The sequence below is a fragment of the Bradyrhizobium sp. 87 genome (assembly GCF_023073015.1).
GTDB classification, from domain to species: domain Bacteria; phylum Pseudomonadota; class Alphaproteobacteria; order Rhizobiales; family Xanthobacteraceae; genus Bradyrhizobium; species Bradyrhizobium canariense_D.
Genome location: NZ_JADPIQ010000111.1, coordinates 1 through 43,917, shown reverse-complemented (window position 1 = coordinate 43,917; position 43,917 = coordinate 1). Strand labels below are relative to the sequence as shown.

Genomic DNA, 43,917 nt, shown 5'->3' with positions numbered 1-43,917 from the left:
GATTCAACCCGCACACATCATCGCATGGTCCTTCTGGCGCAGAGCTCACCAGGCTGCCGCTCAACGCGCCCACTTCAAATCAAAAAAGCAACTGTAATGTTAGGCCTTCTCGCCGATCCGGCTTTCCTTGCCGGATTGCAGCCGCTTGATGTTCTCGCGATGGGCGTAGAACAACAGCAGCGTCAGCACCGCGGCCATCGCCGCAAGTGCGAGATGGCCGAACCACCACAGGAACAGCGGCGTGATGAAGGACGCCACCAGCGCCGAGAGCGAGGAAAAGCGGGTGGTGAAGGCGGTCGCGAGCCATAAAAGGCAAAACACCAGCGCGGCCGGCCAGAACAGCCCGAGCAGAATGCCGATATAGACCGCGACGCCCTTGCCGCCGCGGAACTTGAGCCAGACCGGGAAGAGATGACCGAGGAAAGCGCCGAGTCCGGCCAGCATCGCGGCGTTGGGACCCGCGATGTAGCCGGCGATCACCACCGCCACGGTGCCCTTGAGCGCGTCGAGCAGCAGGGTCGCCGCGGCCAGACTCTTCCGTCCGGTGCGCAGCACATTGGTGGCGCCGATACTGCCCGAGCCGATCGAGCGAATATCCTGCGTGCCGGCGAGCCTGGTCAGGATCAGTCCGAACGGAATCGAGCCGAGCAGGTAGCCGATGACGAAAGCGACCGGCAGAAACAATTCAAGCGCCATGTCTGCAAATTCCCTGGCTGCAGCTCCGCACGTCAGACATGCTCGTACACTGTCCGTCCGCCGACAATGGTGCGCACCACGCGGCCTGTAAAGCGGGCCTCGTCGAACGGGGTGTTCTTGCAGGGCGATTTGAGGTCGGCGGGATCGACCACCCAGGGCACATCGGGGTCGATCACGATGACGTCGGCGGGGCTGCCCGTGCGCAGGGTTCCGCCAGGCAATCCCAAAATCTCGGCCGGCCGGGTCGACATCGCCCGGATCAGCGTCTTGAGGTCCAATTCGTCATTGTGCACGAGGCGCAGGCCCGCCGGGAGCATGGTCTCCAGCCCGATGGCGCCGGGGGCTGCTTCTGCGAAAGGCAGGCGCTTGACCTCGACGTCCTGCGGATTGTGATCGGACATGATGACGTCGACGAGGCCGGAGGCGACGGCGGCGACCAGCGCGCGGCGGTCGTCCTCGGTGCGCAGCGGCGGCGACAGCTTCAGGAACGAACGGTAAGGGCCGATGTCGTTCTCGTTCAGCGCAAGGTGGTTGATCGAGGCCGAGGCGGTCACGGCTAGGCCGGCGTCGCGGGCGCGCTTGAGCACGTCGAGCGACTCGATGCAGGTCAGCGAGGCCGCGTGATAGCGGCCGCCAGTGAGCGCGACCAGGCGCATGTCGCGCTCCAGCATCACGGCCTCTGCCGCGTTCGGGATGCCCATCAGGCCGAGCCGCGAGGCGAACTCGCCCTCGTTCATCACGCCTTCGCCGACGAGATCGCGATCCTCGGTGTAGTGCACGATCAGCGCGTCGAAATCGCGCGCGTAGGTCAAGGCGCGGCGCATCACCTGCGCATTGCTCACGCTCTTGTCGCAGTCGCTGAAGGCGATCGCGCCAGCCGCCTTGAGGAGGCCGAACTCGGTCATCTCCTCGCCGTGCATTCCCTTGGTCAGCGCCGCCATCGGCTGGATGTTGACGATCGCGGTGTCACGGGCGCGACGCATCACGAAGTCGACGGTCGCCGAGTTGTCGATCACCGGCAGGGTATCGGGCTGGCAGATGATGGTGGTGATGCCGCCGGTCGCAGCCGCCTGGCTCGCGGACGCAAACGTCTCGCGATGGCTGAAGCCCGGCTCGCCGACGAAGGCGCGCATGTCGATCAGGCCGGGGGCGACGATCTTGCCGGCGCAGTTGATGACGTCGGTGCCCTCGGGGACGCCGGCAGCGCCAATGCCGCGGCGGGTCTCCCGGATGATGCCGTCGGCGATCAGGACATCGCCGGGGCCATCGAAATCCCTGCTGGGGTCGACGACGCGGGCATTGGCAAGCAGGATGGGTCGGCGGTCGGTCAACATGAGCATCACGCGTTCGGCAGGTTGCGGGCGAGCGCTTCCAGCACCGCCATGCGCACGGCCACCCCCATCTCCACCTGTTCGCGGATCAGGGACTGCGCGCCGTCCGCGACCGCGGTGTCGATCTCGACGCCGCGGTTCATGGGGCCGGGATGCATGACAAGGGCGTCTGGCTTGGCGTAGGCGAGCTTCTTCTGGTCCAGCCCGAAATAGTGGAAATACTCGGAAGTCGACGGCACGAAGGAGCCGTTCATGCGCTCGCGCTGGAGCCGCAACATCATGACGATGTCGGCGCCGTTGAGTCCCTCGCGCATGTCGCGCGCGACCTCGACGCCCATCCGCTCGATGCCGGGCGGCAGCAGCGTGGAGGGGCCGACGACGCGGACGCGGGCGCCCATCGCGTTGAGCAGGATGATGTTGGAGCGGGCCACGCGCGAATGCAGCACGTCGCCGCAGATCGCGACGACGAGGCCCTCGAGGCGGCCCTTGTTGCGGCGGATGGTCAGCGCGTCGAGCAGCGCCTGTGTCGGATGCTCATGCGCGCCGTCCCCGGCATTGATCACGGAACCGTCGACCTTGCGGGCCAGCAGTTCCACCGCGCCGGAGGCGTGATGGCGCACCACCAAGATATCCGGGTGCATGGCGTTGAGCGTCATGGCGGTGTCGACCAGCGTCTCGCCCTTTTTGATGGACGAGGAGGACACCGACATGTTCATGACGTCGGCGCCCAGCCGCTTGCCGGCGAGCTCGAACGAGGATTGGGTCCGGGTGGACGCCTCGAAGAAGAGGTTTACCTGCGTCCGTCCACGCAGGACGGTGCGCTTCTTGTCAACCTGGCGGTTGAGCTCGACATATTCTTCGGACAGGTCGAGGAGGCCGGTGATGTCGGCCGCGGAAAGGCCCTCGATGCCCAGCAAATGCCGGTGGCCGAGGACGAAGGTCGATTTCGATGTCATTAAAGCGAGAGCTATAGGCGGGGATGGCCGGGGGGGCAAGGGCCAATGCCGGGGCGGGGAGTTATCCCCCGATCTGTCGGTCTTATCGCTGGCGTGAGCTGTCCCCGTCTTCTCCGTCATGCCCGGGCAGAAGCGCGAAGCGCGTCTTCGCGCTAGACGTCCCGGGCATCCACGTTCTTAAGGTGCTGTCGCAGAAAAGGCGTGGATGGCCGGGACAAGCCCGGCGATGACGAAGGGGAGATTTCCGCTGAAAACAACTCTAATAGCGCTCTTGGTCGCGGCTTTTGTTTCCGCGGCCCACGCCCAATCGCTTCCCGGCGGTTTCGTCTATCTGCACGACATCGAGCCCAGCATCATCCAGGACATCCGCTACGCCACCTCGAACAATTTCGTCGGCCGTCCGCTCGCCGGCTACGGGGCCGGCGAGTGCGTGGTGAAGCGGGAGGTTGGGCTGTGGCTGAAGGTGGTCCAGCAGGAACTGGCGGCGCAAAATCTCTCGCTGAAAATGTTCGACTGCTACCGGCCGGCGCGGGCCTCGCTCGACATGGTCAGGTGGTCGCAGAACGGCCACGAGACGGCCGCCGAGCGGCGCTACAATCCCAAAATTCCCAAGACCGAGCTGTTTCGCCTGGGCTATATCGCTAGCCGCTCGCAGCATTCGACGGGCGCGGCGCTCGATCTCACGCTGGTCGATCTCAAGGCGGACAATTCAGGCAAATACGACCCGTCAAAGTCCTACGCTGATTGCACGGCGCCGGTCGAGGCGCGATTGCCGGAGGGCAGCGTCGACATGGGCACCGGCTATGACTGCACCGACGTGAAAGGGCATACCGCCGCACCGACGATCAGTCCGGATCAGCGCGCCTGGCGCAAGCGGCTCGTGGCTGCGATGGCAAGGCAAGGCTTTGTGAACTATGCGAAGGAGTGGTGGCACTTTTCACTGCCGGGGGCGGGCGGGGCGCCGTATGATTTCCCGATCCAGCCGCGGCGGAACTGATTCCGCGCCGAGGACACGAGATGACCCAGCCCAGCTTCGCGACCCACGAGGTCTTCAACCAGTCGCCGCCGTTCGAGGACGTCGATCTGTTCGCCGCGGACCAGCCGCTGGTCGCGGCGGTCAGGGCCAATGGCGCTGCGGCGGCGGAACCGGAGCTCTCGGAGTTCGGCAAGCATTGGGGCTCGGCTGCGATGGCCGATCGGGGGCGCGTCGCGAACGAGAACACGCCGAAGCTGCGCACCTTCGATGCCAAGGGCAATCGGCGCGACCAGGTCGAGTTTCATCCGGCCTATCATGAACTGATGGCCCACAGCGCCCGTGCCGGCGTGCACAATTCGACTTGGACCGCGGATGGAAGACCCGCGGGCGATGCCGCAGAGGTCATCCGCGCGGCAAAATTCTACATGGCCTCGCAGGTCGAGACCGGCCATCTCTGCCCGATCACGATGACGCGCGCCTCCGTTGCGGCGCTGGCGATGCAGCCTGATCTGCGCGCCAAGGTCATGCCGGTGCTGTCGACGAAAAGCTACGATCCCAGCTTTGCGCCGTGGTGGGAGAAGCGCGGTATGACGCTCGGCATGGGCATGACCGAGAAGCAGGGCGGTACCGACGTGCGCGCCAACATGACGCGCGCGGTGCGCGAGGGAGGCGCCTACCGCATCACCGGCCACAAATGGTTCATGTCGGCGCCGATGTGCGACGCCTTCCTGGTGCTGGCCCAGGCGGACCAGGGACTGACCTGTTTCTTCATGCCGCGCTTCGCGCCGGATGGTTCGGTGAACGCGATCCAGTTCCAGCGGCTGAAGGACAAGCTCGGCAACCGCTCCAATGCGTCGTCCGAGGTTGAGTTCGTCGGTGCCTATGCGGAAGCCATCGGCCACGAGGGCAAGGGCATCCGTACCATCATCCAGATGGTTCAACTCACGCGGCAGGATTGCGCGATCGCCTCGGTCGGCCTGATGCGCTCGGGGCTCGCCCACGCGCTGCATCACACCCGGCACCGCAGCGTGTTCCAGAAACATCTCGCCGATCAGCCGCTGATGCAGGCGGTACTCTCGGACATGGCGCTGCATGTGGAGGCGAGCACGGCTGTGGTGATGCGGCTCTGCCGCGCCTTCGATCGGACGCCGCGCGATCCGGTGGAGGCCGCCTACATGCGGCTGCTGACGCCTGCGATCAAATACTGGACCTGCAAGAGCGCGCCGCCGTTTCTCTACGAAGCCATGGAATGCCTCGGCGGCAACGGCTACGTCGAGGACGGCATTCTGGCGAGGCACTACCGGGAGGCGCCGGTCAACGCGATCTGGGAAGGCTCGGGCAACGTCATGTGCCTCGACGTGCTGCGCGCGCTCTCGCGCGAGCCGGAGGCGGCGATGGCGGTGCTGCAAGCGCTTGCTGCCGAGACCAAAGGTCTGCCGGGGGCAGAAGATGCCGTCTCGTTCATCGGCAAGGCTTTCCGGCGCGCCGATGGCGAGCGCGTCGCGCGCCTTGCGGTCGAGAAGCTGGCGCTGCTTGCGGCCGCCGCCGCGCTCAACGGCGTGTCACCGCGTCAAGCAGAACTGTTCGCCGCCACGCGCCTCGCCACGAACCACGCCAGCATGTACGGCGCGGTCGAGCTCGAGAGCGGCGACGTGTGCACGCTGCTGGAGCGGGCGCTGCCGTGAGCCTGCCAAACGAAAGCCTCCTGATGGACTCCCTCAATCCCGATCTGCCGCCGCTCACCGAGACGCCGGCGCCGCCGCGAGTCTGGAAGTTCTGGGGCACGGCGCTGTGGGGCATCGCTATCTTCGCAGCCATGTTCGTCGGGCAGATCGGGGCCATCGTCTATCTGGTCTGGGTCGCCCGCGACCCAATCGACCTCCCATCGATGCAGCACATCGGTCGCGAGCCGGCGTCGCTCGCGTTTTCGGTCACGATGGGCCTGCCGGCGACGATGGCCGCGGTGTGGCTGGCCATCCGCATCAAGAAAGCCTCCTTCGTCGACTATCTCGCGTTCTATTGGCCGTCCTGGAAGCAACTCCTGTTCGGCGCCGTCGGGCTGATCCTGATCGTGGTCGCCTGGGAGACGATGTCGCGGAGTCTGGGCCGCGAGGCGACGCCTGGCTTCATGACCGACCTGTTGAAATCCGGCCGCGACAAGGGCGCGGCATTGATGCTGCTGTTCGCCTTCAGCGTGGCAGCGCCGATGTCCGAAGAGGTCCTCGCCCGCGGCTTTCTGTTTCGCGGCTGGTCGGCGAGCTTTCTGCGCGTGCCCGGCGCCATCATCCTGTCGTCGCTGGTGTGGACGGTCGTGCATCTGCAATACGACCTGTACTTCCTCGCCGAGGTCTTCTCCATCGGCCTGTGGTTCGGATACATGCGCTACCGCAGCAGCTCGCTTTGGCTCACGATCGTGCTGCACGCGCTGAACAATCTGACGGCAGTGGTGCTGACGATGTGGCTGGGGAGTTAGGTCACCAGCGCGATCGCGATCGGCATGGTGATCGCCGCCAAAATCGTCTGCAGCGTGATGATCTGCGCCAGCAGCGGTGCATCGCCGCCCATCTGGCGGGCCAGCACATAGGCGCTGGTCGAGGTCGGCACCGCGGCGCAGATCGCGACGATCGCGAGGCTGTCGCCGGACAGTCCGAACCAGACGGCGAGCACCAGCGCGACCGCGGGCATCAGTACCAGCTTGAACACCACGCCGATGGCGGCGCCCACGCTGGGGCGGAGCAGGCCTTCAAGATGCTGTCCGGCGCCGGTGACGAGCAGGCCGATGGCGAGCGAGGAGCGGCCGAGTGCGTCCGCCACCTCATGCCAGATCTTCGGCAACGGCAGGTGGATGACGTTGACGACGAGCCCGATCACGCAGGCCCAGATCAGGGGATTGCGGACAACCGTCATGACAACGGTGCGCGCGGATGGCTTCTTCGGCGCTGCGTAGTGGGCGAGCACCGCGACGCTGAGGACGTTGACCAGCGGGATGATCGCCACCATCGCGACGGAGGCGAGCGCCAGCCCGACCTCGCCGAACATATTGGCGGAGACAGACAGCGCCACATAGGTCTGCCAGCGGATCGCGCCCTGAAAGATCGAGGTGAAGGCGGGGCCGTCGATATCGAGCCGCGAGAGGGCCGGGCGGAGCGCGAGGCAGAGCAGCGACATCGCGAGCGCCGACAGCAGCAACGCGCCGCCGACGCCGGCCACCGGCACCTTGGACAGGTCGGCCTTCACCAGCGTCTGGATCAGCAGCATCGGAAACAGCACGAAATAGGTCAGCCGCTCCAGCCCGTTCCATTGCGTGTCGAGCCGCATCAGGGTGCGCTTCAGCACCACGCCGAGCACGATCAGGATAAAGACGGGGAGGAGCGCCGCGATCACGACGGCCATGGATCAGTCAGGCCCCGGGGCTGCGCGCAGATTGGCGAGGCGGTCGAGCGCGCCTTGCAGGATGAAGATCGCGGCGTGCTCGTCGATCACTTCGGCGCGCTTGGCGCGGCTGACGTCCATGCCGATCAGTTCGCGCTCGACCGCGGCGGTCGACAGACGCTCGTCCCAAAGGCCGATGGGCAGCGCGGTCAGGCCGGCGAGGTTGCGGGCAAACGCCCGGGTCGATTGCGCGCGCGGGCCCTCGCTGCCGTCCATGTTGATGGGCAGGCCGAGCACGAAGCCGACGGCCTTGCGTTCACTGGCGATCGCGAGCAGCCGGGCGGCATCCTGCTTGAACGCCTTGCGCTGGATCGTTTCGACGCCGGTAGCTAACCGGCGGTCTGGATTGGAGACGGCAACGCCAATTGTCTTGGTGCCGAGATCAAGGCCGACCAACCCGCCGCGTTCGGGCCAGTGGGTTGCAGCATCGACGAGAGGCAGGATAAGAGCCGGCATAGTGTTAGCGCATATCACGCGTCGCGCTACGGAGTGAACCCGGAACATGGATGCGCTGACATTATTCGGCTTGTTCGCCGTGACAGCGATGCTGGTCGCTTACGTCCTGGAAGACCGCAGCCACTGGTTCGTGCTGATGTTCGCAATGGCCTGCGTGCTCGGTTCGGCTTACGGCTTCCTGCAAGGGGCCTGGCCGTTTGGCGTGGTCGAGGCTATCTGGGCCGTCGTGGCGCTGCGGCGCTGGCATCTCAGGCCGCGATGACGTCGTCGTCTTGCTTCAGGCAGGCGGCAAACCCGTTCAGTGCACTGGTTTGATGTCCGGCACGACGCTGGATGAAGAGCGTCTCGACCTGCGCGTGCGAATGGCTCAGCGCGTGGATCGAGACGCTGCCGTTGATCGCACTGCGTTCGACCACGGCGCGCGGCAGCAGTGTCACGCCCATGTCGGCGGCGACACAGCCGATCATGCCGTCGAGCGTGCCGAGTTCGAAGCGTGCGGCTGACGGCCAGCCGAACTCGACAAAGATTTGTTCCAGCCGCTGCCGGTAGGTGCAGCCCGTGCGGAACGTCAGTGCGGTCGGGCCCGAGTCCGGCGTGCCGGCGCGCAGCTCGGCGAGCGTGGCCCAGCGCCGCGCACTGGCCAGCACCAGCTCTTCGCGGAACGCGCTTGTCGCGGTAAGATCGGAATGCACGATCGGACCTGCGACGAAGGCGCCGTCGAGCGTGCCTTCGAGCACGCAGGCGACGAGGTCGGCGGTGGGCGCGGTGCGCAGGCTCAGCCGGACGGCGGGAAAGCGGCGATGATAAGCGGCCAACAGCGGCGGCAGCCGCACCGCTGCGGTCGTTTCCATCGAGCCGATCGCGAGCGGTCCCTTGGGCTCGCCGTCGTCGCACGCCGCGAGCACGGCCTCGCGCGCTAGTGCGGACATCCGTTGCGCGTAAGGCAAAAGGCGCTTGCCCGCGCCGGTCAGGGTCATGCCGCGGCTATGGCGTTCGAACAGCGGCGTGCCGATCTCGGCTTCCAGTGCCTTCACGCGCTGGGTGACGTTCGACTGCACCGTGTTGAGCTCTTCGGCCGCGCGGGTGATGCCTCCGGTCCGGGCGACGGCGGCGAAGGTCTGGATGTCGCTGAGTTCCATAACATCGTTTCGCTTTTGAGATGGTAGCGTTCGTTAGAATTCAATTTTAGAGAATGGTATTCTGAACTAATGTTTGTGTCGAGAGCGGAGGAGCCATGCCGATCACCACGCCGCTGACCCAGCTCCTGGGGATCAAACATCCGATCCTGCTGGCTCCAATGGACACGATCGCCGGCAGCCGGCTGACACGGGCTGTCAGCGAGGCCGGCGGCTTCGGGATCCTGGGTGGTGGCTACGGCGATCAGGAACGGCTCGAGGCCGAGACCAGGCAACTAAGCGGCTTTGCTTCGTTCGGTATCGGCTTCATCACGTGGAGCCTGGCAAGACAGCCAAGACTTCTCGACATCGCACTCGACGCCAATCCGCAAGCGATCATGCTGTCATTCGGCGATCCCGCACCATTTGCAGCGCGCATCAGGGCGTGCGGGGCGCGCTTGATCTGCCAGGTGCAGAGCGAGGACATGGCGAAGCAGGCGCTCGATGCCGGTGCGGACATCCTGATCGCGCAGGGTACCGAAGCCGGCGGCCACGGCGCATCGCGCACAACCGTCGATATCGTACCTGCGATAGTCGATCTCACGGCCGGCCGCGTGCCGGTGGTTGCCGCCGGCGGAATTGCCGATGGTCGCGGGCTCGCCGCGATGATGATGCTGGGCGCCTCCGGCGTGCTCATCGGCACGCGCTTCTATGCGAGCGTGGAGGCCAATGGCGCGGAGGAAGCCAAGCAGCGCATTCGCGACGCTGATCCCAATGACACGGTGCGCGGCGTCATCGTCGATTGGTCGCGCAGCCTGTTCTGGCCGGCCCCGTTCACCGCGCGAACGCTGGTCAATGATCATATCAGGCGATGGACCGGCCGCGAGGTCGAGCTGATGCAGCGCGCCGCCGAGGTGACCGTCGAATATGCCGCGGCAAGGGCCGCGGGCAATTTCGAGGTCGCCGCGGTCTTTGCCGGCGAGGCCGTCGGCCTGATCCATGATATTCCGTCCGCCGCCGAAATCGTCGAACGGATCGCGACCGAGGCCGAGCAACTGCTAGCCGGCCGGCGTAATTCCAGCGTGTCCGCCTAAACTGCGAGAGAACAACCATGTGGCCGAACCGTCGATTGATCGATCTCTTCAAGACCGAATTCCCGATCGTGCTGGCGCCGATGGCCGGCGTGATGGACGCGGAGCTGGTGATCGCCGTTGCGCAAGGCGGGGGCCTCGGCTCGCTGCCGAGCGCGATGCTGTCGCCGGAGAAAGCTCGCGAGCAGGTCAACATCATCCGGCAGCGCGTCTCCGCGCCGGTCAACATGAACTTCTTCTGCCACACACCGGTCGAGCTCACGGCCGAGGCGGAGACGCGCTGGAAGCAGCGCCTCGCGGGCTACTACCGCGAGCATGGCCTCGATCCCGCCGCACCCATCAATGCCGCGAACCGCGCGCCGTTCGACGCCGGCTTCTGCGAGGTCGTGGAGGAGCTGAAGCCCGAGATCGTCAGCTTCCACTTCGGCCTGCCGGAGGCTGCGCTGCTCAAGCGGGTCAAAGCGGCAGGATGTCTCGTCATCTCCTCGGCGACGACGGTGAAGGAAGCGGTCTGGCTCGAGCAGCACGGCGCTGATGCGGTGATCGCACAAGGCGCGGAGGCTGGCGGCCATCGCGGCATGTTCCTGACCGACAAGATCTCGGAACAGCCCGGCACCTTTGCGCTGGTGCCGCAGGTGGTCGACGCGGTGAAGGTCCCGGTGATTGCGGCCGGCGGCGTCGCGGATGGCCGCGGCATCGCGGCGGCGTTCGCGCTCGGCGCATCCGGCGTGCAGATCGGAAGCGCCTATCTGCGCTGTCCGGAATCCAAGGTCAGTGCGGCGGCCCGCGCGGCGCTCGCTGAGGGGCGGGATGATTCCACTGTCATCACCAATGTCATGACCGGGCGGCCGGCGCGCGGCGTCCAGAACCGCCTGATGCGCGAGGCCGGCCCTATTTCGCCGGACGCGCCGCCATTTCCCCATGCCGCAACGGCGCTGGGACCGCTCAAGGCTGCGGCCGAGAAGCAGGGCAGGGTGGATTTCACCAATCTCTGGGCCGGGCAGGCGATCGCCCTGGGCCGCGAGGTCCCGGCAGCTGAACTGACCCGGGATCTCGCCAAATCGGCGCTTGCCCGGATGAAGGCGTTGGGCGGATAGGTCCCTAAAGCGCGATGAGCTTCGGGCGAAGCCTCATCGTGCTTTAGGATCTTGTTTGCGCATGATCTTTTCGGAAAACCCCTTCACACTTTTCCGGATCATGCGCTGGCGCCGGTTGCGGCGCAAAAGCGGCCTCTGCTATACGGCACATAGGTTTTTGCCGTGAGAGGCCTTATATAATGTCCGTCGACGCCGCTACCGTCCGCCGCATCGCGCATCTGGCGCGCATTGCGGTTTCAGAGGGCGAGGTTCCGCATCTGCAGGGCGAGCTCAACGCCATGCTCGCCTTTGTCGAGCAGCTCTCGGAGGTCAATGTCGAGGGCGTGGAGCCCATGACCTCGGTCACCCCGATGCAGATGAAGAAGCGGCGGGATGTGGTCAATGACGGCGAGATCGCCGACGATATCGTTGCCAACGCGCCCGCGATCGAAGGCCACTTCTTTCTGGTGCCGAAGGTCGTCGAGTAACTTTTAGGACGTGGTCCGATGTGCATGCTTTGCGACGACGAGAAGGCCTATCAGGCTTACATGAACTATCTCGACAAGATGGAGCGGCAGGGCAAGGCTGCCGACCCCAACGTCGCCGTCAATGCCGTGCTCGACGAGATCGAGGCGGCTGCGAAAGCGGCCGCCAAGAAAGACGACCCGGCCAACGACAAATCCCTGTCTCCGTTCTTCTGCAGCCCGATTAATAAATGACCGATTTGACATCGCTGACGCTCGCGGAGGCCCGCAAGGGCCTCGCGGCAAAGACTTTCACGTCCCTCGAGCTGACCGACGCGCATCTGAACGCGATCGAAGCCGCGCGCGTGCTCAATGCTTTCGTCATGGAGACGCCCGACCGCGCGCGCGACATGGCGAAGGCCGTCGACGAGAAGATCGCCAAGGGTGACGCGGGGCCGCTCGCCGGCATTCCGCTCGGGATCAAGGACCTGTTCGCGACCAAGGGCGTGCGCACCACGGCGTGCTCGAAAATCCTCGGCAACTTCGTGCCGACTTACGAGTCCACGATCACCTCGCAGCTGTGGCGCGATGGTGCGGTGATGCTGGGCAAGCTCAACAATGACGAGTTCGCGATGGGCTCGTCGAACGAGACCTCGTGCTTCGGCCCGGTCGGCAATCCCTGGCGGCGTGATGGCTCCAACACGACGCTGGTGCCGGGCGGCTCGTCTGGCGGCTCGGCCTCCGCCGTGGCGGCTCTGCTCTGCATGGGCGCGACCGCGACCGACACCGGCGGCTCGATCCGCCAGCCGGCGGCGTTCACCGCGACCGTCGGCATCAAGCCAACCTATGGCCGCTGCTCGCGCTGGGGCATCGTCGCCTTTGCCTCCTCGCTGGACCAGGCTGGTCCGATCGCGCGCAGCACGCGCGATGCCGCGATGCTGCTGCGCTCGATGGCTGGCCACGATCCCAAGGACACGACCTCGGTCGACATAGCCGTGCCGGACTACGAGGCCGCGATCGGCAAGTCCGTGAAGGGCATGAAGATCGGCATTCCCAAGGAATACCGTCTCGACGGCATGCCGGCCGAGATCGAAAAGCTTTGGGAAGCGGGCGCGGCCTGGCTGAAAGCGGCCGGGGCCGAGCTCGTTGAAGTGTCACTGCCGCACACCAAATACGCGTTGCCGGCCTATTACATCGTGGCGCCGGCGGAGGCGTCCTCCAACCTCGCGCGCTATGACGGCGTGCGCTTCGGCCTGCGCGAGCAGGGCCGGAACGTCAACGAACTCTACGAGAACACCCGTGCAGAAGGTTTTGGCGCTGAGGTGAAGCGCCGCGTCATGATCGGCACCTACGTGCTCTCGGCCGGCTATTACGACGCCTATTATTTGCGCGCCCAGAAGGTGCGCACGCTGATCAAGAAGGACTTTGAGGATTGCTTTGCCAAGGGCGTCGACGCGATCCTGACGCCGGCGACGCCGTCGGCAGCCTTCGGCATCGGCGAGAAAGGCGGCGCGGACCCCGTCGAGATGTACCTCAACGACATCTTCACGGTGACCGTGAACATGGCGGGCCTGCCGGGCATCGCTGTGCCCGCCGGCAAGGATGCGCAGGGCCTGCCGCTCGGCCTGCAGCTGATCGGCCGTCCCTTCGACGAGGAGACGCTGTTCTCGCTCGGCGAGGTGATCGAGCAGGCCGCCGGCCGCTTCACGCCGGCGAAATGGTGGTGAAGATGGCGGCGTATATCGCCAGCCTCGACGGCGCCGCGCCGCCGCCGGACCTCAGCGCTCCACTTGCCGCACTATGGTGGGCCGCCAAGGGCGACTGGGACGAGGCGCACAAGATCGTCCAGGACGAGAGCGGCCGCGCGGCCGCTTGGGTGCACGCCTATCTGCACCGGGTCGAGGGCGACCTCGGCAACGCCGGCTATTGGTACCGCCAGGCCGGCCAGCCCGTGGCAACGGATTCATTACAGGCAGAGTGGGAGCGGATCGCTGCCACGCTGCTCGGGAGCAAGCCATGAACGCACCTGCCGCACCCCACAAACTTCTCAAGGGCTCAACCGGTGACTGGGAGATGGTCATCGGCCTGGAGGTCCACGCTCAGGTGACGTCGAACGCGAAGCTGTTCTCCGGCGCCCCCACCGCATTCGGCGGCGAGCCGAACTCGCATGTGTCGCTGGTTGACGCGGCGATGCCGGGCATGCTGCCTGTGATCAATGAGGAATGCGTCAGACAAGCTGTCCGGACCGGCCTCGGGCTGAACGCGCAGATCAATCTGCGCTCGGTGTTCGACCGCAAGAACTATTTCTATCCAGACTCGCCGCAGGGCTACCAGATCAGCCAGTACAAGTCGCCGATCGTCGGCGAAGGCGAGGTCGTGGTCGAACTGGACGGCGGCAAGACCGCCACCATCGGCATCGAGCGGCTGCATCTGGAACAGGACGCCGGCAAATTGCTGCACGATCAGTCGCCGACCATGTCCTATGTCGATCTCAACCGCTGCGGCGTAGCGCTGATGGAGATCGTGTCGAAACCCGACATCCGCGATGCCGAGCAGGCCAAGGCCTATGTGACCAAGCTGCGCTCGATCCTGCGCTATCTCGGCACCTGCGACGGCGACATGGAGAAGGGATCCTTGCGCGCCGACGTCAACGTCTCCGTGCGCAAGCCCGGCGCGCCGCTGGGCACCCGCTGCGAGATCAAGAACATGAACTCGATCAATTTCATCGGCCAGGCGATCGAGTACGAGGCCCGGCGCCAGATCGAAATCCTCGAGGACGGCGGCGCGATCGACCAGGAGACCCGGCTCTACGACCCCAACAAGGGCGAGACGCGGTCGATGCGGTCCAAGGAAGAGGCGCACGACTATCGCTACTTCCCCGATCCCGACCTGCTGCCGCTGGAGTTTTCGCAAAGCTTCGTCGACGAGTTGAAGGCTGAGCTGCCCGAGCTGCCGGACCAGAAGAAGACGCGCTTCGTCGCGGATCTCGGCCTGTCGGCCTACGACGCCAGCGTGCTGGTCGCCGAGCGCGAGAGTGCCGTGTTCTACGAGACCGTGTTGGAGAAACTCGCCAACCGCGCGCGCGACGGCAAGGTCGCCGCGAACTGGGTGATCAACGAGCTGTTCGGTCGTCTCAACAAGGAAGGCCGGGATATTACGGACTCTCCGGTCGATGCCGCACAGCTCTCAGGGATCATCGACCTGATCGGCGAGGGTACGATCTCCGGCAAGATCGCCAAGGATCTGTTCGAGATCGTCTGGCAGGAGGGCGGCGATCCCCGCGCACTGGTCGAAAGCCGCGGCATGAAGCAGGTCACGGATCTTTCGGCGATCGAAAAGGTTGTCGACGACATCATCGCGGCCAATCCCGACAAGGCGGCGCAGGTCAAGGACAAGCCGCAGTCACTCGGCTGGTTCGTCGGCCAGGTGATGAAGGCATCCGGCGGCAAGGCCAACCCGCAGAGCGTCAACGAGCTGCTCAAGTCCAAGCTCGGCATCTGACCTCGCGCGTTCGAACGAGGTGACGGACAGGCGTCGTCACCTCGCTTTCGGTTCGCGATGCGACGCTCGCGCACATCCTCTGCGACGAACTTCATCCCGATCGAACGCGACACGCCGACCGAATCGCCGTCACGCGATTCGCGCAAAACGGCGACTTGCACGCGCTCTGACGAGCGCTCGCGCCGTTAATCATGAAAATATTTTCGTTGCCAAAAGTCGCGACTCAGAGTCCGCGAAGCGCCTTCGCGAGGCGCTCGGGCGATCGGCAGGATGCATCATTGCAACGATCGTGCGCGATGCACGCGTGCAAGAAAATACTTGCTGCATAGTGTTTTTCTACAATCGCATCTTCTGCAAACGTCGATGCCGCGGGCACTCTCTGCGATCGCAAGCACACCTCATGCAGTCCGTTTGCATCGCGTTCGCCAGCGCAGGCGCGTTTCGCCGTCAACACTTCTTTAAGCGAGACGCTGTTTTTTTCGTTGTGTTGGTGTATTCGGGATGAGTGTGCACTCGATCCCCGACTGCATGCAGCGATTAAGCCATCTCACACATCGGAGGGCAACATGGCCAAGAAAGCTAAGAAGGCAAAGAAGGCGAAGAAGGCGAAGAGCGCAGTGAAGAAGACTGCGAAGAAGACCCGCAAGGTCGCCAAGAAGAAGTAACTTCGCTTTTTGAAGTTGCCGGCTCCTAGAGAGCCGGCACGTCATCAGCGCCTCTCAAAAGGTTCTGGTCGACGATAGAGGGTGTCGGCGAGACATCAGGTCAACGGTCGGATTGTTCTCTTCGCGGGTTCGCTCGCTAAGCCCGGTCCGCCAGAAGAAACAAGTTTTCTTCGTTCGGTGCGGCTCTCCGTAAGGGGCTCCGCAATTTCACAGGCGGCCTTCGGCCAACGTGGAATCTGGTCCTGACGTGTTCGCCGACGCCCTCGTTCTCATGAGGCCGGGGTATTGCCGGCATTCCCATATCCCGACATCGTTGATCTGACCGCGATGTGGCCGTTCTGCCCTTGAGCAGTCAGGGTTGTCGCATATGACGTCAGCGGCGCCTGAGCGAGCACCTCGTCCTTCGAGAGGACCGCTTAGCGGTCCCCTCCGGATGAGGCTCGGCTGCATCCATCTACGTTGATGCTGCCGCATCCTCATCCCTCATCCTGAGGGCCCGCCGCAGGCGGGCGTCTCGAAGGATGGCCGCAGTCGAGCTTCCACCCATATACTTCTTCATATGCGCGCCCTGCTTGAGCAGGGAGGCTGCAGCGCAATTGCAGGCAGTTCGCGCACCTCTTCTCCATTCGCGGTGTCATCGCCCGGCTCCGACCGGGCGATCCAGTACCCCGCAGCTTCTCGTGGGACCATTGCTGTCTCTGGAATACGGTGACGACAGCAGGCGGGGACACCACAGGACGCGCGTCACCGTGCGCAATGGTTATCGTTCTCCCAAAATCCCAAGGTAAACCGAATCTGACGAATTGCAGAAGTCCCTGCAAAATAGGGATTTCCTGCATTTGTCGTGCGCGCCTGGCGCGGGCGCGTTTACGTCTGCTTCATCGCGATACTTAAACTGCCATTCAAATTTGCCCGCCATCATTACCTCCAACAAGCCGGCAAACGGCACGGGCAAAAAGCCTCGGGGATGAGTTGAACAGTTGATCGGACGGGAGCCGCGCTCGGGGTACGAGACGGCATAAGAAAAAAGGGGATGCGTTATGTTTCAGGGTACTTTCGATCTGGAGACCGCGACGCCGATCGACGCAGGCGCGCTGTCGGACGTGCTGTTCGAGCGCGGCCTCTATTGGGCGAGCGGACGCGCCGGCCTCGTTGATCTCGTCGCCGCGCACAAATGGTTCAACCTCGCCGCGCTCAAGGGCCGCAAGGACGCCGTGACGCTGCGCCAGGAGGTCGCCGGGCAGATGTCGGACGCCGACATCTCGGCCGCCCAGCGCGAGGCGAGGGCCTGGGTCTCCGCCCACTGAGCGGTGAATCACGTCCCGGCGGTCGCAGGCGAACCTGATTTTCGCTAATCGGGTTCCCTCGTGGTCCGCCATCCGGGATTCCGAGCGGCGTGAGCGATCTCGACGAGATGACTGGGCGCAGATCAGAGGCGGCGGATTCAGATCGCGCCCTTGCACTATGATCTGGGATACTTCGACCCGGAGCAGAAAACCCTGCAACCTCTCGACAACCCGTTCGGCACGAGGCTGTCACCCATGTCTTAGGTACGTTCCGTTACCCATGTCTTCGGGCCGGACAAGCTGCGGAGTGGCGGAGAGGGAGGGATTCGAACCCTCGATACAGCTTGAGACCGTATGACGCTTTAGCAAAGCGTTGCCTTCAGCCACTCGGCCACCTCTCCGGTGCGAGCCTTATGCATCTAATTACTTGGGCTGGTCAATTTGGAAGCGTGTGTTTTTGCTCGAATATTCCCAGCGAATTCCGAAACCAGGCGGTTTGCTCTCGGCCCGAGAACGTAACGCCGCGATAACGGACGCCAAGCTGGAGGTTCTGGCGCTTGTATTAAGAGTGGTTCTGGCGCGCATAAAGGCTCCCTTCATCCATATAAACGATTGATTTTGCTTTCAAATTGGATCGGATGGCCCGCGTGTGGGACGACTGCCTTCGTCGCCGACCGCCTCTATCAAGTGATTCATTTGCAAGCGATTGATTTGATTGTCTCTTTCCGCGATTCGCCACAAACTATGAGCGGTGATTGCCCTCAGATCGGCCGACGGGGCCCCGTGTCAGGGCTGCGGGAAGGGCGCTCTCACTATTAGTGGGATCATTCGCTCGCCGGCCGAGGATCTGCCCCGTCGCGCCAAGCGTCGCCGCAATCAGGGAGGGCCTTGTCTGGCGATTTCTCTTTCCGTGGAAACGGCTTTGGAAATCAAAGCAGGGATGATCTGGCACGCTGTTTCATTCTTCAACTGTCAGGACTCCGCCGCTACGGATCTCATCTTACAATAGTCAGGACGTAGAGCATCCAGCTGGGTAGCTCACTGCGAGATATCGATAGGCAATATCCCGACCGCTTCGAGACGTACGCGTTTTCAATCGGTCCTGACGACAACAGCGATCTCCGCAAGCGGCTCGAAGAGTCATTTCATCGCTTTGTCGATTGCGAGACAAGCTCGACGGTGAAGTCCTGCAAGCGATCGACGATGCGCAGATCGATATTTTGTCGATCTTGCAGCCGCTTGATGGTCAGGCCAGCCAGTTCCCGAAGGGCTGGCGCACGGCGAGTCCCTGGTTGATTCCACGATTCGGGCGCCCCAGACCCACAGCGAGGCGTCTCCACGGATGTGAGGGGCTGGTGCCGGAACTTTTGATGGCAGATGAAGCCTGTCGAAGCAGATTCAAAGTGTTACAAAGTCGCCCTGATCACATCTTTGTGTTATTTGTGCAACACCCGCTGGAAAACACGCTCGATCGGCCGGTTCTGAAGCGTTCTGTTGTTGTGTGTGCAATGGGGTTCGGTAATTGTGACTGAGCGACGGAGGGGGCATCCCGAGGTCGTCCCGTCTTAGGTGGTTCGCTTAAGTCCCTCGCGTTCAGCGGGTGTGTCCGAAGGCGCGAAGCGACTAAGCGGTGATTTTAAGGGACAAGGGAACCAACCTTAGGGTGTCTTCACCCAGCGGATCCGGAACCTTCGCTATGGCAAACTTGGAGGTTTAACATGAAGTTGGTTAAGAGCCTTTTGCTCGGTTCCGCGGCGGGTCTGCTCGCTGTTGGCGGAGCGCAGCAGCCGATCTCCCCGTGAAGGCCAAAGCGGTCGAATACGTGAAGATCTGCTCCCTGTATGGTGCGGGTTTCTACTACATCCCCGGCACTGATACTTGCATCAAGCTGGGTGGTTATCTGCGCGCTGAAGTCGCGCTGAACACCAACTCTGACTTCAGCGGTCAGCTCACGTCGAACAACGGCGCGCGCAACCGTCTGACGAACTACTACACCATGCGCGCTCGTGAAGATCTCAACATCGACACGCGCACCGCGACCGAGTACGGCGTCGTCCGTACCTTCTTCGACGGCGTGTTCTCCTGGACCACCGGCAACTACGCCGGCACCGGCAGCGCGACCGGCACCACCGCCTACAGCAGCACGCTGGCGCTCAACACCTCGGGTGCGGCCCCGGCGCTCGTTGGTTCGTCGATCAACGGCACCGACGGCGCGACCTCCGGCGGTTCGCTCGGCGTGTACTACGCCTTCATCCAGTTCGCTGGCTTCACCATGGGTAAGGCCGTGTCGCAGTTCGACGCGCCCTGGACCAACTATCCCGGCAACAACTTCGACAGCCTCGTCGGCGGTTCCGGCACGGTCACTGGTGTCAACCAGTTCAGCTACACTGCTGACTTCGGTCAGGGCGTGACGGCGTCGTTCTCGGCGGAAGATCGGGCGGCCTACTATGATGCCGGCAACCTGAACATGACGGGCGCGAGTGCGGCCGGCATTGTTGGCGGTTCGTATGGCTCCAACGCCATCGGCGGCACGCGTTCGCCGAACCTCGTCGGTATGGTCCGTGTCGACCAGGCTTGGGGTCTGTTCCAGGCGTCGGTCGCTGCGCATGACAACCACGTTGCCTACTACGGCGCCACCGAGCCGACTGGCCATCCCGACGACAAGTGGGGTTGGGCTGCTCAGCTCGCTCTGTCGATCAAGAACATCCCGACTGGCGCGGGTGACGTGATCAACATCCAGGGCGTCTACACCGACGGCGCATCCCGCTACAACTTCCAGAACCTGGCGGGCGGCAGCTACTCGATGTTCGGCAGCTCCGGCGTTGCCTACCAGAGCGTCGGCTTCGCCGTCGCTCCGGACACCGTGTTCGTCACCGGTTCCTCACAGGAGACTGTGAAGACCTGGGGCTTCCGTGGTGCCTACACCCACAACTAGGATCCATACTGGAACACCGCGATCTACGGTGCCTACGCTCAGGCACAGTTCGGCTCGCTGGCTAAGACCACAATCTGCGGCGCAGGCGGTGCTGGCGGCGTGTTCGGCGGTCTCGCTGGTGTGACGGGTTGTAATCCTGACTTCGCCATCGGCCAGGTCGGTGTTATCACCCGCTGGACCCCGGTCAAGAACCTGACGTTCTCGGCCGACCTCTCCTGGACCCATCTGGACCAGAAGTACGCTGGTACGGTTGCTGTTGCTCCGTCCGGTGTCACAGCCAAGCCGGCCACTGTGTACGAGCTGAAGGATCAGGACACGCTCGTTCTGCTCCTCCGCGCTCAGCGCAACTGGTAAGTTCGGTCTAACGACCTGACAGAGAGCCCCGGCGGGAAACCGCCGGGGCTTTTTTTTGTACCAGGCGGACCACGGATCTCCGACATGTTCTGAAGAACGAGTGGAGTGTGGAATGATGAGTAGCTTTGGGTGATCAAGAGCTGGGTTCGGATCGCGCGATCAAGTCCACTTCAGCCGCCGCGGCAAGAGGCGGAGTCGCCGGCAGGTCCTTGAGATTCATGGCCACCACGGCGTCCAACGTGGTCTGCCCGTCTCGACCGCAACCAGCGCGAGTCGAGCGGCATAGAGCGAACTAGGCCGCGTCGACGACGTCGGAGTTCAGGCGTGGTGCGACAGCCGTAGAAGAGCCGGCCGATAGGGGGCTTGCGGATCGTCGTCCTCATTCGAGGGAATTGTGCAGGAGCCGAATTCCTGTCTGATCCGCTCGATCTCGGCGATGCGCTCGTGCAGCCGCTGCAGATGCTCCGGGGATTTCGCCCGCCAGAATCGAAATGTGTCGGCGGTGAGCGGCAGGAACGCGGTGCCGAACAGCGTCGGCTCCGGAACGACGGTTCGCCCGAGCAGCAGGAACCGCTCGGCACCGGAGACGACGAGGGTCGCGTAGCCGCGGTTTCCGATCCTCTTGATGCCATTCAGCGACCATTCGGCGAGCTTGCTGAAATAGGGCTCCTCCCGCCAGCGATCGGGGCAATGGTCATCGACGGTAACGTTGACCGCGTCCTGGCTGAAATGCACGATGATGCCCGATTTCGCCGGAAACCAGTCGTCATCCAGATGGCCCTGCAGCCAGGCGCAGACGAAGGAACGGCACATCTGCGGACGGCGCTCGTAGATGGTGCATCCAGTGCCCGTCTGCCAATGCCTGCACAGCTGGTTCACCGGCTTGTCGACGGCCGCCACTTCGAGGATATCGCAGCAGGCATTGCACGAGCCGCATTGCCGGGCTGGCTGGGCTGTCCTCGTCGGGCTGGTTCCGCGAAAACCCTGCCCGTCGCGGACCAGCAGCTTCTGCTTTTCCAGCGCATTCAACGCACGTTCGATTTTGAGACGAGATAGTCCCGTGGCGTCGATCACACCCTTCATCGTCGTCGCGCCTGCCTCTACTGCACGGGCGACGCTCAACATTGCCTGATCCATGTTTGTAGTTCTTTTCTTCTCTTATTGAGGCGCGCCCGATCCGCCCTGCACGATCTTCTCGTTCAGCTTCTCACCGTACGGTCTGGAGCACTCCGGCCCATGTTGATGGCCCCGCCTCAAACGCCGGGAGCTGACCGCGTTACCCCCTCGCGCGGATACCTTGTTATCGGATCGCCGCAAGCGAGTCTCATAGGCACGCCGCTATTCCACGCTGCCGGCGCCACGGCGCAAATCAGCCTCGATCTGCAACCGGGTGCCGCCGCCGAAGCGGGCGCGGTAGACCTGAAGGTTCTCCATGATCCGCTGCACATAGTTGCGCGTCTCGGAGAACGGGATCAGCTCGACCCAGTCGACCGCGTCGACCTTGGGGTCACGCGGATCGCCGTAGCGGTCGATCCACTTCTTCACACTGCCGCGGCCGGCATTGTAAGCGGCGAAGGTCATGATGTAGGAGCCGCGATAGTCTTCGAGCAGTCCACCGAGCTCGGCCGAGCCGAGCGTGGCGTTGTAGGCCGAATCGTTCTTCAGACGCCCCAGATCGTAGGTCCCGCCGTGCCGCTTGCAGACATAGCGCGCAGCGTCCGGCGTCACCTGCATCAGCCCATAGGCCTGCGCCGGCGAGACGACCGAGGGATTGAAGGCGCTCTCCTGCCGCGCGATGGCGTAGATGATGCTGCGCTCGACCTCGGGTCCGATCGGCGTGAATTGCGGAATGCCGTTGACGGGATAGGCATAGAAATCGAACGGCAGCCCGCGATTGAGCGCGGCCTTGCCGAGCAGCAGCATGCCGCGCGCGTCGCTGTGGCGCTGGGTGAGCTCGCCGAGGCCGGCTAGCGCTTCGGGATCGCCGTTCTCGCCCATGTCGGCGAGCAACGGTATCACCATCTCGCGCTCGTCGAGCTCGTAGAGCAGCTGCGCGGCGCGCACGATCTCCAGCCGTTCGGCACCGCGGCTGCGCGGCTGAGCGTTGAGCTCGATCTGCGGCAGGCCGAGCTTGGCGCGTGCGAGCTGGCCGTAATAGCTGGTGGATTGCTCGGCGGCCCGCGCGTAGGCGTTGCGCGCCTCCTGCTGGCGGCCTGCAGCTTCGGCGGCGCGGCCCTGCCAATAGCCGGCGCGCGCCAGCGTGGTCGGATTGACGCTGCCGATCCCGATGCGGGCAAAGTGCTGGGTGGCGGCCGCGGGATCGTTGAGGAAGCGCAGCGCGATCCAGCCGGCGGTGAACTCTTGCTCGGTCTTGTAGATGTCGCGCGAGGGCAGGGCCGCATCGCGCGCGATCAGATAGGCGCTGCGGAATTCCTCGGTGTCGATCATCTTGCGCGCCAGGAGGCGCCGTTCGATCCACCATTCGTCGAGATTGTAGAGCCGGCCCGGATCCTTCGGTGCCGACAGCATGAGCTGGGCGGCTTCCGCAAATTTCTCCTCGCGGCGCAGCAGCTGGATCTTGCTGAAGATGAAGCCCGGATCGCCGTGCAGCTCGCGCGGCACGGCTTCGAGCAGCGCACGAGCGTTCGGCGCTTTCTTGAGGGAGGCGATGCGGGCTTTGGCGAGTGCGACATAGCCGGCCCCGAGGCGCTTTGCAGCCCGCAATGCGGCCTCGTTCTCGCTGCCGTAGAGCAGCGTATCCATCCGCGCCTTCTGATCGCCGGGCGTCAGCAGCGCGCCGAACTGGTCGAGTGCGTTGTTTTCGGTCTCTTCCGACATCGGGTCGCTGCGCCAGGCATCGCGCACCAGACGTTCGGCGTTGGCACGGTCGCCGCGCGCCAGCATCGCCTTGGCGAGCGTGAAGCGGCCCTTGGCGGACACGGGGGATTCGTTCTCGAACCACGACCACGCGACCTGGTCGTCGCGCCTGTCGTCCCACATCGCGGCCTCTAGGCGCCGGCGCAGGAAGGTCTGCGAGGGCCAGCTCGGATTGGCGGACAGGAAGGCGCGGTAGCGCTCCACAGTCGCGCCATTGTCCTCGCTGCGAAGGATGATCCATTCCGCGAGTTTTCGCGCGACCGGATCCGAGATCGTGGCCGCGGCACTGGTGGCGTCGCCCGCCTTGCGCTTGCGCACGAGCTCGATCACGGTCTCCAGCGTGTCCTTGTCGGCTTGCGGCGTCGAGGAGGTCGCAGCAACCGCAGCCGGTGTGACCGGCTTGCGCGGGGCGGCATGCTGGCGGGTCGCCGGAGCCAGGACAGGAGCCGCGACGGGCTTGGCGGAGGCCGGGGCGGTCGGTCTGACGATGGCCGTTGCTGCCGGTGCGGGTGCGGTCTTCGGGACCGAGCCGCCAGCGGCCGGCTGAGGTTTCGGCGCGACAGCCGCAGGCTTCAGCTTGTCCTTCGCAGGTTCCTTGGCTGCGTTCTTGCCAGCATCCTTGCCAGCGTCCTTGGCAGGCTTCTTCGCGGCATCCTTGGCGGGTGGACTGGTCGGGCCCTTGCTTGCGCCCTTGGCGGCGTCCTTCGAAATGTCCTTGCCGGTTCCCTTGGACGCCCCCTTCGCGGTGTCCTTGGCGGCTGGCTTTGCGATTTCCTTCGCGGTTTCCTTGGCGGTCTCCGCGGTTGTCTCATTGGATTTGGCCCAGGCGGCGCAGCCGGCCGACAGCCCTGCCATCAGGCACACGACCAGACCGGTGGATCGCCATGCGGCGCGCGGAAAGGAGATCACGGCGTTTCGTCGCCCCGAATCAGTCAATTGGCTCAAGACCTAGCTGTACAAGATCTGGCTATATTTGATTGAATATGCGGACAAATACCAACAGCCGCTTACCTTTGCCGGGTTTGCACCACCACCGCGGCAAAATCGCGGCCTAAACCCGTGCGTCACACGGAAGCGGGTCTTTTACCGGCGGGATAGACCCGATATGAATGCGGCTTGCTCGAGATCGCCGCGTACGGAGGAAGTCCATGGCAGCCAAGACGAAATTCCGGGGATCGTTCACCGCCTTGGTCACGCCGTTCAAGAACGGCTCGCTGGACGAGGCGGCGTTCCGCTCCCTGGTCAACTGGCAGATTTCGGAGGGCACCAACGGCCTGGTCCCGGTCGGCACCACCGGCGAGAGCCCGACGCTGAGCCATGACGAGCACAAGAAGGTCGTCGAATGGTGCATCGAGGAAGCGAAAGGCCGCGTGCCTGTCGTCGCCGGCGCCGGCTCCAACTCGACCAAGGAGGCGATCGAGCTCGCCCAGCACGCTGAAAAGGCGGGCGCCAACGCGGTTCTGGTCGTGACGCCCTACTACAACAAGCCGACCCAGGAAGGCATGTACCAGCACTTCAAGGCGATCAACGACGCGATCGGGATTCCGATCATCATCTACAACATCCCGCCGCGTTCCGTGATCGACATGTCGGTCGACACCATGGCGCGGCTGTGGGAGCTGAAGAACATCGCCGGCGTCAAGGACGCCACCGCCAGCATGGTTCGCGTCTCGCAGCAGCGCGCGGCAATGGGCGAGGACTTCAACCAGCTCTCGGGCGAGGATGCGACCATCCTGGGTTACATGGCCCATGGCGGCCATGGCTGCATCTCGGTGACCTCGAACGTCGCGCCGCGGCTGTGCTCGGAGTTCCAGGCCGCCTGGGCGAAGGGCGATCATGCCACCGCGCTGAAGCTGCACGACAAGCTGATGCCGCTGCACAACAACCTCTTCATCGAGAGCAATCCGGCGCCGATCAAGTACGCGCTGTCGCTGCTCGGCAAGCTGGACGAGACGCTGCGGCTGCCGATGGTGCCGGTCACCGAGCCGACCCGCGTTGCCGTGCGCAGCGCAATGGTTCATGCCGGCCTCATCAACTGACGCGCTGGCCCATCGGGGAGCTTTCATGGCGATCGAGGAAAGAGGCACGCGGATGCTCACGGAGTTCCGCGAATTCGCCATGAAGGGCAACGTCGTTGACCTCGCGGTCGGCGTCATCATCGGTGCGGCCTTCGGCGCCATCGTGACGTCGCTGGTCGGCGACGTGATCATGCCCATCATCGGCGCAGTTACCGGCGGCCTCGACTTCTCGAACTACTTCACGCCGCTTTCGAGCAAGGTCACCGCCGCAAATCTCGCGGACGCGAAAAAGCAGGGTGCCGTCTTGGCTTGGGGCAACTTCCTCACGCTGACGATCAACTTCATCATCATTGCCTTCGTGCTGTTCCTGGTGATCCGTGCCATGAACAAGTTGAAGCGCAAGGACGAGGCGGAGCCTGCCGCTCCGCCGAAGCCGTCGGCCGAGGTCGAGCTGCTGACCGAGATCCGCGATCTCCTCAAGAAGTCTTGACGCGCGCGCTTCATCCAAACTGTTAGCGTCCTCGCGCATCTCGATCAGGTTTGTCCCCCATGGCCGACAAGAATGAACGTCCGATCAAGGTCATGGCGGAAAATCGCAAGGCCCGCTTCAACTATGCGATCGAGGATACGATCGAGGTCGGCATTGCCCTGACCGGCACCGAGGTCAAGTCGATCCGCAACGGCAAGAGCACGATCGCGGAATCCTACGCCGATTCCAAGGACGGCGAGATCTGGCTGATCAACGCCACCATTCCGGAATATCTTCAGGGCAACCGCTTCAATCACGAGCCCAAGCGGCCGCGAAAACTGCTGCTGCATCGCAAGCAGATCAACAAGCTGATGGGAGCGGTCGACCGCGAAGGCATGACGCTGATCCCGCTCAAGCTTTACTTCAACGAGCGTGGTCGCGCGAAATTGCAGCTCGCGGTTGCAAAAGGCAAGAAGCTGCACGACAAGCGCGAGTCCGAGAAGAAGCGCGACTGGAGCCGGGAGAAGGGCCGCCTGATGCGGGCGAGGGGATAGCGGGATGACTCAGAGAAACCTGCTCGAGGTTGATTGGACCCGGATTCCCGCCCCCGCGGATGACGGCGGCGCCGCGCACCTGAAAGGCATGACGCTGCCGCCGGTCAGCCTGCTCGCCACTGACGACACGTCAGTCGCGCTGTCGGCGCTGCGTGGCCGGACCGTGGTGTTCGCCTATCCGCGCACCGGCGAGCCCGGCAAGATCGCGCTGGTCGACGATTGGGACATGATCCCGGGCGCGCGCGGCTGCACGCCGCAGACTTGCGCGTTTCGCGATCTGTTCGCCGAGCTGAAGGCCGCCGGCGCCGCGCAGGTGTTCGGCCTCTCGACCCAGAGCAACGCGTACCAGACCGAGATGGCCTCGCGGCTGCATCTGCCGTTCCCGGTGCTCTCGGACGAGAAGCTGGCGCTCACGCGCGCCCTGAATTTGCCGACCATGGAGGTTGCGGGCCTGACGCTGATCAAGCGCCTTGCGCTGATCGTCGACGACGCCAGGATCACGCATGTGTTCTATCCGGTGTTTCCGCCCGACCGGAACGCCGGCGATGTGCTGGACTGGCTGAAGGCCAATCCGGCCAAAGGCTTGTCTAGGGATTAGTCGAGGTCGGCCTTCACCTTCGCGAACACGGAGCGGAACATGTCCGGCGTCAGCACGCGGGTGTTCGTGTTGTAGCGGGAGCAGTGATAGCTGTCGTAGAGCCTGAATGCGCCGGCCTGATGCACGGCGCCGTGGCCGAAGGGGGCTTGCGATCCCTTCAGGTTCAGCGGCTTGAGCACGGTGTCGTGCGCAATGCGCCCGAGGGCGACGATCGCGCGCAGGTTCGGCATCGTTGCGAGATTCGCGGCGAGAAACTGCCGGCAGGTGTTGATCTCCACCGGCAGCGGCTTGTTCTGCGGCGGCACGCAATGCACCGCATTGGCGATCCGGCAGTCGACCAGCTTCAGGCCGTCGTCGGGACGCGCCCGATATTGGCCCTTGGCGAATCCGTATTCGAGCAGCGTGGTGTAGAGCAGGTCGCCGGCATAATCGCCGGTGAAGGGACGGCCGGTGCGGTTGGCGCCCTGCATCCCCGGCGCAAGGCCGACGATCAGCAGGCGCGCCTTGATGTCGCCGAAAGGCGCAACCGGTGCATTGTGCCACAATGGCTCGCGCGCGCGGTTCGCCTCGCGAAAGGCGACCAGGCGCGGACAGAGCGGACAGTCACGGTCGGGGACGAGGCTGAGAGGCTGGCGGCTTGACCGGGCCGCCTCACTCCTCGAAGTCGTCATCGCCCCTCGCCGGCGCCATCGTGGTTGCGCGCTGGAGGAACTGCGGAGCGTGGTGGCGCGCCTCGCGGTCGCCGCGGTCACGCGGGGCGGGGCGTTCGGACGGGTCGCGACCGAGCTTGGACTGCAGCTCGACGAGGTCGGTGAAGACGTCGGCCTGCCGGCGCAGCTCGTCGGCGATCATCGGCGGCTGGCTGGCGATCGTGGAAATCACGGTGACCCGCACGCCGCGGCGCTGAACGGCCTCGACCAGAGAGCGGAAGTCGCCGTCGCCCGAGAACAGCACCATCTGGTCGATGTGCTCGGCGAGCTCCATGGCGTTCACGGCGAGCTCGATGTCCATGTTGCCCTTGACCTTGCGGCGGCCGGAGGCGTCGATGAACTCCTTGGTCGCCTTGGTGACGACGGTGTAGCCGTTGTAGTCGAGCCAGTCGATCAGCGGCCGGATCGAGGAGTACTCCTGATCCTCGATGATCGCGGTGTAGTAGAACGCCCTAAGTAGCGTCCCGCGGCTCTGAAACTCCTTCAGCAGGCGCTTGTAATCGATGTCGAAGCCCAGAGTTTTTGCCGTCGCGTAGAGATTGGCTCCATCGATGAAGAGCGCGATCTTGTCGGTAAAGGAAGGTGACATTCAGTTTGCTCGCGTAGAGTTCATGATTGATCGTTTATTGTTGGCGCGGCGACAGCAAGCCGCGCGCTTCTAAAGTCCCGCCGAAACCCGTCGAAACCGCAAATCCGGAGAAGTCGGGGCAATCAAGGTATAGTTATGGCCAACTTGCACATACCCGGCGCCGCCCTCGCCGGCGGCCCGGGTAACCACCCATCCCAGCGCCAATGTGGGGGTAGCAGAGCCGTTTGGCGAGGCCAAATCACAAATTGGCCTTGCGAAACCCTCCCGGTCCCTATAACTACCGGCATTCATCCACATATTTCGTCCCACCCACAACGGAGCGACAGTCGATGGCTCGCGTCACCGTAGAAGATTGTATCGACAAGGTCGACAACCGGTTTGACCTGGTCCTGCTGGCCGCCCACCGCGCCCGCATGATTTCGTCTGGTTCACAACTAACGGTTGACCGTGATAACGACAAGAACCCTGTTGTGTCTTTGCGCGAAATTGCTGAGACCACCATTTCGCCGGAGGACCTCCGCGAGGAGCTGGTGCACTCGCTGCAGAAGTTCGTCGAGGTTGACGAGCCCGAGCCTGACACTGTGCCGCTGATCGGTTCCGCCGGTGCAAGCGTGGATGCAGACGATACCGAAGTCGCCGTTGAGCGCATGACGGAAGAAGAGCTCCTGAAGGGTCTCGAAGGCCTCGCGCCGCCCGAGGAGCAACCCGAGGAAGACGAGTAAATCGTCCCGTCGCGCTCATCGACTTCTTTGTGATCTGATCAAAGGCCCGAACCGTTGTTCGGGCCTTTGCTTTTGTTGGCGTTTTCGTGGTTACCATAGCGTCGTCGGTTCGCGCCTGTCCCTGTCACTGAATTGATCGGACACGCGCGCGATCGGAGCTAAGATGTATACAACGGGCTCTGTCGTGGTCCGTTTGAAGGCAGGACGGCATGGTATATCGACGCCGCACACCAACGCAGATGCAGGCCGCAACCGAATCGGTTGCCGTGGCCCCGACTGCGCCGGTGGCGCGCCCGGCGAAGCCTCGCGCACGCATGATGCGTCAATATGACCTCGTCGAGCGCGTCAGGTCCTACAATCCCAACACCGACGAAGATCTGCTGAACCGCGCCTATGTCTACGCCATGAAGGCGCACGGCTCGCAGACCCGCGCCTCGGGCGACCCGTACTTCTCCCATCCGCTCGAAGTGGCGGCGATTCTCACCGACCTGAAACTCGACGACGCCACCATCGTGGCTGCGCTGCTCCACGACACGATCGAGGACACCGAAGCGACGCGGGCCGAGATCGACCAGATCTTCGGGCCCGAGATCGGCGCGCTGGTCGAAGGGCTGACCAAGCTGAAGCGGCTGGAGCTGGTGTCGCGGGAGGCCAAACAGGCCGAGAATCTGCGCAAATTGTTGCTGGCCATTGCCGACGACGTCCGCGTGCTCCTGGTGAAGCTCGCCGATCGCCTGCACAACATGCGCACGCTGGACTTCGTGCCGACGGAATCGCGACGGCGCATTGCCGAGGAGACGCTCGATATCTATGCGCCGCTGGCCGGGCGCATGGGCATGCAGGAAATGCGCGAGGAGCTGGAGGACCTGTCGTTCCGGACCCTCGACCCGGAAGCCTATTCGGTGGTGATGCAGCGGCTCGATGCGCTGGCGGAACGCAACCGCAATCTGATCGGCGAAATCGAGGACCAGCTCTCCAACAATCTGCGCCACCGGGGCTTGGGCGCGCGGGTCTATGGCCGCCGCAAGAAGCCATTCTCGATCTGGACCAAGATGGAGCGGAAGTCGGTCGGCTTCGAGCAATTGTCCGACATCTTCGGCTTCCGCGTCGTCGTCAACGACATCGAGGCCTGCTACCGCGCGCTCGGCATCGTCCACACGAACTGGCCGGTCGTGCCCGGGCGGTTCAAGGACTACATCTCGACGCCGAAGCAGAACGACTATCGCTCGATCCACACCACCGTGATCGGCCCCGGCAACCAGCGCGTCGAGTTGCAAATCCGCACCGAGGCGATGGACCAGATCGCCGAGCGCGGCATCGCCGCGCACGTGTTCTACAAGGAAGGCGTGGGCTCGCCGACCGAATTCCTCAAGCGCGAGTCCAATGCGTTCGCCTGGTTGCGCCACACCATCGGCATCCTCTCGGAGAGCGCCAACCCCGAGGAATTCCTCGAGCACACCAAGCTCGAGCTGTTCCACGACCAGGTGTTCTGCTTCACCCCAAAGGGCAAGCTGATCGCGCTGCCGCGCCATGCCAACGTGATCGACTTCGCCTATGCCGTGCATACCGACGTCGGCAACAGCGCGGTGGGCTGCAAGATCAACGGCCAGTTTGCGCCGCTGTCCTCGGAGCTCCAGAATGGCGACGAGGTCGAGGTGCTGACCTCCGAAGCGCAAGCGGCGCCGCCGTCCGCCTGGGAAACGCTCGCGGTCACCGGCAAAGCGCGCGCCGCAATCCGCCGCGCCACCAGGACTGCGGTGCGCGATCAATATGTCGGTCTCGGCCGGCGCATCGTCGAGCGCCTGTTCGAGCGCGCCAAGATCGAATATGCCGACGACAAGCTCAAGGGCGCGCTGCCGCGGCTAGCACGAACCTCGATCGAGGACGTCATGGCGGCTGTGGGACGCGGCGAGATCAAGGCCTCCCACGTCGCGCGTGCGATGTATCCCGACTACAAGGAGGAGCGCATCGCGCGCTACGGCGTCAAGAAGGGGCTTGCCGGCAAGCTCAAGGAGAAGTCGTTCGAACCGCCGCGCACCCCGGTCGCGATTCCGATCCGCGGCATCAATTCCGACCTGCCGGTGAAGTTTGCGCCGAATGGCGGCGCAGTGCCCGGCGACCGCATCGTCGGCATCGTCACGCCGGGCGAGGGCATCACCATCTACCCAATCCAGGCGCCGGCCCTGAAGGATTTCGAAGAAGAGCCGGAGCGCTGGCTCGACGTGCGCTGGGACATCGAGGACTCCGCGCCGCAGCGCTTCCCGGCCCGCATCAAGGTCGAGAATGTCAACGAACCCGGCGCGCTGGCGCAGATCGCGACCGTGATCGCCGAGCACGACGGCAACATCGACAACATCAGCATGCAGCGCCGCTCACCGGACTTCACGGAGACGACGATCGATCTCGAAGTCTACGATCTCAAGCATTTGAGCGCGATCCTGGCCCAGCTGCGCGCGAAGGCGGTCGTCGCCCGCGCCGAACGTGTTAATGGATAGACGCCTTCCGTCATGGTCCATTCCTATGATTCCGTGAGTCCTGAAATGCCTGCACCTCCGCTCCGCCTCGGCGTCAATGTCGACCATGTCGCGACCCTGCGTAACGCGCGCAGCGGCCGCAATCCCGATCCGGTGCGCGCGGCGCTGCTGGCGATCGAGGCCGGCGCCGACGGCATCACCGCTCATTTGCGCGAGGATCGCCGGCACATCCGCGACGAGGACATGGCGCGGCTGAAAGCCGAGATCTCCAAGCCGCTTAATTTCGAGATGGCGGCGACCGAGGACATGATGCGTATTTCGCTCGCCACCAGGCCGCATGCGGTGTGCCTCGTGCCGGAGCGGCGCCAGGAGGTGACGACCGAAGGCGGGCTCGACGTCGTCGGCCAGCACAATGCGCTGGCGCCTTATATCGCGCGGCTGAACGATGCCGGCATCCGGGTGTCGCTGTTCATCGCGGCCGATCCCGCCCAGATCGAGACGGCGGCGCGGCTGCGCGCACCCGTGATCGAGATCCACACCGGCGCCTGGTGCGACGCCGTCGTCGAGGGTCACGCCGACAAGGCCGAGGCCGAATGGCGGCGGATCGTGGCAGGGGCGAAGCTGGCGAAAGAAGCAGGGCTGGAGGTTCACGCCGGACACGGGCTGGACTACGCGACAGCGGAGACGATCGCCGGCTTGCCGGACATCATGGAACTCAACATCGGCTACTACATGATCGGCGAAGCCCTGTTCGTCGGTCTCGCCGAGACGGTTCGCAGCATGCGCGCGGCGATGGACCGCGGCCGGAGCCGGGCATGATCATCGGCATCGGCTCCGATCTGATCGACATCACCCGGGTCGGCAAGGTGATCGACCGCCATGGCGAGCGCTTCCTCGACCGCATCTTCACCGCGGCCGAGCGGGCCAAGGCGGAGCGGCGCGCCAAGAACGAGAAGATGGTGGTGGCAACCTACGCCAAGCGCTTCGCCGCCAAGGAGGCCTGCTCCAAGGCACTCGGCACCGGCATCAGGCGCGGCGTGTGGTGGCGCGACATGGGGGTGGTCAACCTGCCGGGAGGGCGGCCAACCATGCAATTGACGGGCGGGGCGCTGGCCCGGCTCCAGGCCCTGACGCCCGAAGGGTTCGCGGCGCAGATCGACCTGTCGATCACCGATGACTGGCCGCTGGCACAGGCCTTCGTCATCATTTCGGCCGTGCCGCTGGCCAAACCCTGACGGTGCTCCGATAATTTTATAATTCGCATTCAAAATCAAGCGCTTATGCAGTTTTGACGCGATCCTTGATTGCGTGGTCTCCGACAACCGTCTAAAAGTCCGCGGACGCAAATCAGGCTGGGCGAATTCGGCTTTACGCCGGAATTGGCCCTCATTATCAGAATCAGGACAATCTCCTTGGGCCGCGAGCGATGGGCTGTTCGCGGGAGGAGGGCGCGCTGTGACCGCCCGCCGGAATTGAGAGAGCAATGAGCGTGACTTCAGGAACGAAAACTGAGAGCGGCATCGGCGAAACGATCCGGGTCGTGATCCACGCTCTCCTGATCGCTCTGGTGATCCGCACCTTCCTGTTTCAGCCGTTCAACATCCCATCCGGCTCGATGAAGGCGACACTGCTGGTCGGCGACTATCTGTTCGTCTCGAAATATTCCTACGGCTACAGCCATTACTCGATCCCGTTCTCGCCGCCGCTGTTCTCGGGGCGGATCTGGGGCTCGGACCCGAACCGCGGCGACATCGTCGTATTCCGCCTGCCGAAGGACGATTCCACCGACTACATCAAGCGCGTGATCGGCCTGCCCGGCGACCGCATCCAGATGCGGGACGGGCTGCTCTACATCAACGACACGCCGGTCGAGCGGCAGCGCATGAGCGAATTTGTCGGCGAGGACCCCTGCGGCGCCGAAGGCAGCGGCGTCTCCCGGGTGAAGCGCTGGAAGGAAACGCTCCCGAATGGCGTGTCCTACGAGACGCTGGACTGCGCCGACAACGGCTACGTCGACAACACCAACGTCTACACCGTGCCGACCGGCCACTTCTTCATGATGGGCGACAACCGCGACAACTCCACCGACAGTCGCTTCCTCGGCCAGGTCGGCTACGTGCCGCAGGAGAATTTGATCGGGCGCGCCCAGATGATCTTCTTCTCGATCGCCGAAGGCGAGCATGCCTGGATGTTCTGGCGCTGGCCCTGGGCGGTGCGCTGGAATCGCTTCTTCAAAATCGTCCGATGAAAGACGAAGCCAAGGACATCGCGATCCTACCGACCGAGGCGCAAGCGGGCCCCGACGGCGAAGCTGCGACCAAGACTCTTGATACCAAGACCCTTGAGGTCAAGACGCCTGAGATCAAGACGCCCGCAAAGAAGAAGCGGGTGCGGAGCAGCAAGGTCAGGGGCTCGGATGCGAATGCGGGGCTCGAGGCACGCATCGGCTACAGCTTTGCCGATCCGAACCTCTTGATGCAAGGCATCACGCATGTCTCCGCGCTGAAGTCCGGGCGCAAGCGCGGCGACAGCTATCAGCGGCTGGAATTCCTCGGCGACCATGTGCTCGGGCTCGTCGTCTCCGACATGCTCTATCACGCCTTCCCGAACGCCGACGAAGGCGAGCTGTCCAAGCGACTTGCCGAACTGGTGCGCAAGGAGAGTTGCGCCGATGTCGCCAAGTCGCTCGGTCTGCTCGACGACATCAAGCTCGGCTCGGTCGGCTCCAGCGCCGACGCGCGCCTGCGCAAGAGCGTGCTCGGCGACATCTGCGAGGCCGTGATCGGCGCCGTGTTCCTAGACGGCGGCTACGCGGCAGCGGCCGATTTCGTCAAGCGCAACTGGACCGAGCGCATGCACAAGCCGCGACGTCCCTTGCGCGATCCCAAGACCGTTCTCCAGGAATGGGCACAGGGCAAGGGATTGCCGACGCCGGTTTATCGCGAGGTCGAGCGCACCGGCCCGCATCACGATCCGCAATTCCGCGTCGCGGTCGACCTGCCGGGGCTGGCACCGGCGGAAGGCATCGGCGGCAGCAAGCGCGCGGCAGAGAAAGTGGCAGCTTCAGTGATGATCGAACGTGAAGGCGTTGGCGGCGGCAATGACGGTTGAAGCAAGCGGCGAGGCGCCCACTGCCACGCGCTGCGGCTTCGTCGCGCTGATCGGCGCGCCGAATGTCGGCAAATCCACGCTGGTCAATGCGCTGGTCGGGGCCAAGGTCACGATCGTCTCGCGTAAGGTGCAGACCACGCGCGCGCTGATCCGCGGCATCGTGATCGAGAACAACGCGCAGATCATCCTGGTCGATACGCCCGGAATCTTCCTGCCCAAGCGCCGGCTCGACCGCGCCATGGTCTCGACCGCCTGGAGCGGCGCGCATGACGCCGACCTCGTCTGCGTGCTGCTGGATGCCAAGGCCGGCATCGACGAGGAAGCGGAGGCAATCCTCACCAAGGTCGCCAGCGTCAAGCACGAGAAGATTTTGGTCATCAACAAAGTCGACCTGGTCCAGCGCGAGAAGCTGCTGGCGCTGGCGCAGGCTGCCAACGAGCGCATGGCCTTCGCAAAGACGTTCATGATCGCGGCGATCTCCGGCGACGGCGTCGATGACCTCAGGCGTACACTGTCCGAGATCGTACCGCCGGGGCCGTTCCTCTATCCCGAAGACCAGATGTCGGACGCGCCGATGCGGCAGCTCGCGGCCGAGATCACGCGCGAGAAGATCTTTCGCAAACTGCACCAGGAACTGCCCTACCAGTCCACCGTCGAGACCGACAAGTGGGAAGAACGCAAGGACAAGTCGGTGCGCATCGAGCAGACGATTTTCGTCGAGCGCGAAAGCCAGCGCAAGATCGTGCTCGGCGCCGGTGGCGCCACCATCAAGTCGATCGGCGCGGACTCGCGCAAGGAGATCGGCGAGATCCTGGGCGTGCCGGTGCACCTGTTCCTGTTCGTCAAGGTGCGCGAGAACTGGAGCGACGATCCCGATCGCTACCGCGAGATGGGCCTGGAATTTCCCAAAGAATAACCAAGAAAAGATCGGTCGACGATGAGCGTACCCAGCAACGTACGGCGCTTCGAAGCGTTGCTCTATGCATCGTTGATGCTGGATGCCTTGTCGGTGGCGGTGCAGGACCGCACGCCGACTGCCGAGATGACCGAACAGATGATCATGACGTCGTCGCTGCTCGCCGGCGGCATGATCCTGCTGCTGGTGTATTTCGTCCGGCTGGCCGCGCACGGGCGCAAGAACTGGCCGCGCTGGGTGCTGGCGGCAGCGCTCGTGCTGTCGGTGATCTCGCTCGGCCAGATCATCGGCGAGAAAGGCATGGAACTCGACAGCGCCATCGAGATCGTCTCCTGCGTGCTGACCGCGATGGGATTGTATTTCTCGTTCCGCGGCGACGCGCAGGGCTGGTTCAACGCGTGAGGCCGTGTCGGGTGGATTGGCGGCGCGCAATTCACCTTCCAGGCGTGCCCCCGCGATTGGCCGATTAGGCCTTCGGCCAATCCGCCCTACGATTGAAGACCGGAATCCGCTAGACTTCACCGATGGAATGGACCGACGAAGGCATCGTGCTGGGGGTGCGGCGGCATGGCGAGAGCAGCGCCATCGTCGAGTTGCTAACCCGTGCCCACGGCCGCCATCTCGGTCTCGTCCGCGGCGGCGCCGGCTCTCGGATGCGTCCGTTGCTGCAGCCCGGCAACAGCCTCCGCGTGGTATGGCGGGCGCGGCTCGACGAGCATCTCGGCACCTATGCCATCGAGGGCCTCAAGCTGCGGGCGGCGACGCTGCTGGGATCATCCCACGGCGTCTACGGCATCACCCATCTCGCCTCGATCGCGCGGTTGCTGCCGGAGCGCGATCCGCACGAAAACCTCCTGGCGCTGCTCGAACATTCGCTGGACGATTTCGACGACATCGGCAGCGCGGCCGTGCACGTGATCCATTTCGAACTGGCAATGCTCACCGAACTCGGCTTCGGGCTGGCGCTGGAAAACTGCGCGGTGACAGGAGAGACCACCGACCTGATCTACGTCTCGCCCAAATCCGGCGGCGCGGTGTCCCGCGGGGCGGGCGAGCCGTGGCGCGACCGCCTGTTGCGGCTGCCACCGTTCCTGCGCCAAAGCGAGGTGCAGGGCGACCTCACCGATCAGGATCTCCAGGACGGCTTTCGACTGACCGGCCTGTTCCTGCTGCGCCTCGTGCTGGAACCACGCGGGCAAGGCCATTCCGATGCGCGGGCAGGCTTCATCAACGCGCTGACGCGACAGCAGGCAAAGGCCGCCATTCCCGCGCCATGAGCTTGGCGCGGCTCTGCGTTGCCTCAGTGGACCAGCCCTTGCTGGAACAAAACTCGGTTCCCCGGACTTGCCATTTTGGGTTCCAACCGGGGATAGCCTCATGCTGATCAAGGGACTTGTGATATCGGCAGCGCTGATTGCGCTGGCGCCGGACGCCCTCGCGGGTGAGCAGCCGGGCGTCTTTCGCCGTGCTTCCTGTACCGTCGTCAGATTCTATGTGGCTAAATATTCCGCTGCAGCCGCAGAGGCATGGGCACGGTCCAAAGGGGCGACGGAGGCCGAGATCGACACCGCGCGGCGGTGCCTGACCAATGCCCCGGCCACCACGCAGGCTAAAGCCGCGCCACCCACCCAGACCTTCACCGCAGGCTGGGCCGGCCAGTAGGCCGCCACAGGGAACCAATCGATCCTTGCCCGATTCGCTTCCACGGTTTAACCGGGCGGCATGGGAAAACGATTGATTCCGCCGGAGGAACCGGCCGAAATTCACGAGGTGCCGCTGCGTGAGGCGTTGGAAGAGCGCTATCTCGCCTACGCGCTCTCCACCATCATGCACCGCGCGCTGCCGGATGCGCGCGACGGCCTGAAGCCGGTACACCGGCGCATCCTGTATGGCATGCGGCTGCTCCGGCTCGACCCGGGCACGGCATTCAAGAAGTCCGCCAAAATCGTCGGCGACGTGATGGGCTCGTTCCATCCGCATGGCGACCAGGCGATCTACGACGCCATGGTGCGGCTGGCGCAGGACTTCTCCTCGCGCTACCCGCTGGTCGACGGCCAGGGCAATTTCGGCAATATCGACGGCGATAATCCCGCCGCCTATCGCTACACCGAAGCGCGCATGACCGACGTCGCGCGGCTTCTGCTCGACGGAATCGATGAGGACGGGGTCGAATTCCGCCCCAATTACGACGGCCAGTCGAAAGAGCCGATCGTGCTGCCCGGCGGCTTCCCGAATCTGCTCGCCAATGGCGCGCAAGGTATCGCAGTCGGCATGGCGACCTCGATCCCGCCGCACAACGCCGCCGAGCTCTGCGACGCCGCGCTGCATCTGATCGAGAAGCCCGACGCGAAGTCGAAGGCCTTGCTGAAATGGGTCAAGGGTCCGGACTTTCCAACCGGCGGCATCTGCGTCGATTCCAAGCAGGCGATCGCTGAAGCCTACACCACCGGTCGCGGTTCGTTTCGCGTCCGCTCCCGATGGGAGCAGGAAGAGGGCGCGCGCGGCACCTGGGTCGTCGTCGTCACCGAGATACCCTTTCTGGTGCAGAAGTCCCGGCTGATCGAGAAGATCGCCGAGCTGCTGGACCAGAAGAAGCTGCCGCTGGTCGGCGATATCAGGGACGAGTCGGCCGAAGACGTTCGCATCGTGATCGAGCCGAAATCGAAGAACGTCGATCCCGCGCTGATGATGGAATCGCTGTTCCGGCTGACCGAGCTCGAAAACAAGATTCCGCTGAACCTCAACGTGCTGATCAAGGGCCGCATTCCCAAAGTCGTGGGGCTCGCGGAGTGCTTGCGCGAATGGCTCGACCATCTGCGCGACGTGCTGATCCGTCGCACCAACCATCGCAAGGCCGAGATCGAGCGCCGGCTGGAGATCCTCGGCGGCTTGCTGATTGCCTATCTGAACATCAACGAGGTGATCAGGATCATCCGCAATGAGGACGAGCCGAAGCCGGCGCTGATCAAGGCGTTCAAGCTCACCGAGGTGCAGGCCGAAGCCATCCTCAACATGCGGCTCCGAAGCCTGCGCAAGCTCGAGGAGATGGAGATCCGCGGCGAGGACAAGGATCTTCGCAAGGAGCTGAAGGGCATCGAGGGACTGCTGGCGTCCGAACCCGAGCAGTGGAAGAAAGTCGGCGAGCAGGTCGGCAAGGTTCGCGACATGTTCGGACCGAAGACCCCGCTCGGCAAGCGCCGCACCACCTTTGCCGACGCGCCAGAGCATGATCTCGCTGCGATCGAGGAGGCCCTTGTCGAGCGCGAGCCGGTGACGGTGGTGGTCTCCGACAAGGGCTGGATCCGCACTCTCAAGGGCCATGTCGAGGATCTCTCGGGGCTGGCCTTCAAGCAGGACGACAAGCTCGGATTCGCGTTCTTCGCGGAAACGACCTCGAAGCTGCTGCTGTTCGCCACCAACGGAAAATTCTACTCGCTCGATGTCGCAAAACTTCCGGGCGGCCGCGGTCATGGCGAGCCGATCCGCCAGTTCATCGATCTCGAGCCGGAGGCCGCGCCGGTCACGCTGTTCGTCAACAAGGGCGGACGCAAATTCCTGGTCGCGAGCCACGAGGGCCAAGGGTTCGTCGTCAACGAGGACGATTGCGTCGGCACCACCAAGAAGGGCAAGCAGGTCCTCAACGTCGACATGCCGAACGAGGCGCGCACAGTCACCGAGGTGATCGGCGACACCGTCGCGGTCATCGGCGAGAACCGCAAGATGCTGGTGTTCCCGCTCGACCAGGTGCCGGAGATGGCGCGTGGCCGCGGTGTGCGTCTGCAGAAGTACAAGGACGGCGGCCTCTCCGACATTGCAGTGTTCGACGCCAAGACGGGCCTGACCTGGAAGGACTCCGCCGGCCGCGAATTCTCCGCGACCATGAAGGAGCTCGCCGAGTGGAAAGGCTCTCGCGCGGACGCCGGCCGTCTGCCGCCGAAGGGATTCCCGAAGTCGAACAAGTTCGGCAGGGGGATCGGGTAGTCGGGCGACAGTCTGGTTCCGCCGGTGCGCGCGGTCTGATACCGTCCGCCATCCCGGTGTTCTGGAACGTTGAGAAGTAGCGCGATGTACGATGTCATTGTTGTCGGCGGCGGCTCGGCCGGCGCTGCTGTTGCGGCGCGGCTCTCGGAAGATCCCGCACGGCGCGTCCTGCTGCTGGAGGCGGGTCTGGACTGGCGCGCCGACGAGGCGCCCTGGGAGGTGATGACGCCAAATCCCATCCCGATCATCCACAAGCGCGAGTACCAGGAGAAGTGGCAATGGCCGGATCTTCTGACGCGCCGTGTGGCCGGCCAGGAGCCGCGCTTCTACTGGCGCGGCAAGGGGCTCGGCGGCTCGTCGATGATGAACGGCCAGATCGCCATCCGCGGCGTCGCTGCTGCGTTCGACGAATGGGCCGCCAATGGCTGCACCGGCTGGTCGGCCACGGACGTGATGCCGTTGTTCTCGGTGATCGAGGATGATCTGGAATTCGGCGACGCCGCCGGCCACGGCCGCGGTGGACCGCTGCCGGTCTATCGGGCGCCGCCGGAAAAATGGGGGCCGATCGACCGCGGCTTGCGCGATGCGGCGTTGGCGAGCGGCTATCCCTGGTGCGCCGACGTCAACGGCCCTGACGGCGAGGGCGTCGCCTGCTATCCCATCAACAGCCGCGACAGCCGCCGCATCACGACCAATGAGGGTTATCTGGAGCCCGCGCGGGGCCGCGCCAATCTGGAAATTCGCGGGCATGCGCTGGTCGACCGCGTGCTGATCAGCGACGGCCGGGCAACCGGCCTCCGCGTTCACATCGAGGGGCAGGGCACCAGCGAGATCAGCGCGCGCCAGATCGTGCTGTGCGCCGGCGCCATCCACAGTCCAGCGATCCTGCTGCGCTCGGGCATCGGTCCTGCGGAGGAGCTGAAGGCGATGGGGATCGCGGTCGAGCGCAACCTGCCGGTCGGCAAGCACTTCTTCGATCATCCGCTGTTCCGTGCCACGATCCAGCTCCACCAAGACCTGCGGCCGACCGATCCGGACACCCGCCACACCAATTGCTGCGTGACCTATTCGTCGGGCCTCGCCGAGGGCGGCAAGCGCGACATGATCCTGATCGCCTTCAATCACCGCGGCATCGGCGTGCCGGGCGCGATCGGCGCCGGGCTGTTCAACGCGTATTCGCGTGGAACGCTCAAGCTGGCCTCGACCGATCCCACGATCGATCCCGTCGTCGAGGAAAACATGCTGGCCGATCCCCGCGACATGCTGCGCATGAAGGATGCGGTGAAGCGGCTCGCCGTGATCACCTCCCAGCCGGCGCTATCAGGCATCGCCGACTGGATCCGGCTCGCGGACACCGATCTGACGCTGCCGCAAGCCGCGGCCTTGCCGGAGCATGAACTGGATGCGCTGCTGCGCCGTGAGACCGGCGATATCCAGCACGCCGCCGGCAGTTGTCGTATGACCGGCTTTGAGAGCGCCGACGGCGTGGTCAACCCTGACGGCACCGTGAAGGGCATCTCCGGCCTGCGCATCGCCGACGCCTCGATCATGCCATCGGATTGCCGGGCCAACACGCATTTCACGACCGTGGTGATTGGCGAGGCGATCGCGCGGATGATGATGCGTTAGGTTCAATCGTCGTCCGCCATGGCGGTCTGATGAAACGGCGCGCAGACGAAAACCTACCGCTCGACGGCCAAGCCGAACAGCGGTCGGAGATGTGTCCCCAGAATGTTGCCGACGAAAGCCGCCACCAGCCAGCACCAGCCATGCAGGCTGCCCGATGCGATCCCGCTGAAATAAGCGCCGATATTGCAGCCATAGGCGAGCCGGGCGCCATAGCCGAGAAGCAGGCCGCCGATGATGGCGGCGAGGAGCGAGGATGCGGAGATGCGCCATGTCGGATGGAATTTGCCGGCGAGGCCTGCGGCCAGCAACGCTCCCAGGATGATGCCGAAATCCATGACGGAGGTGATGTCGGCGAAGACGCTTTGGTGCAGCGAGGTCGCGCGAGCACCCTGCCAATAGGGCCATGACGCGACGTCGACGCCGAGGCTCATCAGGATCTTCGATCCCCAGAGCGCGAAAGCGGAGGTGATGCCCCAGGGACGTCCCGCAAGATACAGCGTGGCGAAATTTCCGATCGCGAGCAGGATCGCGCCCCACAGCAGCGGCCATGGCCCCTGCATGAAGCGGCGTAGGCCTTGCAGCTTCGTCCGCGCTCCCGGCTCGAGTTCGCCGTGGCGGCCGATCTCGGCCCTGAGGGTGATGAGATAAATTGCAGCCATAACAGCCCAGCAGAGCACGAGCGCCGGCAGCCATCCGAGCCGTTCGATCAACGAGACGGCGCCGATGTTCGGCAGCGCGCTCCACCACCGCAGATGCAATGCACCGAGCGTCGATCCGGCGATGAAGGCCGCCAGTGTCACCAGCATGCGGGTGTTGCCGCCGCCGGCGGTATAAAGCGTTCCCGACGCGCAGCCGCCGCCAAGCTGCATTCCAAGGCCGAACAGGAATGCCCCGGTGAGCATGCCCACGCCCACCGCGCCGAGCTCGCCACGCACGGCGACGCCGAACAGCGTGCCTTGCGCCAGGGCCGGGAAGAAGAGGGCGGTTGCCAGCGCAAGCATGACCATTTGGGCGCGAAGGCCGGCGCCTCGTCGTGCGACAATGAAGACGCGCCAAGCCGAGGTGAACCCGAACAGCGCATGGTACAGCGTCAGGCCAAGTGCGCCTCCGAGAAGAAACAACAATCCCTGTTGCCACGAAATCGTGCCTGACAAGGCCGCTGCGCCCGCCAGAAGAATTGCCGCCGCGACAGCGACGACCGTGAGATTGGCGCCGTGCCGGTCATTGTCAGGGGCAAGCAGCCGCGCATCGATAGATAGATCGGTCATGGCTCATCCAAAAGCGGATTTCTTCGGCAGTGAGAGCTAACCGGGGCGAATTCTCCCCGTTCCAATCTTTCCACCTTGGAACTGATGCGATAGCGCTAGCCTGTCATGCCCAGGCTCGACCGGGGCATTCAGTACGCCGCGGCCTCTCCTCTCAAATCTCGACTGTCTTGGGCTACCGGGTCGCCCGGTCAAGCCGGGCGACGACAGCGAGAGTGGGCAAGATTAGTCGTCGCGCCGATGCACGTTTCAAACGGCGGACGAGAGTTCGCGATCTCGCGGCGCGTTCCGCCCGAGTCTTGCGTCGTCGCATCGCCCTCATTGAGACAAGGGCGCAGGGAAGGCCGGGCGCCGGCTGGCACCCGCAGATCCGTGGCGATAGAAATGCACACGGGGTGGATCACAGGTTCGCCGGATCGCCCGGCCTTCCCTGCGCGATGGTTTTAACGTGTCCTTCGTGCTCTCCTCGGGGAGCGATGCACTATTGCCCCCGTCGCCATGCAGATGACTGATGCGCGCGGCCCGGTTGGGCCGCCACATCACCGCAGGACTTGACGCACAGACCCCGGGCGTCAGGACCACACGACTTGGCGTCAAGGCCGTTTTGCCCGGTGATTTCGCTGCTTTTGGTCGGCTCGGCCCGATTAGGCCCTAGACCACGATGGTGTCAGGCTGAAACACGCTCGCGACGCCCTTTGCCGCGACCACGGTTCGGGTTGAATTCATCAACCGCGCATTGCCACGCTACGATCTCGTCCTCGAACCAAACGCGGCGGTTTGGCGAGATGTAGGTTGCTCGGGGGAAGCGACCGGCTTTTTCCATGCGGTACAGCGTGGTTCGCGATACCGGGATGATCCGCAAGACCTGCTCCTCATTGAGCATGCGCCGCGCGCCAGACCGGTTCGGTGCGCCGTCTTCCGTCGCGGCAGCCAGTGTGCGGTTCACAGCGCCTGCTCCTGCTGCTGCTTGCGGCGCGAGCGCTGCTCCTTGTGCTGCTGCAAGAACTTGTTGAACGCGTCCTGCGTGCTCTGCTGCGAGAACATCACGCGCCACTCGGCGGCGGCCTCCACCGTGATGCGCACGGCGCGACCCAGCCGGATTTCCTTCGGGCCGAGTCCAGCTTCGCGCAGCAGGCGATAGAAGCTCTCCGAAATGGTTTCCATCGCGCAGAACTCCAAGATCGTGAAGCTCGTGCGCGGAATGTGGTTAGCGATGGCGGCGGCGGCGTTCGCGGCCTTGGTCTTGCTTGCCATGAAGTTGCAAATCTCCTCAACGAATGACGCTGAGCAGTTTAGAGCCGCATGGGGTTGGTGGGGAGAGACTTATCGAACACCACGAGCACGCAAGATGTCTTATGCAACACCACGTGGCCGCAAACATGTCTTTTGGACAGCCGTTCAGCGAAAGATGACTTATCGAACAGCACGTCGCCTCATGACGACGTGCTGTTCGATAAGTCACTTCTCAAATCACGAATTAGGTCTAGTTGAGATGCATCCTGACGCAACAGGGCGCACGTCCAAATGAATTGGCGTGCATACTCTAGAAACAGGAGCACGATCATGTCAGCTCGCAAGCTGTTGTTATTTCCTGAACTGCACGACCACGGCGTTCCCTTCGGTCGCCGGTACATCGATCGTCTCGAAGCTGAGGGAAAATTCCCGAGACG

The 43,917-nt window shown here is 64.1% G+C and carries 42 protein-coding genes, 1 tRNA gene and 1 pseudogene; 30 read left to right on the top strand and 14 right to left on the bottom strand.

Annotated elements, in window-relative coordinates; translation table 11 throughout:
• Positions 1 to 99: 99 nt before the first annotated feature.
• The 3 genes from plsY to IVB50_RS29530 are packed head-to-tail and all read right to left on the bottom strand — an operon-like array spanning position 100 to position 2,983.
• Entirely contained in the window at positions 100 to 696 is a 597-nt protein-coding gene (gene plsY, locus IVB50_RS29540) for a glycerol-3-phosphate 1-O-acyltransferase PlsY (RefSeq protein WP_085357430.1), read from the bottom strand.
• Positions 697 to 728: 32 nt separating this feature from the next.
• Positions 729 to 2,036: a dihydroorotase gene (locus IVB50_RS29535; protein WP_247298825.1), complete on the bottom strand. Its 1,308-nt coding sequence runs from the start codon at positions 2,034 to 2,036 to the stop codon at positions 729 to 731.
• Complete coding sequence (locus tag IVB50_RS29530; RefSeq protein WP_007603315.1) at positions 2,036 to 2,983, bottom strand: aspartate carbamoyltransferase catalytic subunit; 948 nt, start codon at positions 2,981 to 2,983, stop codon at positions 2,036 to 2,038. Before IVB50_RS29530 ends, IVB50_RS29535 begins: the two co-directional genes overlap by 1 nt.
• Positions 2,984 to 3,209: 226 nt before the next feature.
• Between IVB50_RS29530 and IVB50_RS29525 the strand changes: the two genes are divergently transcribed.
• From IVB50_RS29525 to IVB50_RS29515, 3 genes are read left to right on the top strand one after another with little or no spacing between them, the layout of a single operon-like run.
• Positions 3,210 to 3,980, top strand: a complete 771-nt coding sequence (locus tag IVB50_RS29525; RefSeq protein ID WP_247298822.1) for a M15 family metallopeptidase — start codon at positions 3,210 to 3,212, stop codon at positions 3,978 to 3,980.
• A gap of 20 nt (positions 3,981 to 4,000) precedes the next feature.
• Positions 4,001 to 5,644, top strand: a complete 1,644-nt coding sequence (locus tag IVB50_RS29520) for an acyl-CoA dehydrogenase family protein (RefSeq protein ID WP_247298811.1) — start codon at positions 4,001 to 4,003, stop codon at positions 5,642 to 5,644.
• A 23-nt stretch (positions 5,645 to 5,667) separates the two neighbouring features.
• On the top strand, positions 5,668 to 6,432 hold the full coding sequence (locus tag IVB50_RS29515) for a CPBP family intramembrane glutamic endopeptidase (protein WP_247298829.1): 765 nt from the start codon (positions 5,668 to 5,670) through the stop codon (positions 6,430 to 6,432).
• Here the strand turns inward: IVB50_RS29515 and IVB50_RS29510 are convergent.
• Both IVB50_RS29510 and ruvX read right to left on the bottom strand, forming a co-directional pair.
• Entirely contained in the window at positions 6,429 to 7,352 is a 924-nt protein-coding gene (locus IVB50_RS29510) for an AEC family transporter (RefSeq protein ID WP_247298809.1), read from the bottom strand. The genes IVB50_RS29515 and IVB50_RS29510 overlap by 4 nt on opposite strands.
• Positions 7,353 to 7,355: 3 nt before the next feature.
• On the bottom strand, positions 7,356 to 7,847 hold the full coding sequence (ruvX, locus tag IVB50_RS29505) for a Holliday junction resolvase RuvX (RefSeq protein ID WP_007603328.1): 492 nt from the start codon (positions 7,845 to 7,847) through the stop codon (positions 7,356 to 7,358).
• Between the two features lie 46 nt (positions 7,848 to 7,893).
• Between ruvX and IVB50_RS29500 the strand changes: the two genes are divergently transcribed.
• Positions 7,894 to 8,109, top strand: coding sequence for a hypothetical protein (locus tag IVB50_RS29500; protein WP_018458316.1), 216 nt, complete (start codon positions 7,894 to 7,896; stop codon positions 8,107 to 8,109).
• Here IVB50_RS29500 and IVB50_RS29495 read toward each other — a convergent pair.
• Positions 8,096 to 8,986, bottom strand: a complete 891-nt coding sequence (locus IVB50_RS29495) for a LysR family transcriptional regulator (RefSeq protein WP_247298807.1) — start codon at positions 8,984 to 8,986, stop codon at positions 8,096 to 8,098. The genes IVB50_RS29500 and IVB50_RS29495 overlap by 14 nt on opposite strands.
• 95 nt (positions 8,987 to 9,081) lie before the next feature.
• Between IVB50_RS29495 and IVB50_RS29490 the strand changes: the two genes are divergently transcribed.
• The 8 genes from IVB50_RS29490 to IVB50_RS29455 all read left to right on the top strand — a co-directional run bounded on the left by IVB50_RS29490 (position 9,082) and on the right by IVB50_RS29455 (position 17,066).
• Positions 9,082 to 10,056 (top strand): nitronate monooxygenase, encoded by a 975-nt coding sequence (locus IVB50_RS29490; protein WP_018458314.1) that lies wholly within the window; start codon positions 9,082 to 9,084, stop codon positions 10,054 to 10,056.
• Positions 10,057 to 10,073: 17 nt separating this feature from the next.
• A complete protein-coding gene (locus IVB50_RS29485) occupies positions 10,074 to 11,150 on the top strand; it encodes a nitronate monooxygenase family protein (RefSeq protein ID WP_247298803.1) in 1,077 nt (358 codons plus the stop codon).
• A gap of 179 nt (positions 11,151 to 11,329) precedes the next feature.
• The gene (gene gatC, locus IVB50_RS29480; RefSeq protein ID WP_247298801.1) at positions 11,330 to 11,617 is read left to right on the top strand and encodes an Asp-tRNA(Asn)/Glu-tRNA(Gln) amidotransferase subunit GatC; all 288 of its coding nucleotides are present in this window, start codon (positions 11,330 to 11,332) and stop codon (positions 11,615 to 11,617) included.
• An 18-nt stretch (positions 11,618 to 11,635) separates the two neighbouring features.
• Positions 11,636 to 11,848, top strand: a complete 213-nt coding sequence (locus tag IVB50_RS29475) for a hypothetical protein (protein WP_007611210.1) — start codon at positions 11,636 to 11,638, stop codon at positions 11,846 to 11,848.
• Positions 11,845 to 13,320 (top strand): Asp-tRNA(Asn)/Glu-tRNA(Gln) amidotransferase subunit GatA, encoded by a 1,476-nt coding sequence (gatA, locus tag IVB50_RS29470; RefSeq protein ID WP_085351415.1) that lies wholly within the window; start codon positions 11,845 to 11,847, stop codon positions 13,318 to 13,320. The genes IVB50_RS29475 and gatA overlap by 4 nt, the downstream gene beginning before the upstream one ends.
• Positions 13,311 to 13,613, top strand: a complete 303-nt coding sequence (locus IVB50_RS29465) for a hypothetical protein (protein WP_085383246.1) — start codon at positions 13,311 to 13,313, stop codon at positions 13,611 to 13,613. Before gatA ends, IVB50_RS29465 begins: the two co-directional genes overlap by 10 nt.
• Positions 13,610 to 15,094 (top strand): Asp-tRNA(Asn)/Glu-tRNA(Gln) amidotransferase subunit GatB, encoded by a 1,485-nt coding sequence (gene gatB / locus IVB50_RS29460; protein WP_204511383.1) that lies wholly within the window; start codon positions 13,610 to 13,612, stop codon positions 15,092 to 15,094. The genes IVB50_RS29465 and gatB overlap by 4 nt, the downstream gene beginning before the upstream one ends.
• 1,705 nt (positions 15,095 to 16,799) lie before the next feature.
• Positions 16,800 to 17,066, top strand: a complete 267-nt coding sequence (locus IVB50_RS29455) for a hypothetical protein (protein WP_085351418.1) — start codon at positions 16,800 to 16,802, stop codon at positions 17,064 to 17,066.
• Between the two features lie 287 nt (positions 17,067 to 17,353).
• Here IVB50_RS29455 and IVB50_RS29450 read toward each other — a convergent pair.
• Positions 17,354 to 17,446: transfer RNA gene (locus tag IVB50_RS29450), tRNA-Ser, on the bottom strand.
• 759 nt (positions 17,447 to 18,205) lie between these two features.
• Here IVB50_RS29450 and IVB50_RS29445 point away from each other — a divergent pair.
• Both IVB50_RS29445 and IVB50_RS29440 read left to right on the top strand, forming a co-directional pair.
• A complete protein-coding gene (locus IVB50_RS29445; RefSeq protein WP_247298799.1) occupies positions 18,206 to 18,577 on the top strand; it encodes a hypothetical protein in 372 nt (123 codons plus the stop codon).
• A gap of 186 nt (positions 18,578 to 18,763) precedes the next feature.
• A pseudogene (locus tag IVB50_RS29440) lies at positions 18,764 to 20,334 on the top strand (porin).
• A 318-nt stretch (positions 20,335 to 20,652) separates the two neighbouring features.
• Here IVB50_RS29440 and IVB50_RS29435 read toward each other — a convergent pair.
• Together IVB50_RS29435 and IVB50_RS29430 are read right to left on the bottom strand one after the other, a co-directional pair.
• Entirely contained in the window at positions 20,653 to 21,471 is an 819-nt protein-coding gene (locus IVB50_RS29435) for a YkgJ family cysteine cluster protein (protein WP_247298797.1), read from the bottom strand.
• A gap of 201 nt (positions 21,472 to 21,672) precedes the next feature.
• Positions 21,673 to 24,066: a lytic transglycosylase domain-containing protein gene (locus tag IVB50_RS29430; RefSeq protein WP_247298826.1), complete on the bottom strand. Its 2,394-nt coding sequence runs from the start codon at positions 24,064 to 24,066 to the stop codon at positions 21,673 to 21,675.
• Positions 24,067 to 24,359: 293 nt separating this feature from the next.
• Between IVB50_RS29430 and dapA the strand changes: the two genes are divergently transcribed.
• Genes dapA through IVB50_RS29410 form a run of 4 tightly spaced genes read left to right on the top strand, consistent with a single transcriptional unit; the run spans position 24,360 to position 26,850 of the window.
• Positions 24,360 to 25,250, top strand: coding sequence for a 4-hydroxy-tetrahydrodipicolinate synthase (dapA, locus tag IVB50_RS29425; RefSeq protein WP_007603384.1), 891 nt, complete (start codon positions 24,360 to 24,362; stop codon positions 25,248 to 25,250).
• A gap of 25 nt (positions 25,251 to 25,275) precedes the next feature.
• Positions 25,276 to 25,719 carry a large conductance mechanosensitive channel protein MscL gene (gene mscL / locus IVB50_RS29420; protein ID WP_085351428.1) on the top strand — a complete coding sequence of 148 codons (444 nt, stop codon included), beginning with the start codon at positions 25,276 to 25,278 and terminating at the stop codon, positions 25,717 to 25,719.
• 59 nt (positions 25,720 to 25,778) lie between these two features.
• Positions 25,779 to 26,252 (top strand): SsrA-binding protein SmpB, encoded by a 474-nt coding sequence (gene smpB, locus IVB50_RS29415; protein ID WP_007603387.1) that lies wholly within the window; start codon positions 25,779 to 25,781, stop codon positions 26,250 to 26,252.
• 4 nt (positions 26,253 to 26,256) lie between these two features.
• Entirely contained in the window at positions 26,257 to 26,850 is a 594-nt protein-coding gene (locus IVB50_RS29410) for a peroxiredoxin (RefSeq protein WP_085351429.1), read from the top strand.
• Here the strand turns inward: IVB50_RS29410 and IVB50_RS29405 are convergent.
• Positions 26,847 to 27,521, bottom strand: a complete 675-nt coding sequence (locus IVB50_RS29405) for a uracil-DNA glycosylase (RefSeq protein ID WP_026233573.1) — start codon at positions 27,519 to 27,521, stop codon at positions 26,847 to 26,849. The genes IVB50_RS29410 and IVB50_RS29405 overlap by 4 nt on opposite strands.
• Entirely contained in the window at positions 27,502 to 28,149 is a 648-nt protein-coding gene (locus IVB50_RS29400; protein ID WP_247298795.1) for an NYN domain-containing protein, read from the bottom strand. The genes IVB50_RS29405 and IVB50_RS29400 overlap by 20 nt, the downstream gene beginning before the upstream one ends.
• A gap of 329 nt (positions 28,150 to 28,478) precedes the next feature.
• Between IVB50_RS29400 and rpoZ the strand changes: the two genes are divergently transcribed.
• The 12 genes from rpoZ to IVB50_RS29340 all read left to right on the top strand — a co-directional run bounded on the left by rpoZ (position 28,479) and on the right by IVB50_RS29340 (position 40,982).
• Positions 28,479 to 28,871 carry a DNA-directed RNA polymerase subunit omega gene (gene rpoZ / locus IVB50_RS29395; RefSeq protein WP_007603391.1) on the top strand — a complete coding sequence of 131 codons (393 nt, stop codon included), beginning with the start codon at positions 28,479 to 28,481 and terminating at the stop codon, positions 28,869 to 28,871.
• A gap of 209 nt (positions 28,872 to 29,080) precedes the next feature.
• Entirely contained in the window at positions 29,081 to 31,366 is a 2,286-nt protein-coding gene (locus tag IVB50_RS29390) for a bifunctional (p)ppGpp synthetase/guanosine-3',5'-bis(diphosphate) 3'-pyrophosphohydrolase (protein WP_026233572.1), read from the top strand.
• 45 nt (positions 31,367 to 31,411) lie between these two features.
• On the top strand, positions 31,412 to 32,164 hold the full coding sequence (locus IVB50_RS29385; protein ID WP_026233571.1) for a pyridoxine 5'-phosphate synthase: 753 nt from the start codon (positions 31,412 to 31,414) through the stop codon (positions 32,162 to 32,164).
• The gene (gene acpS, locus IVB50_RS29380; protein WP_007611179.1) at positions 32,161 to 32,580 is read left to right on the top strand and encodes a holo-ACP synthase; all 420 of its coding nucleotides are present in this window, start codon (positions 32,161 to 32,163) and stop codon (positions 32,578 to 32,580) included. The genes IVB50_RS29385 and acpS overlap by 4 nt, the downstream gene beginning before the upstream one ends.
• A 248-nt stretch (positions 32,581 to 32,828) precedes the next feature.
• A complete protein-coding gene (gene lepB, locus IVB50_RS29375) occupies positions 32,829 to 33,593 on the top strand; it encodes a signal peptidase I (RefSeq protein WP_018458408.1) in 765 nt (254 codons plus the stop codon).
• The gene (gene rnc / locus IVB50_RS29370) at positions 33,590 to 34,456 is read left to right on the top strand and encodes a ribonuclease III (RefSeq protein WP_085357520.1); all 867 of its coding nucleotides are present in this window, start codon (positions 33,590 to 33,592) and stop codon (positions 34,454 to 34,456) included. Before lepB ends, rnc begins: the two co-directional genes overlap by 4 nt.
• Positions 34,446 to 35,372 (top strand): GTPase Era, encoded by a 927-nt coding sequence (gene era, locus IVB50_RS29365; protein ID WP_018458406.1) that lies wholly within the window; start codon positions 34,446 to 34,448, stop codon positions 35,370 to 35,372. Before rnc ends, era begins: the two co-directional genes overlap by 11 nt.
• Before the next feature lie 21 nt (positions 35,373 to 35,393).
• A complete protein-coding gene (locus IVB50_RS29360; RefSeq protein WP_018458405.1) occupies positions 35,394 to 35,774 on the top strand; it encodes a hypothetical protein in 381 nt (126 codons plus the stop codon).
• A gap of 122 nt (positions 35,775 to 35,896) precedes the next feature.
• Positions 35,897 to 36,649 carry a DNA repair protein RecO gene (gene recO / locus IVB50_RS29355; RefSeq protein ID WP_247298793.1) on the top strand — a complete coding sequence of 251 codons (753 nt, stop codon included), beginning with the start codon at positions 35,897 to 35,899 and terminating at the stop codon, positions 36,647 to 36,649.
• Positions 36,650 to 36,749: 100 nt separating this feature from the next.
• Positions 36,750 to 37,034, top strand: coding sequence for a hypothetical protein (locus tag IVB50_RS29350; protein ID WP_018458403.1), 285 nt, complete (start codon positions 36,750 to 36,752; stop codon positions 37,032 to 37,034).
• Between the two features lie 60 nt (positions 37,035 to 37,094).
• Positions 37,095 to 39,353: a DNA topoisomerase IV subunit A gene (parC, locus tag IVB50_RS29345; protein ID WP_247298791.1), complete on the top strand. Its 2,259-nt coding sequence runs from the start codon at positions 37,095 to 37,097 to the stop codon at positions 39,351 to 39,353.
• An 84-nt stretch (positions 39,354 to 39,437) separates the two neighbouring features.
• Positions 39,438 to 40,982, top strand: a complete 1,545-nt coding sequence (locus tag IVB50_RS29340) for a GMC family oxidoreductase N-terminal domain-containing protein (protein WP_247298789.1) — start codon at positions 39,438 to 39,440, stop codon at positions 40,980 to 40,982.
• A 53-nt stretch (positions 40,983 to 41,035) separates the two neighbouring features.
• Here IVB50_RS29340 and IVB50_RS29335 read toward each other — a convergent pair whose 3' ends face one another.
• The 3 genes from IVB50_RS29335 to IVB50_RS29325 all read right to left on the bottom strand — a co-directional run bounded on the left by IVB50_RS29335 (position 41,036) and on the right by IVB50_RS29325 (position 43,501).
• A complete protein-coding gene (locus tag IVB50_RS29335; RefSeq protein WP_247298786.1) occupies positions 41,036 to 42,250 on the bottom strand; it encodes a YeeE/YedE family protein in 1,215 nt (404 codons plus the stop codon).
• 664 nt (positions 42,251 to 42,914) lie between these two features.
• Positions 42,915 to 43,193, bottom strand: coding sequence for an AlpA family phage regulatory protein (locus IVB50_RS29330; protein ID WP_247298784.1), 279 nt, complete (start codon positions 43,191 to 43,193; stop codon positions 42,915 to 42,917).
• Positions 43,190 to 43,501, bottom strand: coding sequence for a hypothetical protein (locus IVB50_RS29325; RefSeq protein ID WP_247298782.1), 312 nt, complete (start codon positions 43,499 to 43,501; stop codon positions 43,190 to 43,192). The genes IVB50_RS29330 and IVB50_RS29325 overlap by 4 nt, the downstream gene beginning before the upstream one ends.
• Positions 43,502 to 43,917 lie beyond the last annotated feature (416 nt).

Coding starts and splice junctions, on each gene's coding strand:
- plsY (WP_085357430.1), bottom strand. CDS start 696: ATGGCGCTTGAATTGTTTCTGCCGGTCGCTTTCGTCATCGGCTACCTG.
- IVB50_RS29535 (WP_247298825.1), bottom strand. CDS start 2,036: ATGCTCATGTTGACCGACCGCCGACCCATCCTGCTTGCCAATGCCCGC.
- IVB50_RS29530 (WP_007603315.1), bottom strand. CDS start 2,983: ATGACATCGAAATCGACCTTCGTCCTCGGCCACCGGCATTTGCTGGGC.
- IVB50_RS29525 (WP_247298822.1), top strand. CDS start 3,210: ATGACGAAGGGGAGATTTCCGCTGAAAACAACTCTAATAGCGCTCTTG.
- IVB50_RS29520 (WP_247298811.1), top strand. CDS start 4,001: ATGACCCAGCCCAGCTTCGCGACCCACGAGGTCTTCAACCAGTCGCCG.
- IVB50_RS29515 (WP_247298829.1), top strand. CDS start 5,668: ATGGACTCCCTCAATCCCGATCTGCCGCCGCTCACCGAGACGCCGGCG.
- IVB50_RS29510 (WP_247298809.1), bottom strand. CDS start 7,352: ATGGCCGTCGTGATCGCGGCGCTCCTCCCCGTCTTTATCCTGATCGTG.
- ruvX (WP_007603328.1), bottom strand. CDS start 7,847: ATGCCGGCTCTTATCCTGCCTCTCGTCGATGCTGCAACCCACTGGCCC.
- IVB50_RS29500 (WP_018458316.1), top strand. CDS start 7,894: ATGGATGCGCTGACATTATTCGGCTTGTTCGCCGTGACAGCGATGCTG.
- IVB50_RS29495 (WP_247298807.1), bottom strand. CDS start 8,986: ATGGAACTCAGCGACATCCAGACCTTCGCCGCCGTCGCCCGGACCGGA.
- IVB50_RS29490 (WP_018458314.1), top strand. CDS start 9,082: ATGCCGATCACCACGCCGCTGACCCAGCTCCTGGGGATCAAACATCCG.
- IVB50_RS29485 (WP_247298803.1), top strand. CDS start 10,074: ATGTGGCCGAACCGTCGATTGATCGATCTCTTCAAGACCGAATTCCCG.
- gatC (WP_247298801.1), top strand. CDS start 11,330: ATGTCCGTCGACGCCGCTACCGTCCGCCGCATCGCGCATCTGGCGCGC.
- IVB50_RS29475 (WP_007611210.1), top strand. CDS start 11,636: ATGTGCATGCTTTGCGACGACGAGAAGGCCTATCAGGCTTACATGAAC.
- gatA (WP_085351415.1), top strand. CDS start 11,845: ATGACCGATTTGACATCGCTGACGCTCGCGGAGGCCCGCAAGGGCCTC.
- IVB50_RS29465 (WP_085383246.1), top strand. CDS start 13,311: ATGGTGGTGAAGATGGCGGCGTATATCGCCAGCCTCGACGGCGCCGCG.
- gatB (WP_204511383.1), top strand. CDS start 13,610: ATGAACGCACCTGCCGCACCCCACAAACTTCTCAAGGGCTCAACCGGT.
- IVB50_RS29455 (WP_085351418.1), top strand. CDS start 16,800: ATGTTTCAGGGTACTTTCGATCTGGAGACCGCGACGCCGATCGACGCA.
- IVB50_RS29435 (WP_247298797.1), bottom strand. CDS start 21,471: ATGGATCAGGCAATGTTGAGCGTCGCCCGTGCAGTAGAGGCAGGCGCG.
- IVB50_RS29430 (WP_247298826.1), bottom strand. CDS start 24,066: ATGGCAGGGCTGTCGGCCGGCTGCGCCGCCTGGGCCAAATCCAATGAG.
- dapA (WP_007603384.1), top strand. CDS start 24,360: ATGGCAGCCAAGACGAAATTCCGGGGATCGTTCACCGCCTTGGTCACG.
- mscL (WP_085351428.1), top strand. CDS start 25,276: ATGGCGATCGAGGAAAGAGGCACGCGGATGCTCACGGAGTTCCGCGAA.
- smpB (WP_007603387.1), top strand. CDS start 25,779: ATGGCCGACAAGAATGAACGTCCGATCAAGGTCATGGCGGAAAATCGC.
- IVB50_RS29410 (WP_085351429.1), top strand. CDS start 26,257: ATGACTCAGAGAAACCTGCTCGAGGTTGATTGGACCCGGATTCCCGCC.
- IVB50_RS29405 (WP_026233573.1), bottom strand. CDS start 27,521: ATGACGACTTCGAGGAGTGAGGCGGCCCGGTCAAGCCGCCAGCCTCTC.
- IVB50_RS29400 (WP_247298795.1), bottom strand. CDS start 28,149: ATGTCACCTTCCTTTACCGACAAGATCGCGCTCTTCATCGATGGAGCC.
- rpoZ (WP_007603391.1), top strand. CDS start 28,479: ATGGCTCGCGTCACCGTAGAAGATTGTATCGACAAGGTCGACAACCGG.
- IVB50_RS29390 (WP_026233572.1), top strand. CDS start 29,081: ATGGTATATCGACGCCGCACACCAACGCAGATGCAGGCCGCAACCGAA.
- IVB50_RS29385 (WP_026233571.1), top strand. CDS start 31,412: ATGCCTGCACCTCCGCTCCGCCTCGGCGTCAATGTCGACCATGTCGCG.
- acpS (WP_007611179.1), top strand. CDS start 32,161: ATGATCATCGGCATCGGCTCCGATCTGATCGACATCACCCGGGTCGGC.
- lepB (WP_018458408.1), top strand. CDS start 32,829: ATGAGCGTGACTTCAGGAACGAAAACTGAGAGCGGCATCGGCGAAACG.
- rnc (WP_085357520.1), top strand. CDS start 33,590: ATGAAAGACGAAGCCAAGGACATCGCGATCCTACCGACCGAGGCGCAA.
- era (WP_018458406.1), top strand. CDS start 34,446: ATGACGGTTGAAGCAAGCGGCGAGGCGCCCACTGCCACGCGCTGCGGC.
- IVB50_RS29360 (WP_018458405.1), top strand. CDS start 35,394: ATGAGCGTACCCAGCAACGTACGGCGCTTCGAAGCGTTGCTCTATGCA.
- recO (WP_247298793.1), top strand. CDS start 35,897: ATGGAATGGACCGACGAAGGCATCGTGCTGGGGGTGCGGCGGCATGGC.
- IVB50_RS29350 (WP_018458403.1), top strand. CDS start 36,750: ATGCTGATCAAGGGACTTGTGATATCGGCAGCGCTGATTGCGCTGGCG.
- parC (WP_247298791.1), top strand. CDS start 37,095: ATGGGAAAACGATTGATTCCGCCGGAGGAACCGGCCGAAATTCACGAG.
- IVB50_RS29340 (WP_247298789.1), top strand. CDS start 39,438: ATGTACGATGTCATTGTTGTCGGCGGCGGCTCGGCCGGCGCTGCTGTT.
- IVB50_RS29335 (WP_247298786.1), bottom strand. CDS start 42,250: ATGACCGATCTATCTATCGATGCGCGGCTGCTTGCCCCTGACAATGAC.
- IVB50_RS29325 (WP_247298782.1), bottom strand. CDS start 43,501: ATGGCAAGCAAGACCAAGGCCGCGAACGCCGCCGCCGCCATCGCTAAC.